Annotated in this window: 53 protein-coding genes and 2 tRNA genes (1 of these 55 only partly in view); 33 read left to right on the top strand and 22 right to left on the bottom strand. The window is 51.5% G+C overall.

Features of this window, described 5'->3' with window-relative positions; all coding sequences use genetic code 11:
• Both TPRIMZ1_RS0104685 and TPRIMZ1_RS0104680 read right to left on the bottom strand, forming a co-directional pair.
• On the bottom strand, nt 1-854 hold the 5' portion of the coding sequence (locus TPRIMZ1_RS0104685; protein WP_232616739.1) for a lytic transglycosylase domain-containing protein. 499 nt of this gene lie to the left of the window's left edge; the window shows 854 of its 1353 coding nt (coding positions 1-854); it begins with the start codon at nt 852-854; its stop codon lies beyond the left edge, outside the window.
• The gene (locus TPRIMZ1_RS0104680; RefSeq protein ID WP_026043522.1) at nt 821-1921 is read right to left on the bottom strand and encodes a tetratricopeptide repeat protein; all 1101 of its coding nucleotides are present in this window, start codon (nt 1919-1921) and stop codon (nt 821-823) included. The genes TPRIMZ1_RS0104685 and TPRIMZ1_RS0104680 overlap by 34 nt, the downstream gene beginning before the upstream one ends.
• Before the next feature lie 65 nt (nt 1922-1986).
• Here TPRIMZ1_RS0104680 and TPRIMZ1_RS0104675 point away from each other — a divergent pair, with 65 nt between their 5' ends.
• The 15 genes from TPRIMZ1_RS0104675 to TPRIMZ1_RS0104605 all read left to right on the top strand — a co-directional run bounded on the left by TPRIMZ1_RS0104675 (nt 1987) and on the right by TPRIMZ1_RS0104605 (nt 17000).
• Entirely contained in the window at nt 1987-2541 is a 555-nt protein-coding gene (locus TPRIMZ1_RS0104675; RefSeq protein WP_010255725.1) for a LiaI-LiaF-like domain-containing protein, read from the top strand.
• 10 nt (nt 2542-2551) lie between these two features.
• Nucleotides 2552-4279: a tetratricopeptide repeat protein gene (locus TPRIMZ1_RS0104670; RefSeq protein ID WP_010255724.1), complete on the top strand. Its 1728-nt coding sequence runs from the start codon at nt 2552-2554 to the stop codon at nt 4277-4279.
• Nucleotides 4280-4373: 94 nt separating this feature from the next.
• The gene (rbr, locus tag TPRIMZ1_RS0104665) at nt 4374-4949 is read left to right on the top strand and encodes a rubrerythrin (RefSeq protein WP_010255723.1); all 576 of its coding nucleotides are present in this window, start codon (nt 4374-4376) and stop codon (nt 4947-4949) included.
• 11 nt (nt 4950-4960) lie between these two features.
• Nucleotides 4961-5122, top strand: a complete 162-nt coding sequence (gene rd, locus TPRIMZ1_RS0104660) for a rubredoxin (protein WP_010255722.1) — start codon at nt 4961-4963, stop codon at nt 5120-5122.
• Nucleotides 5123-5134: 12 nt separating this feature from the next.
• The gene (locus tag TPRIMZ1_RS0104655) at nt 5135-5425 is read left to right on the top strand and encodes a hypothetical protein (RefSeq protein WP_010255721.1); all 291 of its coding nucleotides are present in this window, start codon (nt 5135-5137) and stop codon (nt 5423-5425) included.
• Between the two features lie 85 nt (nt 5426-5510).
• Complete coding sequence (yajC, locus tag TPRIMZ1_RS0104650; RefSeq protein WP_010255719.1) at nt 5511-5894, top strand: preprotein translocase subunit YajC; 384 nt, start codon at nt 5511-5513, stop codon at nt 5892-5894.
• Nucleotides 5895-5913: 19 nt separating this feature from the next.
• Nucleotides 5914-7653: a protein translocase subunit SecD gene (gene secD / locus TPRIMZ1_RS0104645; protein WP_010255716.1), complete on the top strand. Its 1740-nt coding sequence runs from the start codon at nt 5914-5916 to the stop codon at nt 7651-7653.
• Complete coding sequence (gene secF / locus TPRIMZ1_RS0104640) at nt 7653-8867, top strand: protein translocase subunit SecF (protein ID WP_010255714.1); 1215 nt, start codon at nt 7653-7655, stop codon at nt 8865-8867. Before secD ends, secF begins: the two co-directional genes overlap by 1 nt.
• A gap of 4 nt (nt 8868-8871) precedes the next feature.
• Nucleotides 8872-9750 carry a 4-hydroxy-3-methylbut-2-enyl diphosphate reductase gene (gene ispH, locus TPRIMZ1_RS0104635; RefSeq protein ID WP_010255711.1) on the top strand — a complete coding sequence of 293 codons (879 nt, stop codon included), beginning with the start codon at nt 8872-8874 and terminating at the stop codon, nt 9748-9750.
• 69 nt (nt 9751-9819) lie between these two features.
• Nucleotides 9820-10434, top strand: a complete 615-nt coding sequence (locus TPRIMZ1_RS0104630) for a glycerol-3-phosphate responsive antiterminator (RefSeq protein WP_010255709.1) — start codon at nt 9820-9822, stop codon at nt 10432-10434.
• Between the two features lie 184 nt (nt 10435-10618).
• Nucleotides 10619-11728 (top strand): Ldh family oxidoreductase, encoded by a 1110-nt coding sequence (locus TPRIMZ1_RS0104625; RefSeq protein WP_010255706.1) that lies wholly within the window; start codon nt 10619-10621, stop codon nt 11726-11728.
• 243 nt (nt 11729-11971) lie between these two features.
• The gene (locus TPRIMZ1_RS0104620; protein WP_010255703.1) at nt 11972-12466 is read left to right on the top strand and encodes a YdeI/OmpD-associated family protein; all 495 of its coding nucleotides are present in this window, start codon (nt 11972-11974) and stop codon (nt 12464-12466) included.
• 402 nt (nt 12467-12868) lie between these two features.
• Entirely contained in the window at nt 12869-15532 is a 2664-nt protein-coding gene (locus tag TPRIMZ1_RS0104615; protein ID WP_010255701.1) for a valine--tRNA ligase, read from the top strand.
• A gap of 9 nt (nt 15533-15541) precedes the next feature.
• Nucleotides 15542-16111, top strand: a complete 570-nt coding sequence (locus TPRIMZ1_RS0104610; protein WP_010255699.1) for an HD domain-containing protein — start codon at nt 15542-15544, stop codon at nt 16109-16111.
• Complete coding sequence (locus tag TPRIMZ1_RS0104605; protein ID WP_010255698.1) at nt 16104-17000, top strand: M15 family metallopeptidase; 897 nt, start codon at nt 16104-16106, stop codon at nt 16998-17000. Before TPRIMZ1_RS0104610 ends, TPRIMZ1_RS0104605 begins: the two co-directional genes overlap by 8 nt.
• A gap of 18 nt (nt 17001-17018) precedes the next feature.
• Here the strand turns inward: TPRIMZ1_RS0104605 and hpf are convergent, their stop codons facing one another.
• Both hpf and rpoN read right to left on the bottom strand, forming a co-directional pair.
• The gene (hpf, locus tag TPRIMZ1_RS0104600; RefSeq protein ID WP_010255696.1) at nt 17019-17360 is read right to left on the bottom strand and encodes a ribosome hibernation-promoting factor, HPF/YfiA family; all 342 of its coding nucleotides are present in this window, start codon (nt 17358-17360) and stop codon (nt 17019-17021) included.
• A 27-nt stretch (nt 17361-17387) separates the two neighbouring features.
• Nucleotides 17388-18767, bottom strand: coding sequence for an RNA polymerase factor sigma-54 (rpoN, locus tag TPRIMZ1_RS0104595; RefSeq protein WP_010255694.1), 1380 nt, complete (start codon nt 18765-18767; stop codon nt 17388-17390).
• Nucleotides 18768-18875: 108 nt separating this feature from the next.
• On the opposite strand from rpoN, the gene TPRIMZ1_RS0104590 reads away from it, so the two are divergent.
• The 3 genes from TPRIMZ1_RS0104590 to TPRIMZ1_RS0104580 are packed head-to-tail and all read left to right on the top strand — an operon-like array spanning nt 18876 to nt 24404.
• A complete protein-coding gene (locus TPRIMZ1_RS0104590; RefSeq protein WP_038077864.1) occupies nt 18876-23339 on the top strand; it encodes an acyl-CoA dehydratase activase in 4464 nt (1487 codons plus the stop codon).
• Nucleotide 23340: 1 nt separating this feature from the next.
• Entirely contained in the window at nt 23341-23916 is a 576-nt protein-coding gene (locus TPRIMZ1_RS0104585; RefSeq protein ID WP_010255691.1) for a putative ABC transporter permease, read from the top strand.
• On the top strand, nt 23913-24404 hold the full coding sequence (locus TPRIMZ1_RS0104580) for an HD domain-containing protein (protein ID WP_010255689.1): 492 nt from the start codon (nt 23913-23915) through the stop codon (nt 24402-24404). The genes TPRIMZ1_RS0104585 and TPRIMZ1_RS0104580 overlap by 4 nt, the downstream gene beginning before the upstream one ends.
• Here TPRIMZ1_RS0104580 and TPRIMZ1_RS0104575 read toward each other — a convergent pair.
• On the bottom strand, nt 24361-25770 hold the full coding sequence (locus tag TPRIMZ1_RS0104575; protein ID WP_010255686.1) for an MATE family efflux transporter: 1410 nt from the start codon (nt 25768-25770) through the stop codon (nt 24361-24363). The genes TPRIMZ1_RS0104580 and TPRIMZ1_RS0104575 overlap by 44 nt on opposite strands.
• Before the next feature lie 137 nt (nt 25771-25907).
• On the opposite strand from TPRIMZ1_RS0104575, the gene TPRIMZ1_RS0104565 reads away from it, so the two are divergent.
• Complete coding sequence (locus TPRIMZ1_RS0104565; protein WP_010255682.1) at nt 25908-26564, top strand: hypothetical protein; 657 nt, start codon at nt 25908-25910, stop codon at nt 26562-26564.
• Nucleotides 26565-26640: 76 nt separating this feature from the next.
• Here TPRIMZ1_RS0104565 and TPRIMZ1_RS20820 read toward each other — a convergent pair whose 3' ends face one another.
• Complete coding sequence (locus tag TPRIMZ1_RS20820) at nt 26641-28101, bottom strand: adenylate/guanylate cyclase domain-containing protein (protein WP_232616738.1); 1461 nt, start codon at nt 28099-28101, stop codon at nt 26641-26643.
• Nucleotides 28040-29401 carry a CHASE2 domain-containing protein gene (locus TPRIMZ1_RS20815; protein ID WP_038077845.1) on the bottom strand — a complete coding sequence of 454 codons (1362 nt, stop codon included), beginning with the start codon at nt 29399-29401 and terminating at the stop codon, nt 28040-28042. Before TPRIMZ1_RS20815 ends, TPRIMZ1_RS20820 begins: the two co-directional genes overlap by 62 nt.
• Before the next feature lie 126 nt (nt 29402-29527).
• Here TPRIMZ1_RS20815 and TPRIMZ1_RS0104555 point away from each other — a divergent pair, with 126 nt between their 5' ends.
• From TPRIMZ1_RS0104555 to TPRIMZ1_RS0104535, 5 genes are all read left to right on the top strand, one after another.
• The gene (locus TPRIMZ1_RS0104555; RefSeq protein ID WP_010255680.1) at nt 29528-31621 is read left to right on the top strand and encodes a methyl-accepting chemotaxis protein; all 2094 of its coding nucleotides are present in this window, start codon (nt 29528-29530) and stop codon (nt 31619-31621) included.
• Nucleotides 31622-31774: 153 nt separating this feature from the next.
• Nucleotides 31775-33052, top strand: coding sequence for an AAA family ATPase (locus TPRIMZ1_RS0104550; protein WP_010255677.1), 1278 nt, complete (start codon nt 31775-31777; stop codon nt 33050-33052).
• Between the two features lie 513 nt (nt 33053-33565).
• Nucleotides 33566-34336 carry a tetratricopeptide repeat protein gene (locus TPRIMZ1_RS0104545; RefSeq protein WP_010255675.1) on the top strand — a complete coding sequence of 257 codons (771 nt, stop codon included), beginning with the start codon at nt 33566-33568 and terminating at the stop codon, nt 34334-34336.
• A 38-nt stretch (nt 34337-34374) separates the two neighbouring features.
• On the top strand, nt 34375-34647 hold the full coding sequence (locus TPRIMZ1_RS0104540) for a DUF4116 domain-containing protein (protein ID WP_010255672.1): 273 nt from the start codon (nt 34375-34377) through the stop codon (nt 34645-34647).
• Between the two features lie 154 nt (nt 34648-34801).
• On the top strand, nt 34802-35863 hold the full coding sequence (locus TPRIMZ1_RS0104535) for a hypothetical protein (protein WP_010255670.1): 1062 nt from the start codon (nt 34802-34804) through the stop codon (nt 35861-35863).
• Nucleotides 35864-35912: 49 nt separating this feature from the next.
• Here the strand turns inward: TPRIMZ1_RS0104535 and TPRIMZ1_RS0104530 are convergent, their stop codons facing one another.
• The 10 genes from TPRIMZ1_RS0104530 to TPRIMZ1_RS0104485 form a co-directional block, all read right to left on the bottom strand.
• Nucleotides 35913-36893, bottom strand: a complete 981-nt coding sequence (locus TPRIMZ1_RS0104530) for a helix-turn-helix transcriptional regulator (protein WP_232616737.1) — start codon at nt 36891-36893, stop codon at nt 35913-35915.
• A 60-nt stretch (nt 36894-36953) separates the two neighbouring features.
• Entirely contained in the window at nt 36954-37889 is a 936-nt protein-coding gene (locus TPRIMZ1_RS0104525; RefSeq protein ID WP_010255665.1) for a hypothetical protein, read from the bottom strand.
• A gap of 252 nt (nt 37890-38141) precedes the next feature.
• Nucleotides 38142-38224 (bottom strand) — tRNA-Leu (locus TPRIMZ1_RS0104520).
• Nucleotides 38225-38285: 61 nt separating this feature from the next.
• Nucleotides 38286-39641, bottom strand: coding sequence for a DUF1015 domain-containing protein (locus TPRIMZ1_RS0104515; protein ID WP_010255663.1), 1356 nt, complete (start codon nt 39639-39641; stop codon nt 38286-38288).
• 16 nt (nt 39642-39657) lie between these two features.
• On the bottom strand, nt 39658-40050 hold the full coding sequence (locus TPRIMZ1_RS0104510) for a PIN domain-containing protein (protein ID WP_081503619.1): 393 nt from the start codon (nt 40048-40050) through the stop codon (nt 39658-39660).
• Nucleotides 40051-40070: 20 nt separating this feature from the next.
• Complete coding sequence (locus TPRIMZ1_RS18460) at nt 40071-40334, bottom strand: AbrB/MazE/SpoVT family DNA-binding domain-containing protein (protein WP_010255661.1); 264 nt, start codon at nt 40332-40334, stop codon at nt 40071-40073.
• Nucleotides 40335-40386: 52 nt separating this feature from the next.
• Nucleotides 40387-41400, bottom strand: a complete 1014-nt coding sequence (locus tag TPRIMZ1_RS0104500; protein ID WP_010255660.1) for a class I SAM-dependent methyltransferase — start codon at nt 41398-41400, stop codon at nt 40387-40389.
• Nucleotides 41375-42031, bottom strand: coding sequence for a redox-sensing transcriptional repressor Rex (locus TPRIMZ1_RS0104495; protein WP_010255659.1), 657 nt, complete (start codon nt 42029-42031; stop codon nt 41375-41377). Before TPRIMZ1_RS0104495 ends, TPRIMZ1_RS0104500 begins: the two co-directional genes overlap by 26 nt.
• Nucleotides 42032-42093: 62 nt before the next feature.
• Nucleotides 42094-42603, bottom strand: a complete 510-nt coding sequence (locus tag TPRIMZ1_RS0104490; protein ID WP_010255658.1) for a DUF3276 family protein — start codon at nt 42601-42603, stop codon at nt 42094-42096.
• A gap of 1 nt (nt 42604) precedes the next feature.
• The gene (locus TPRIMZ1_RS0104485) at nt 42605-44467 is read right to left on the bottom strand and encodes a phosphatidylglycerol lysyltransferase (RefSeq protein ID WP_038077841.1); all 1863 of its coding nucleotides are present in this window, start codon (nt 44465-44467) and stop codon (nt 42605-42607) included.
• A 187-nt stretch (nt 44468-44654) separates the two neighbouring features.
• On the opposite strand from TPRIMZ1_RS0104485, the gene TPRIMZ1_RS0104480 reads away from it, so the two are divergent.
• The 8 genes from TPRIMZ1_RS0104480 to TPRIMZ1_RS0104445 all read left to right on the top strand — a co-directional run bounded on the left by TPRIMZ1_RS0104480 (nt 44655) and on the right by TPRIMZ1_RS0104445 (nt 52028).
• Nucleotides 44655-45863, top strand: a complete 1209-nt coding sequence (locus TPRIMZ1_RS0104480) for a cysteine desulfurase family protein (RefSeq protein WP_010255656.1) — start codon at nt 44655-44657, stop codon at nt 45861-45863.
• A 12-nt stretch (nt 45864-45875) separates the two neighbouring features.
• Entirely contained in the window at nt 45876-46484 is a 609-nt protein-coding gene (locus TPRIMZ1_RS0104475; protein WP_010255654.1) for an iron-sulfur cluster assembly scaffold protein, read from the top strand.
• Between the two features lie 139 nt (nt 46485-46623).
• Nucleotides 46624-46696 (top strand) — tRNA-Met (locus TPRIMZ1_RS0104470).
• A 276-nt stretch (nt 46697-46972) separates the two neighbouring features.
• Nucleotides 46973-47608: a hypothetical protein gene (locus TPRIMZ1_RS0104465; RefSeq protein WP_010255651.1), complete on the top strand. Its 636-nt coding sequence runs from the start codon at nt 46973-46975 to the stop codon at nt 47606-47608.
• Nucleotides 47609-47617: 9 nt separating this feature from the next.
• Nucleotides 47618-48697: an AAA family ATPase gene (locus TPRIMZ1_RS0104460; RefSeq protein ID WP_010255647.1), complete on the top strand. Its 1080-nt coding sequence runs from the start codon at nt 47618-47620 to the stop codon at nt 48695-48697.
• Nucleotides 48694-49800, top strand: a complete 1107-nt coding sequence (locus TPRIMZ1_RS0104455; protein WP_010255643.1) for a VWA-like domain-containing protein — start codon at nt 48694-48696, stop codon at nt 49798-49800. The genes TPRIMZ1_RS0104460 and TPRIMZ1_RS0104455 overlap by 4 nt, the downstream gene beginning before the upstream one ends.
• Nucleotides 49801-49859: 59 nt before the next feature.
• Nucleotides 49860-50786, top strand: a complete 927-nt coding sequence (locus tag TPRIMZ1_RS0104450) for a permease (protein ID WP_010255641.1) — start codon at nt 49860-49862, stop codon at nt 50784-50786.
• A gap of 21 nt (nt 50787-50807) precedes the next feature.
• The gene (locus tag TPRIMZ1_RS0104445) at nt 50808-52028 is read left to right on the top strand and encodes a pyridoxal phosphate-dependent aminotransferase (RefSeq protein ID WP_010255639.1); all 1221 of its coding nucleotides are present in this window, start codon (nt 50808-50810) and stop codon (nt 52026-52028) included.
• Here the strand turns inward: TPRIMZ1_RS0104445 and TPRIMZ1_RS19680 are convergent.
• The 5 genes from TPRIMZ1_RS19680 to TPRIMZ1_RS19675 form a co-directional block, all read right to left on the bottom strand.
• A complete protein-coding gene (locus TPRIMZ1_RS19680) occupies nt 52025-53209 on the bottom strand; it encodes a PPC domain-containing protein (protein WP_010255636.1) in 1185 nt (394 codons plus the stop codon). The genes TPRIMZ1_RS0104445 and TPRIMZ1_RS19680 overlap by 4 nt on opposite strands.
• The gene (gene hisS, locus TPRIMZ1_RS0104435; protein ID WP_010255635.1) at nt 53206-54501 is read right to left on the bottom strand and encodes a histidine--tRNA ligase; all 1296 of its coding nucleotides are present in this window, start codon (nt 54499-54501) and stop codon (nt 53206-53208) included. The genes TPRIMZ1_RS19680 and hisS overlap by 4 nt, the downstream gene beginning before the upstream one ends.
• 23 nt (nt 54502-54524) lie before the next feature.
• A complete protein-coding gene (locus TPRIMZ1_RS0104430; protein WP_010255633.1) occupies nt 54525-55334 on the bottom strand; it encodes a PilZN3 domain-containing protein in 810 nt (269 codons plus the stop codon).
• Nucleotides 55335-55367: 33 nt separating this feature from the next.
• Nucleotides 55368-56057 carry a HEAT repeat domain-containing protein gene (locus TPRIMZ1_RS0104425; protein WP_010255631.1) on the bottom strand — a complete coding sequence of 230 codons (690 nt, stop codon included), beginning with the start codon at nt 56055-56057 and terminating at the stop codon, nt 55368-55370.
• Between the two features lie 95 nt (nt 56058-56152).
• Complete coding sequence (locus tag TPRIMZ1_RS19675; protein ID WP_157784177.1) at nt 56153-56647, bottom strand: hypothetical protein; 495 nt, start codon at nt 56645-56647, stop codon at nt 56153-56155.
• A 158-nt stretch (nt 56648-56805) separates the two neighbouring features.
• On the opposite strand from TPRIMZ1_RS19675, the gene coaD reads away from it, so the two are divergent.
• Complete coding sequence (coaD, locus tag TPRIMZ1_RS0104410; protein ID WP_010255629.1) at nt 56806-57279, top strand: pantetheine-phosphate adenylyltransferase; 474 nt, start codon at nt 56806-56808, stop codon at nt 57277-57279.
• The last annotated feature ends 45 nt before the right edge of the window (nt 57280-57324 follow it).

Genomic DNA, 57324 nt, shown 5'->3' with positions numbered 1-57324 from the left:
TCTATCCCGGCGTATTCCGCCAACAGTTCCAGGTCTATCGAACGGTCCAGACTAACCCTGGTCCACTGGGGATCCTCCGGCCAGGGCGGAGAAAAGCCGAATTGCCGGGGGTTGGACAAAATATAGGAGACCGCCAATAGTTTGGGAACATAGTGGATGGTTTCGGTTTTCAGAAGCCGCCGTTCCGCCAGGGTCCAGTAGTCCCGGACGCCGGTTTGCTGTATCAGACGGTTGACCCCGCCCATTCCCGCATTGTATGCCGCCAAAGCCAGGGGCCAGTCTCCCAGCTGTTTGTAATTGTCCTCCAGCTTTTTCAGGGCCCCCTGGGTGGACTTCCAGAAGTCCATCCGCTCATCCGCATAGTCGGTGATCCCCATGCCGTAGCCACCTATGCTGTTCCGCATGAACTGCCAGAGCCCGGCAGCCCCGGAGCGGCTTATCGCGGTGGCCAGGAAGCCCGATTCGATTACCGGCAGGTAGGCCAGTTCCGGGGGCAGGTTTCGCTCCCGTACTTCCCGAAGTATGAAACCCATATAGGGCCCGCCCCGGTCCATCACTGCCCTTAGCCAGGCCAGGCCGCCGCTTGCGGAGTATTGTTGTATATACCGCTGGGTCAGGGGATTATCCAGCCCCGGTATGGAGGATGGGAGCTTCTCACTTGATTGACCGCCGTGGGTTTGGCGGATAAACCGCTCCGGCTTGGCGCTGCGGACCTGCCGCTGGGACCGGGATGGGACTTCAAACTCCGGGGTTTCCGCCCCAAGCTGTACCGCAGCCATCAGGATCAGCGCCAAGGAATAACCACGGATCACAGGGCGGGTCAGAATTTTTCTCCGTAGTAGATCCCCGCCCATTCCCATCGTCCGTGAATTTCCGGGTCCGAGGGAAAGTTGATCTTTCGGAAATAGAGGTACCAGGTGGAAATATACTGGGACCAGCCCCAGGTACGGAGGTAGGCCTCGTTTGCGTTAGAATTGGTATCCAGCTCCGCGGCGTAACGGATCTGGTTGCTCATCATAAAATCCGAAAGGTTGAATTCCGCCATCCCCGAATTATCCCGGTCTTCCTGTCCCCAGGACCGGGCAAAGAAATTGACCTTGGCCTGATAGCGCCGCAGCTGCCAGCTGCTCCCGTTGTCCAGGGCGCTGCGGACCGCGCTTAGGAGGGAGTTGAGGTTTTCAAAGGTCCAATCTTTACGGGAATTGTTAAAGTCCACCAGATGCTTGGCATAATTGTCCGCCTCGGGGAAGCCCGGGATTACGGTTCCATAGTATGGCAGGAACTGCGTGTAGGCCTGGATAGCCCTGTTCCACTCGCCGATCCGTTCATAGGCCTGGCCCAGCATAAAGTAGGTAAGCCCCGGATCGATCTTATCGGGAAACCGGGAAATCAGCTCCTGGTAGTACCAGACCCGCTGTTCCGGATTATCCGTAAGGGTGATCAGCTGGTTAAGGCAGATGAGGTGGATCGATTCGCCCCGGAGGGTTAGGTCGGGATAATTTTTAACGATCAGATCAAAGTACAGGGCCGACATGGCGTAGGCTTCCTGCTGGGTATAGGCATAAGCGGTCATGAGCAGGTAATAGGCGGAGTAGGGATCTTCCGGGTGGGTATAGGTCCAGGAGGTAAGAAAGTTGATCAAACGGCCGTATTCCTTCAATTGGGCATACTCATTGGCAATTTCCCTAACCACCGAAAACTGTTCCTCCCCGCTCTGGGCTTCCCTGGCCAATAGGCTGAAGAGATCCAGAAATACTTCCTGCTGCTCCTTGGTCCCGGTGAGGTAATAAGGATCCACGCCCCCATTAATATTCCGGGAGTCTCCGGTGGCGCATACCATCAGGGTGCCAAGCAAAAGAAACACAAAGAAAAATCGCCATAGGCGGGGCAGCACCGCTAAACGCGAAAAATTAATTCGCACACTCTGATCCTAACATAGGGTTTTCCCATTGGCAAGCAAAGCAAAGTATTGTTATACTTGATACTATGGATCGATTAACAGTCCGCAAAATCACCGCACGTATTGCCTTTATCATCGGACTCCTCCTTATGTTCTTCGGGAGCGCCTTTTTATTGGGGACCCTGGAGGGTACTACCCGTTTTTCCGTACTAAGGGCTTTCTTCTTTGTCATTATCGGCGCTCTTTGTGCCTTTTTTGCTATAAAATTGAATAAACGATCCGTTTATTTGTTTTTTGCCACCTTTTTTCTGCTGATAGGTTTTTTCCTCTTCCTTTCCGCCCTCCGCATTATCCCCTTTTCTTTTTCCCAGGGATGGCCTCTGCTGTCCATATTTGCCGGGCTTGCTCTTTTACCCGCAGGCTGGCACCGTTTTGGGGCAATACGTACCCGCTATGTGGTTCCCGCGGTGGTATTTGTCCTCCTTGGCTGTATCCTGATGGTTTTTTCATTCCGTCTGGCCCCCTTTTCCTTTAAACACTTCGTAATCAGCTGGTGGCCCCTCCTGGTAGTTCTCATAGGCCTAATCCTGGTTCTCATATCCCTGGGTACAAAAAATAATTCGGGACCTCCAAAGCCGTAATGGCAAGACTATGCTGAATAGGGTGCTTTTTTACCGGCCACTGGTGTGGCTTCTTTTTTCTGCGGCGCTTATGTCCTGTGGAAGCCATGCGTCGGTGGCAGAAACGCCCCTGTCCATCCCTAGGGCTCCCGTTGAGGAGCCTCCCCAGGTATCCAGGACCCCCGGGGGAGGGGTGGCGGATGAAATTCGTTCCCTGGTGGAAAGCGGTCTCCCCTCTTCCCTGCTCAAGGCCCTGGATCTTATCGACAGCCGGAACCTGCGGGAAGGGGATTACGGCAGGGTGATGGCCGCCGTATCGGTAACCCTGCTGCAAAGGCTCTACCCTGATGTGCGGGTCCTCCTGCCCCCTGTGGATCCGCCCCGTATCCACAGTTATACCAGGATCCTACAGGAGGCGGAGCGGGGAAGCTATTATTCCCCCCCGCGGAATTCTCAGGATTATCTTGAATTGGTTCTCCCTTTTCTGGCGATTCTGGATGAAAGACGTGAGGACCGGCTTCTGGACGCCCTGCCGGACCTGAAACGTGCCCGGGAGCTTAATCCCCAGGGGGTACTGGCGCCTTATTTTACCGGCCTTGTCCGAGAGAGGACCGGTCAGTGGGAAAAGGCCGCAGAACAGTACACCTGGGCTTACGGTATATCCGAGGAATTCTACCCCGCCGCGCTTGGACTTGCCCGGTTTTTGAATTTCAAGGGGGCAGTCCAGGATGAAATAGAACTGCTTTCCACCATGGTCATCATGTATCCCGATAATATTTCTATTAAACGGCAGATGGCCCTGGCCTACTACAACAACCGGGATTGGGCCCGGGCGGAACCGGCTATAGCGGAGGTTCTCCAGCGGGACAGGGAACCGGGGCTTCCACGGGATGGGCAGTTTATCCTGATGCAGGCCCATCTCCTGGTGGAGCAAGGCCGGTTCACCCAAGCCCAGGCGCCTCTGGATCTCTATTCCATTATTAATCCTAATAACCGGCTCTACCTCTTTCTCCGTGCCCGGGTTCAGGCCGAAGGATACCGGAACAGAGATGGGGCTTTGAACTATCTGCGCTCCCTGCTCCGTGTTTCTGAAGATGACGAGGAGGCGTTGGTGTATGCGGCGCAGCTCCTTATGGGGTCTACCCATTCCGAGGATCAGGCCGAAGGCCGGGAACTCTTAACACGCCTCTTAAATACCCAGGAACCATCCTTGGAGGTAACATCCCTGGCGCTTCAGGATGCGGTACACCGTCAGGCCTGGACAGACGCCCAGCCCTACCTGGACCGGCTTTTAACGGAACGCCATTCCCCCCAGGATGTCCTCTTCGCCTATACTGTGGAGAGGGGCCTGGGGAACAGGAGAGCCGCCCTCGCCTATGCCCAGGAGCTCTACGATGCGGACCCATCCAACGAAGAGGGGGTCATTGCCTATATTTCCGCCCTGATCGATCTAGGTCGGCAGTCCGAAGCCGCCGCCCTTCTGGAAACCCGTTTAGCCTCCTTGAGCGGGGGCATTATGAAGAGCCGTTACTATTATCTCCGCAGCCGTCTGCGGTCCAACGAAGAATTAGTGATGAACGACCTCCGCTCCAGTCTTTTTGAGGATCCCCGAAACCTCAATGCCCTTACCGCAATGTTCGAAATCTATCATCGCCGCAAAGACGAACGCCGGGCTGTTTACTACCTCAAGCAAGCCCTGGCTTTGGCGCCGGATAATCTCCAGCTTAGGCGCTACGAAGCGGAGCTTGAGGAACACTGATACCAAGATTATGATTATTTTTTCTCCATTTTACTTGAAAATCATTTGAAAAGGGTTAATCATATAGGTATATATTCAGATGAAGGAGTATGGAGTGCCAAATCTTAAGGGAACCAAAACTGAAAAAAATTTGCTTATCGCCTTTGCCGGGGAGTCCCAGGCGAGGAACCGGTATACCTTCTGGGCCAGCGCTGCCAAGAAAGATGGGTTTGTCCAGATTTCCAATATTTTCACCGAGACCGCAGCGCAGGAGAAGGAACACGCCGAGCGGCTCTTTAAGTTCCTCGAGGGGGGGGATTTAACCATCGAATATTCCTTCCCCGCGGGGGTAATCGGGAAAACAACCGATAACCTTGCCGCCGCCGCCGCCGGGGAGGATCACGAATGGAAGAAGATGTACCCCGAATTCGCCAAAATCGCCAGGGCGGAGGGTTTCAACGTCATTGCCGAAATTTTTACAAACATCGCGGTGGCGGAAAAACAGCACGCCAAGCGTTTCCATAAGCTTAAGGAAAACGTCGATTCCGGAACGGTCTTCAAAAAGGAAAAGAGCATATCCTGGCGCTGCCTGAACTGCGGGTATATATATGAAGGAACCGAGGCTCCCAAGGCGTGTCCCGCCTGTGCCCATCCCCGGGATTATTTTGAAGTATTAGGGAAAAACTGGTAGGAGGTTACCAAATGGCTCAGAAATTTGTATGTGATACCTGTGGATATATCTACGATCCCACCGAAGGTGATGATGCCAACGGCATTAAACCTGGCACCGAATTTGCCGCTCTCCCCGACGACTGGGTATGTCCTACTTGTGGGGTCGGGAAAGACGGTTTCTCCCCCCAGTAAGAAGGAGTTTTCATGCTTTCCAGGGAAGATTTTGTATTTACCATCGGTTATGACGGCCCCGCAGCAGTGGTGGACGGTCAAGCTAAGCGCCGCAACGGCTCTCTTTCGACCCGCGAACTGGCCGAGAAGGGCCTTTTCCGCGCCGCCTATTCCTCCGCAATCTATTCCAAGGATACCGCAGACCTGGAAATTGTGTTGGAATTCTACAACAAAGCGGCGGGTACCACCTATACCCCATCCTCTTCCCTGGACCGTCTCTTCGGTGTCTTCCCCATAGAGGTAAAGCGCGCCATCGTCCTCTAATACTTGCTTATACGCCCCTTGACCCTTCCTTCCTTCGCATGGTATTTTACCAAAAGCTTTATATCACGAAAGGATGTACACTATTATGAATTCATTTGTTTTCCCCCTGCTCCTGGGCGCCCCCCAGGGAGGCGAAGGCGGCGGCCCCGGTTCCATGATCAGTACTTTCATTCCCTTTATCCTGATCATCGGAATTTTCTATTTCCTTATTATTCGTCCCCAGAACAAGAAGCAAAAAGAAACCCAGAAAATGCTGGGCGCCCTTAAAAAGGGTGATAAGATTGTGACTATCGGCGGTGTTCACGGGGTTATCCAGAGTGTTAAAGAAAGCTCGGTGGTACTCAAGGTAGACGAAAATACCAAGATCGAGTTTTCCCGCAGTGCTATTGCTACTGTAGTAGAAGCGAGCAAGGCGGTTGAAAAAATCGAAGATAAGCCGGCTGACGATACGGAAGAGACAAAGAACTAATTTTTTTCGGAGCTGATGCATGAGTAAACGATACCGGTTCTTCATCATCCTTTTAACGATTGGGGTGTGTTTTGTTTTTTTATTTCCCACCATTCGTTGGTATTTTATGATACCCAAGGAAGATCAGGCTCTGGCCCTGGGTTCCCGGGAGCAGATTAAAATATATGCCTCAGAGACGGCCCAGGCAGACCTTCAAACATTGGTAGACGCCGCCCGTTCGGGGGGGGATGTGCCGGAACGGCTGTCTTTCCTCACCACCCTGGCCAAAAAAAATAATCGGGATGCAAAAACCGCCGTATGGGATGCCCGGGCGGTGCTTTCCAGCTTTATCAGCCGTCAGGAAGCCCTGGATACCATAGAGACCCGGTACCGGGACAATATCTTTAAACTAAAGGACCTCCAGAAGAGTGCAGTTCAATTGGGGCTGGATTTGTCCGGAGGCCTGAGTATCGTGTTACAGGCAGACATGGACGCCCTTCGGGAAAGGCTGGGCCGGGAATTGACCGAAGCCGACCGGGAAGATGCGGTAAACCGCGCCTTGGAAGTGCTGAACAGCCGGATTGACCGCTTCGGCCTTACCGAACCGGTGATACGGCGTCAGGGCGCCGACCAGATCTATGTGGAAATCCCCGGCGCCGCTGACCCGGAGCGGATCAATTCTATCATCATGGGCAGGGGGAGCCTTAACTTCCACATTGTGGACCGGGAAGCGGCATCCGCCTTTAACCAATACTACGCGGCTAATCCCACCACTACCTTTGACAGTGCGGGAAACCTTATTGATCCTTCGGTGGTTCCTGCTGACGTGCTTATTCGGGGGGTCTATTCCAAGGACAAGTATGGGCTGGACGAGCATAACAGGAATGCCTATGGCACCCTGGATTATACGGCAATCAAGAAAGAAATAGGTCTGGACGGCAACCATATTAAAAGCGCCGTGGTGGAACGGAACAATCTGGACGGCAAGCCGGAGGTTACCTTCCTCCTGGACGCCGAAGGTGGGGAGATATTCTATCAGCTCACCTCCGCCAATGTGGGGCAGCCCCTGGCTATCGTGTTGGATGACCGGGTTAAATCCCAGGCTACCATTCAGACTGCTATTCGGGATCAGGTGCGCCTGACGGGGTTTGATCTGGACGAGGCGAATACCATAGCGTTAACCCTCAGAACTGCGGCGCTGCCGGTGGAACTTGAAGTAATTACCCAGCAGGCCATAGGGGCCTCCCTGGGGGAAGATACCATACGCCAAGGGCTCTTCGCCCTTCTCGGCGGCTTAGTGGTGGTCATGGTCTTTATGCTGGTATTCTATAAAGGTTCCGGGATAAACGCGGTGATCGCCCAGCTCCTGAACATCTATCTTATGGGGAGTATCCTTTCCGCCTTTAACTTCACCCTGACCCTGCCCAGTATCGCCGGGTTTATTCTTACCATCGGTATGGCGGTGGATGCCAATGTGATCATCTTTGAACGGATGAAGGAAGAATTGAGGCTTGGCAAGGGCCGTAAGGCTGCGATTGACGCGGGCTTTGACAAAGCCTTTTGGGCCATCATGGACTCTAATATCACTACCTTTATTGCTGCCCTGTTCCTTTCCCAGCTTGGTTCCGGCCCCATACAGGGCTTCGCGGTCAGCTTGGCCATCGGGGTGTTTTCATCGGTCTTTACGGCCCTCTTCGTGTCCCGGCTTATCTTTGACTTCGGCACCGATGTGATAGGCAGCAAGACGCTTTCAGTAAGCTGGGCAAGGGGAGTCAAATAATGAAGATCATTCGTTTTTCCAAGTTGTTTATTCCTGCGGCGATCCTCTCCGTGTTGTTGATCGCAGCGGGGATTATCTCCTATGCCATCAAGGGTTTTAACCTGGGGGTCGATTTTCAAGCCGGTCTTATTCAGGAAGTGCAGTTTGCTCCCACGGCTCTTAGCTTGACCTATAGCGGCAGGGGTAACGCTGCTGTTTCTATGGATCGGAATGGCCTCTACGTTGTCATCTCCGGCGTGGGAGTTGAAGGGGTAACCCATAGTTTCCCCTTTGCCAACTATCAGACCATCGGCGACTTAAGCGCCGCTTTGGCCCGGGTGGACGGCATTGGGGTGGACAATTCTACCAGCGGCGCTGCCGTTACCCAGCAGCTGGTCCAGAGCGCCCAGGGAAACCCCGTGCTTGGTTCGGATCCCTATGTACTGCACTATCTTCCCGATAATCTGCCGGAAATTGCGATAGAGGATGTCCGGGGCGCATTGTCTCCCCTTGGGACTGTTTCGGTTCAGGTTCTGGGTGCAGACAGCGAGCGGCGTTTCATGGTCCGCATGGAGGACAGCGAAATTGACGGCGGTCAGGGTATTCCTGCGGAGAAGATCATAAGCAGCCTGGAAACGGTCTTTGGAACCGGCGGTGTGGCGGTAACCCGGTCGGACTATGTGGGTTCCCGGTTCTCCAAGCAGCTTTCGGATCAGGCGGGTCTCCTTATGGGTCTTACGCTGCTGCTCATCCTTATCTACGCTTCCATACGATTTAAGCCTCAGTTCGCCGTCGGCGCGGTCCTTGCAATTGCCCATGATGCGCTTATTATCGTCTCCTTTGTTACCTGGACCCGGATGGAATTTAACACCACCACGATTGCTGCGATTCTGACCATCCTTGGGTATTCCATCAACGATACTATCGTTATCTTTGACCGTATCAGGGAAACTAGGCGCATTTATCCGGATGACAAATTTGTAAATATCCTGGACCGGGCCTTAACAGAAACCCTGAGCCGCACCATTATTACCACCGTAACCACCATGTTGGCGGTTTTGTCCCTCTTTATATTCACCACCGGGTCCATGAAAGACTTTGCCCTGGCGCTCCTGGTGGGTATGATTTCCGGTGTATATTCCACCATTTTTGTCGCCTCCGGGTTTGTCAATTGGTGGGATGTTCAGGTGACAAAGCGGTCCAAGAAAAAATTTGTTTTAGCGCCCTCCGCATAGAGCAATGAAGGTAATTCGCGCCCGCGTACTTGGTTTTTGTATGGGGGTGCGCCGGGCCATGGATATGGCGGATACGGCGCTGTTACAAGCCGCCGCCGCCGTATATGCCATGGGTCCCCTGATTCACAATCCCCAGGCAATGGAAGATCTTAAAAAACGGGGCCTTGAGGTTCTGGAGGAAGATCATCTTCCGGAGGATCTTAGCGCTTCTTCGGTTATCATCCGCGCCCATGGTATTACCCCCGGCCTTGAGACGGCGCTTACAAAGCGGCGGGCAACACTTATCGACGCTACCTGCCCTAAGGTTAAAGCCAGTCAGTTAAAGGCCCGTTCTCTGTGCGGGGATGGGTACCGGGTTTTCCTGGCCGGGGAGCGGCGGCATGCGGAGATAATCGGCATCCAGGGCTACGCTCCGGACTGTATCATCCTGGGGACCCCCCCGGAGGCCAGAGAGGCGGCGGAAAAACTTTTCGCCCGGGAGCCGGAAGCCAGGACCGCTCTGATAGGACAGACCACTATTTCCGAAGCTGAGTATGCCGCTATTGGGGCGGAGATAGGAAAACTGTTTCCGGATCTGCGTATTATAAATACTATTTGCCGCGCCACCAGGGACCGTCAGGACAGCCTGCGGGAGCTCTGCGCCCAGGTCGACGCGGTCATTGTAGCCGGGGGCAGCGACTCGGCCAATACCAGACGGCTCCTGGCCATAGCCCAGTCATTCGAGGATGCCCAGGGCAGGGGCAAGCCGGCGTGGTTGGTTGAGAATGCCGCAGATATTCCCGACGGGCTAGGCGCCTATAACACCCTGGGGCTCTGCGCCGGGGCATCAACGCCGGACGGGTTAATTGACGCCATTGAAAACGCCCTGCAGGTATCGTCATAGGGGCCTCGGTATACTTTTTTGTCCCTGCGCGTTGACAGGGAACATGTTAGGTGGGATCATGTGACGAATATGAAAACTATTCTGGTTAAAAAACGGCGCGTCCTGGCGCCGGAAGAGTTTTTTGCTTTGCTGCAAAAAACTCCGGTGATATCCGCAGTGAAATCTGCGGAGGCGCTGGAACAGCAGCTTGAAACCACCAGTGATATTGTTTTTATCCTCTTTGGGGATATCCTTAGTATTCCCGCTACGGTGGCCAGGATAAAAGATGCGGGAAAAATCGCCATGGTCCATCTTGATCTTATAGAAGGATTGTCCGCCCGGGAGATCGCCGTAGATTTCCTCTGGGAAAATACCCGGGCGGATGGCATTCTTTCCACCAAGGCCAATTTGATTAAACATGCTAAGCTTCTGGGCTTTCTGACCATTCAGCGTTTTTTTGTCCTCGATTCCATGGCCCTCCTTAATATCGAAAAACAGTTTCCCCTGGACCACGCCGATGCGGTGGAAATTCTCCCCGGGGTAATGCCAAAGATTATAAACAAGATCGCCCATATCACGAAAAAGCCCGTCATCGCCGGGGGGCTTATTTCGGATACGGAGGATATACAGAACGCCCTGAAAGCCGGGGCAATTGCGGTTTCCACATCAAATCCGGAACTCCTCCAAGGAATGAGGAATTGCTGATTCTCCGGATAATCGTCTTGATTTTTTGCTGCCCAAGTAGTATGGTATAAAAAGGTTTGTGTAAAAGCGGGCCACCTATTCCTAATTCTTTAGGTATCTAATTTGCTGAAGAGATAAAGAGCACAGCAAAATAGCCGGATGGTTATTTTGTTGTGCTCTTTTTTTTCTTTAACCGGAGGTTTGTATGGCTCAGAATACGGTTTACGAGAGTTTTGACAAGATGGAGGCTTTTATGAAGGATGTCTTCGTAAAAGTCGGCGTGCCGGCTGCTGATGCGGCGGTCTGTGCGGAGGTGTTGATCGAGTCCGATAAGCGGGGCATCGATTCCCACGGGGTAGGGCGGTTTAAGCCTATCTATATAGACCGGATCAAGGAGGGCATCCAGTTTCCGCTTACCAATTTTGAGGTGGTAAAGGACGGTCTTGCCACGGCGGTGGTGGACGGCCATGACGGTATGGGCCAGGTGGTTGGGAAGAAAGCCATGCAGATGGCCATTGATAAGGCGAAAAAGTACGGCATGGGTATGGTGGTGGCGAGAAATTCCACCCATTACGGCATTGCGGGGTACTACGCCACCATGGCGACCAAGGCGGGGATGATAGGCATTACCGGTACCAACGCCCGGCCTTCCATAGCTCCCACCTTTGGTGTTGAAAATATGCTGGGGACAAACCCTTTAACCGTGGGAATTCCCTCGGATGAAGACTTCCCCTTTGTGCTTGATTGCGCCACCTCGGTTTCCCAGCGGGGGAAAATTGAACATTACGATAGGATAGGTAAAAAAATGCCTCAAGGCTGGGTTATTGATAACCAGGGCAACAGCGAAACCGATCCTGCCAAGGCCCTGGACGGGCTGACCAAGGGGACCTACGCCTTGGCGCCCCTGGGCGGACTGGGGGATGATACCGCCGGGTACAAGGGTTATGGCTACGCCACGGTGGTGGAGATCCTCTCCGCCGCCCTGCAGCAAGGGGCCTTCTTAAAGGCCCTGAGCGGCATAGACTCAAATGGTAAGAAGGTTCCCTATCATCTTGGGCATTTCTTTATTGCCATAGACATAAACGCCTTTACGGAACTTGACGCCTTCAAAAAGACGGTCGGCGATATTTTGCGGGATCTGCGGGCTTCGAGAAAAATGCCCGGCCATGACCGGATCTACACTGCGGGAGAGAAGGAATATCTAGCCTGGCTGGACAGAAAGGAAAAGGGCGTTCCTTTGAACGAGAGTCTCAAGAAAACGGTAAAACAGTTGAAGGAAGAGTATAAGCTTGATGCTTATGCCTTCAATTTCTAAGGACGTAGCCCCGGTGAAGCTTTAGCTTTTTTTCGGACTTGTCGCATATACGGGCGTGGGGAAGGACATACCCGTCTTCATGTGCATGTAGAGTCCGCTTCCGCAGCCCCGCTGCGCGGGTCTACTACAGCGGGGAATTCCATATACATGAAGCCGGGTATGCCCCTCCCCACGCCCGCCTGTGTTACAGGACGAAGAAGGAGCTTCCCTAGGCTGGGTTCACATACCGGGGTGGAGTAGGATATGGCGTTAACAATACACAAATTTAAAGCAGATATTGATATGATTGGGATAAATCCATTTGTATTTGTACCGGAAAATATTTTAAAGGACATATTTAAACAGGCCGGGAAAGAAAAGGGGCCTATTCCTATTAAAGGGAATATAAATGATAAACCGTATAAACAGACATTGGTGAAATTTAAAGGTTATTGGCGATTATATATTAATACAACAATGCTGAAAAATTCACCGGATAGAATTGGAGAAACAATAAAACTGTCAATAACATTTGACTCAAGTGAAAGGAAAATAACTCCTCACCCTGAATTTGTAAAGGCTCTTGAAGAAAACGGTAACGCAAAAATAGTATTTGACGGATTACCCCCTTCCAGACAACATGAAATTATTAGATATATTTCATTCTTAAAAACAGAAAAAAGTATTGATAAAAATATCAAAAAAGCAATAGACTTTTTATTGGGGAATGGAAAATTTGTTGGTAGAAATAAACCGTAGAAAGATAAAATGATTATTGAATTGGATGAATTTGCCAGGGAGCTGTGCTTGTCCTACAAGCAAATCAAAATAACGTTAAGGAGTACCTGAAAAGGTATTAGCCGTAGCAAATATATCCCCCCACCGTTTAAAGTACAATGTGATAACCGGAGAATTGTTTATTCCAGGACTGTGACACCGGCGGGCGAGGGGAGGGGCATACCTGGCTTCATGTATATGGAATTCCCTGTCGTAGTAGACCCACGTAGTGGGGCTGCGGAGACAGACTCTACATGCACATGAAGACGGGTATGCCCCTCCCCTCGCCCGTCTTTGCCAATAAATCCGATAAATAGTCCAAACCCCCGGTTGAATACTTTACCTCATTTTTATACTATTATATAAACCCCCAGAGGAGACGCAATGCGGGCAATTGAACTAGAAAAAGCCTTTGATCCCAAATCCTTCGAAGACCGTATCTATGCCCAATGGCAGGAGACCGGCGCTTTTAAACCCCGCCCCGGGGACGGGAAGGGGACCCCCTTTACGGTGGTCATCCCGCCCCCAAACGTTACCGGTGTCCTTCACCTGGGGCATGGGCTGAATAATTCCCTCCAGGACATCGTCGTCCGCTTCCACCGTATGCGGGAGGAGCCTACCCTGTGGGTGCCAGGCACGGATCATGCGGGGATCGCTACCCAAAATGTGGTGGAAAGGCGGCTTAAGGCTAAGGGGCAGAGTCGGCACGACCTGGGGCGGGAAAAGTTTGTCGAAGAGACGTGGAAGGTTAAGAACGAACATCACGCTATTATTTCCCGGCAGTTAGAGCGGATAGGGGCCAGCGTGGACTGGTCCCGGGAACGGTTTACCCTGGACGAAGGCCTGTCTAAGGCGGTCCGGGAGGTTTTTGTTACCCTCTACGAGCGGGATCTTCTGTATAAAGGGAATTATCTGGTAAATTGGTGTCCCTCCTGCGGGACTGCCCTGTCGGACGACGAGGTGGACCACGAGGATACTCCGGGTAAGATGTACCACCTGCGCTACCCGGTTGTAGATTCTGCGGGAAAATTTGTGGAACTGGCTACCACCCGGCCGGAGACTATGCTGGGGGACACCGCCGTGGCGGTCCACCCGGAGGACGAGCGTTATACGGCGTTGGCTGGAAAGAAGGTGATTCTCCCCCTGACGGGCCGGGAAATCCCTGTGGTCCTTGATACCTATGTGGATAGGGAGTTTGGTACCGGGGTGGTGAAGATAACCCCCGCCCATGACCCAAACGACTGGGAAGTGGCCAAGCGGCATGAACTTCCGGTGATCAATATCCTCACCCCCGATGGGAAGCTCAATGATGCGGTTCCGGAAAAATACCGGGGCCTCCCGGTTAAGAAAGCCCGGGAAGTAGTCCTGGAGGACCTTAAGGCCGGTGGTTTTTACATTAAAGAAGAAGATATCACCCATGCGGTGGGGCACTGTTACCGCTGTCATACGGTGATAGAGCCCTTCCTTTCGGAGCAGTGGTTTGTGCGGATGAAGCCCCTGGCGGATAAAGCCCTGGCGGCATGGCGGCAGGGGGAGATAATCTTCTACCCGAAAAAATGGGAAAACACCTATCAGCATTGGATGGAAAATATCCGGGACTGGTGTGTAAGCCGCCAGCTTTGGTGGGGCCACCGTATTCCCGCATGGTACTGTGCGGACTGCGGCAAAACCGCCGTTTCCCGGACCGATCTTTCCGTCTGTCCCCACTGCGGTTCCAAAAATATTGAGCAGGACCCGGACGTGCTGGATACCTGGTTTTCCAGCTGGCTCTGGCCCTTCAGTACCTTAGGATGGCCGGAAGATACGGCGGATCTTAAAACCTTTTATCCAACCACAGCATTGGTAACCGCCTACGACATTATCTTCTTCTGGGTTTCCCGGATGATCATGGCAGGGCTGGAGTTTACCGGCAGGGTTCCCTTCCGGGACATCTATATCCACGGGCTTATCCGGGACAAGCAGGGCCGGAAGATGAGCAAGAGCCTGGGGAACGGCTTGGACCCCCTGGAACTGGTGGACGAGTTCGGCGCCGACGCCCTCAAGTTTACCCTGGCCTTTATGTGCGCCCAGGGGCAGGACCTGCTGGTGGACAAGGAATCCTTTAAGATGGGTTCCAAATTCGTCAACAAAATCTGGAATGCCAGCCGCTACATCCTGATGAACCTGGAAGGCCGGAATTTGGTTGCAAGTCCAAGCCTCCTTCCAGCGGACAAGTGGATTTACTCCCGGCTTAACGGCGCGGCTAAGACCCTTACCGAAGCATTTCTGTCCTACCGCTATAACGATGCTGCTCAGACGGCCTATGAATATTTCTGGAACGATTTTTGTGACTGGTATGTGGAAGCCACCAAGCTTTCCCTTAAATCCGGCAGTGATACTGAAAAGGACCGGGCTACTACGGTACTCCTGGATGTGCTCGCACAATCGCTGCGGCTCCTCCATCCCCTGCTGCCCTTTGTTACCGAGGAAATCTACGGTAAGCTTAACGCCGCAACTTGCAGCGCCGCGCAGGAACAGCTTATCAACGCCGCCTATCCGGTGTACGATGAGAAAAAGTACGATCCTAAGGCGGAGGCGGACTTTGTGTTTTTGCAGGAACTGGTCGTTCTGGTCAGGACGCTCCGCAGCGAATGTACCATAAGTCCGGAGAAAAAAGTGCGGGTCCTGGTCCGGCTTGGAGAGGCCAAGGGGAGGATACTCAGCGAAAACGCAGAGCTCGTAAAACTCCTGGCGGGCATAGCAAACCTGGAAGGCGATCAAACCGGAGGGGAGGGGAGCCGGCCCCAGGGATCTATCGCCGTGGTGGGCTCCGGATTTGAAGCCTTTGTGTATATTGCGGAAGCGGCGGATCTGGGCCAGCTCAAACAGAAATTTACCAAGGATATCGAAAAGGACCTGAAATATATCGGGGGGCTGGAATCAAAATTGGCCAATGAAAATTTTCTGAAGAATGCCCCGGCGGAACTGATTGCCGCAGAAAAACTAAAGCTTGAGGATGCCCGGAAACGGACGGGCAAACTGGAATCCTATATCCGTGATATGGCCTGAGGAGCGGCAATGACCACCGAAGAAATGCTTCGCCTAAAAGGAACCTTTCTCGCTCCCTATATGCAGCTTGCCACTGCGCTTATCGGTAAAGTCCGGGAGGGCGGGGGCAATATGTTCCGGCATCAGCTCGATACCATGGCCACCCTGATCGACTACGGATACATCGATTCGGTGCTTCTCAAAGCGTCTATTGTCCACGATCTGATCGAGGATGTTCCGGATTTTAACCACAACCTCCTTTTGGCTACCGATTTTGAAGGCCCGGAGGTGTACGATCTGGTGTTAGAAGTAACCCGTTTTCCCAACGAGACCAAACCGGAGTTTCTTACCCGTATCCGGGAAAGCGCTTCCCGGGAGGCGAAGATCCTCAAGGTAGCGGATCGCATATCAAATATGATCTCCCTTGGATTTGTGCTCAACGTTGAATTTATCGGCCGTTACACCGAGGAGACGGTGAAGTACATCATTCCCATCGCCGAAGAGGTTAATACGGCCATGCTGGGGGAACTGAATTCCCTGGTGGAATCCAGGAGAAAGTACGTGTCCGTTTTTACCAACCAGGGGACCGGAAATGATTAAGCCCCTATCGGCCGGGGCTGTTTGGTCTATTCTATGGTTTATACCAATAGTATTGCTGCTAGTTTCCTGTTCCCCTTCTGAAACCCCGCAGCAGGCAGGGGTGGGAAACCTCGCCGTTGGCGGCGCCGGAACCATTGCCGGAGATTCCGGCTTAACCGGGACGGTAATCGCCGGGGCGGATTCGGAACTGGTTTTTTCGGAAAAGATGCGTCAGGTCCTATCCAAGGCACTGATCCCCGGGGATCTTTCCCGCCGGATTATGGCTGCCGCCGCGGATGGCCCCAACTTTATCCTGGACCTTCTGGCCTGCCTGGAGGGGGACCCCTATCTTTGGCGCTTGGTAGACAAGGCCCACGCCCTTCCCGAAGGCTATGAACCGGAGGATCTGGTGGAACTTACCGGCGGCGCGTATCAGATAAACCGCCGGGGCCTTATGCTCCGCCGGGCAGCCGCCAATGCCTTAACAGCCATGGCCTACGCCGCCCAAGCGGAAGGGGTCGTATTTCTCGCCGCCTCAAGTTACCGTTCCTATGATTACCAGGTGGAGGTCTATGCCCGCAATGTCCGTGAAGATGGTCAGGAAGAAGCGGACCGGCTTTCCGCCCGCCCCGGTTATAGTCAGCATCAAACCGGCCTGGTCATGGACTTTGGCCCCATCGATGACAGCTTTGCCAAAACCCCCGCGGGCCGCTGGATACTGCCCAATGCCGCCCGCTTCGGCTGGTCCCTATCCTTTCCCGACGGCTACGAGGCGGTAACCGGCTATGTTTGGGAAAGCTGGCACTATCGTTACGTGGGGCCGGAACTCGCTGCCTTCATCGACACCTACTTCGACGGGATACAGCAATACGCGCTGCAGTTTATCCACCAGTGGGAGAATACCCGGTAAGGGAATAGAAGGCAAAACTTAAGAAGGCGTAAAGGATGTATCCCGCTTTTCCTCCGCCCGTTCTTTTTCCTTTACGTCCTTAACCTTTTCCTTTTCCTTGATAATTTTAGTTTCCAGTTTGCCCATGAGCTTATCAATCGCGGGGTTGAGCTCGAAATCTGTTTCTTTTAGATGGATTGAGACCCCCCACCGGAAGTTCACCTTGACTTCTGCGGAAAAGTCCTTGGCTTCCTTGGTCAGGGTAACCAACAGATCGATGATCATATTTTCCGCATTGGGGATTCGGGCGATTTTCCGGTCCAAATACTCCCGGGCGTCATCCCTCAGGGTAAAATGGACAGCCTTAACTTCTGTATTCATAATCTTCTCCTTTTTTTGTCTATACTTCTACCGGGTATAGGATGATCCTAGATCCAGTTCATTACGGTATTTAGCAACGGTGCGCCGGGCCAGGGGGATTCCCTTCGTAGAAAGAAGTTCGGTGATTTCCTTATCAGAAAAATGCCGCGCTTCGGTGGTGATAAGTTCCTTAATTATCTCCTTAACCCCCTCTTTGGAATACTGTGATCCGCCCGAACCGGCGCCGCTGATAGAATTGGTAAAGAAATGACGGATTTCAAAAATTCCCCACTCGGTTTGCATGTACTTACCCCGGGCGGTTCGGGATATGGTCGATTCGTTGAGTCCCAGTTCCTGGGCTATGTCCCGCAGGGTCAGGGGGGCGATGTGCTTGGGGCCGTTCACAAAAAAAGGCCGCTGAAATTCTACAATTGCCCGGGAAACCCGCAGGAGGGTATGGTTCCGCTCGTTGATCGACTGGATAAACCACCGGGCTTCTTTGATATTTTCCTTAACAAAGTCCCGAGCGGGTTTATCATCCGCCTTTTCGCCGGGTGTACCGCCGGTATGGCCGGCGATCTTCATGAAAAAAGGGTTGATCCCCAGAACCGGAATCTCCTCATCGTTGAGGATGATAACGAATTCCCCCTCCTTCCGGATCACCTGTACATCGGGAACCACATACCGGGTGGTATCGGCAGCAAAACGCCGGCCGGGGAAGGGGGAAAGCTCCTTGATACGCTCAAAACAGGCGCGTAAATCCTCTTCGGTACGGCCCAGTTTCCGGGTGACCTCCGCAATCCTGCCCCGCTCAAGGGGTTCCAGGTAATCCAAAACATCAATTATTCCCGGGGGCGCCTTGGGAAGGAGGGCTGCCTGGACCCGGAGGCTTTCCCGGTAATCGGCGGTACAGGTCCCCACCGGATCCAGGGAGCGGATCAGGGCGATCACCCCGGCAATATGGGCCGGGTTTTCATGTTTTAGGAGCAGATCCACCGGCTCCTTATGGAAACCGTCTTCGTTCAGGTTCTGGATGAGCAGCTCCCCGATACGGCGGAGCTCATCATCCAGGACTTCAAGTTTAAACTGCCAGAGAAGGTGTTCCTGGAGCGTTTCGGGCCTTGAAAGCGCCCCTTCCAGAAATTTATGCCGTTCCGCGCTCTCCTCATCCCCACCCTTGCGGACAAAACCGGAATCCGAACTGGTCTCAAAATAATCGTATTCTTCCTTCCGTGGGGCATAGGCGGCGTCCAGGGAGAGTAGGGTATGGTCTTCCAAAACCTCCAAGGCGGGGTTCCGTTCTATTTCTTCCTCTATTTTTTCCCGTAAATCAACGATAGGGAGGCCCATCAGCTTGATAGACTGAATCTGCTGGGGATTCAGTCTGAGGCGTTGTTCCTGAATAAAGGATGGACGCTGAAGTTGCACCGATTAGCTCCTAATAGAACTATCATTCCAGTATAGATCTTTGTCAAGCGCAAATACCGGTAATCGCCCTTGTAGATTTTTTTGATAATCATTATTATAATCTTATCCATGAATCAAGATTATTCATCCCTGCGTTTAGGCATAGACGTGGGCTCCACCACGGTAAAAGTGGTCGTAATGGAGCCGGTAAGTAAAAAAATCCTATTTTCCCGATATGAACGGCATAATGCGTACCAATCCGAGACGGTACATACCCTTTTAACCGAAGTTTTCTCCCTTTTCCCCGGGATTGAGTTTAAAACTGCGGTTTGCGGTTCCGGGGGTAAGCCCATTGCGGAGGCCATACACGCCCATTATATCCAGGAGGTGGTGGCAAACGCCATCGCGGTGCGTATTTTCTATCCCCAGGCCCGGGTTGCCGTAGAATTGGGCGGCCAGGACGCCAAGGTGGTCTTTTTTTATTATGACGAAGGGATAAAACGGCTTGTCGCTTCGGATATGCGTATGAACGGGAGCTGCGCCGGGGGAACCGGGGCGTTTATCGACGAAGTGGCTTCCCTCCTGCGGACCCCGGTGGAACAATTTGAAGCCCTGGCCGCGAAGGGTACCGCGGTCTACGATATTTCCGGCCGCTGCGGGGTCTTTGCCAAAACCGATATCCAGCCCCTGCTGAACCAGGGGGGGCTGCCGGAGGATATCGCCCTTTCCGCCTTTCACGCCATTGTCAAACAGACTATCGGCGGCCTTGCCCAGGGGCTTGCGCTTAAGCCTCCTATCATCTTTGAAGGGGGGCCCCTTACCTTTAACCCCACCCTGATCCGGGTCTTTGCCGAAAGGCTCGGCCTTAAGGAAGCGGATATTATCCGCCCGGAAAATCCGGAAACCCTGATAGCCTATGGTACGGCGCTGTCGTTGGACGAAATGTTTTTACAGGAAACTTCGACATTCCAGCCGGAGAAGGCCCTTTCCGCCCTTGCCCATTACCGCGAAACTATCAGCGCCTCCATCCCGGTAACACGAAAGCAGTATTTTGACACCCCCGGGGAGCGCAGCGTATTCGAGGAACGGCATAAACTTCCCGACCTGCCCCATCCTACGGCGGTACAACGGGGGAATACCCTGCGGGTGTATCTGGGGATCGATGCGGGTTCCACCACCTCAAAATTTGTGCTCCTGGATGAAGATGAAAATGTGGTGGACAGCTTTTATTCCAACAATAAAGGTGAGCCCCTGCGGGTTATAAAACAGGCCCTGGTGGATCTGAAAAAGAAGTACGATGATATGGGGGTGACCCTGGAAATAATCGCCATGGGTACCACCGGTTACGGTGAACTGCTCTTCGATAAGGCCTTCGGCGCCGATTACCATACGGTGGAAACCGTGGCCCACGCCGAGGCGGCCCAGAAGTATATGGATGGGGTCACGTTTATCCTGGATATCGGCGGCCAAGATATGAAGGCTATTACCATAGCCGATGGCATCGTTACCAATATTACCCTCAACGAAGCCTGTTCGTCGGGCTGCGGTTCATTCCTGGAGAATTTCGCTTCCAATCTCAATATTCCGGTGAGTAACATTGCGGAAGCTGCCTTTAACGCGAAAAATCCCGCGGAGCTGGGAAGCCGCTGTACGGTGTTTATGAACAGTACTATTATTACGGAACAGAAAAACGGGAAACAGGCGGAGGATATTATGGCCGGCCTGTGCCGTTCCATAATAGAAAATGTGTTTACCAAGGTTATCCGTATATCAAACTTCGCCGAACTGGGAGACAAGATTGTCGTACAGGGGGGTACTTTTAAAAACAATGCGGTACTCCGCGCCCTGGAACAGTACCTGGAGAAGCCGGTAATCCGCGCCCCCTATCCGGGGGAGATGGGGGCAATCGGTATTGCCCTGCTTACAAAAAAACATATCGCCGCCCGGGGTTTCACGTCCCCCCATGGCTCTGCGGACAAGACCCGTTTTATCGGCCTGGATGCCGTGGCGGATTTTGATTATACCCAGGAAACGAATAATAGGTGCAGCTTTTGTACGAACAACTGTAACCGCACTCTGGTCAACTTTTTTTATGGAAAAAATTCCGACGGACCTTCCGGCGGCGGGCGAATGACCTGGGTTACGGGGAATCGCTGCGAGCGGGGAGAGGTAATCGGCAGCCTTGAGGATGCTGCTGTCCGGGAAAAAATTAAACTGATCAATACCCAGATGGATGCGGTTCCGGATATGATTAAGTTCCGGGAAAAACTGCTCTTCGCCGATTATCCGGTTACCCCGGTATGTCCGGATAGAAATATTACCATTGGTCTGCCCCGGGTTTTGGACTTCTGGCGCACCATGCCTTTCTTTACCACCTTTTTTCAAGCCCTGGGCTTTAAGACCAGGATTTCCCACCCCAGTACCCGCAAGCTCTTTGACCGGGGTCTCCAGTCCGTAGCTTCCGATACGGTATGTTTTCCCGCAAAGCTCGTCCACGGGCATATCCACGATTTAATCGCCAGTAAGGTTGATCGTATTTTCCTGCCCCTCTTTGTGCATCTTCCCCCGGATAATCCCGAGCCCCTCAGTACCTATACCTGTCCGGTGCTCAAGGGATATCCCCTGGTGGTGAAATATTCCGACGATCCCCAGCGCAACTGGAACATCCCCCTGGATGATCCGGTTTTCCATTGGTTTAAACAGGATGACCGGGACCGGCAGCTCTGCCGCTATATGCAGGATACCTACGGTATTCCCCGGGAAGCCGTTCTCAACGCCATTGCCCAGGGGGATGCCTCCCTGAAGCGCTTCAATACGGATCTGGTGGTGGAAGGTTCCCGCATTATCGCCGGGGCGGAACGGGAAGGAAAATTCGCCGTGGTTATAACCGGGCGTCATTATCAGTTTGATGAGATGGTAAACCACCAGTTATCCCGTTATTTTACCAACTGGGGCATCCCGGTTATTACGGTGGACGCCCTTGAGGGGCTGAAGGACCTGGAGCTTTCCCGGACCATGCTGGACATTAACAACAGTAACCATGCGCGGCTTCTCTCCGGGGCTATATATACCGCTCAGCATCCCGCCCTTGAGTATGTGCAGATATTCAGTTTCGGCTGCGGGCACGATGCGATTTACACCGATGAGGTAACCCGTATCATGAAGGAGATTTCCGGAAAGGCGCCCCTTATCCTGAAACTCGATGAAAGCGAAGTGGCCGGCCCCCTGCGGATACGGGTCCGTTCCTTTATCGAAACCGTCCAGGCCAGGCGGGAACGGGAAGCGGGCAGGATGGAAATTAAAGCCCTGCAGGATCCCTATCCGGTTAAATTTACCAAGAAAAACAAGGATAAAATATTTCTGATACCCAATGTAAGCCGGTCCTTCTGCAAGGTCATGTCCGCAGCAATCGGAAAGCAGGGCTTCAAGGTTGCCCCCCTGCCCATGGGCGGCAGAGAAGCTATTCAGCTGGGCAAGAAATATGTACACAACGATAGTTGTTTTCCCGCCCAGATGCTTATCGGCGAAGCCCTGGCGGTTTTGAAGAGCGGGGAGTACAATCCCGATGAGGTGGTTGTCGGTACGGGGAAAACCTACTGCGACTGCCGTCTGGTGAACTATATGTTCCTTACCCGCAAAGCCCTGGACGATGCGGGCTACCCCCAGGTGCCGATTTTTTCTACGGACATCCACGATCTTAAAAATATTCACCCGGGGTTTAAATTAAGCGAAATGTCCTTTGCCCGGGCGGGCTGGGGTCTGGTGATGGTAGAAATCCTGGAGGATCTTCGCCGTAAGATCCGCCCCTACGAATTTGAAAAGGGGGAGACCGACCGGGTGTTTGAAGTTTCGGTGGATAAGATCGCCGATGCCCTGAGCCGGGGAGGTATGCTGAGTGCGCTCCGGGCCTATAGAAAGGCTATTAAGGCGGTCCGCGCCGTCCGTTACGACCGGTCCGTACGCAAGCCCCTGGTTTTTATCACCGGGGAATATCTTTTAACCTACCATCCGGGTTCCAATTTTTATATTGAAGAATACCTTGAAAAGAATAATATGGAGGTGGAGCTTCCCCGGATGTACGATATATACCGGAACCTCATGCTTATGCATATCATTTCAAAGTTTAAGAATTATCAGGTGATCTATTCCAAGTTTGAAATGCTGCGGGCCTTTATGGGGGATAAATTTTTTGATATTGCCCTGCGTATTATGGAACTGTCGGCCCGTAAACATCCGCTGTATGAACCCGCCCTGCAATTGCCGGATCTGGCTAAGTATAGTGATCCTATCATAGACCGTTCGATCTGTTCCGGCGAGTCTTTTCTCATGGCCGCAGATATACTGCATCGCGCCTCCCGGGGGGTAAAATCCTTTATCCTCCTGCAGCCCTTTGGCTGCCTGCCCAACCATTTTGCCGGGCGGGGGGTTGTAAAGCGCATTAAGGAAGAGTACCCCGGTATTCAGATCCTTGCCCTGGATTATGACCCGGATACCAGCTTTGCGAACATAGAAAACCGTTTGCAGATGCTGATCATGAATACCCGGAACACTCCGCCGAGCCCAAAGGGCGAGCTTCCCCTCCGGACTGCCTAGGATGTTTAATCCCCTTACCATCGGAACGGACAAGATAGTTTTTCTTTTTTTCTTTTTTTCCCTGAGCGGATGGGTAGGGGAGACCATCATGGAATCTATCGTCCGTAAACGGTTTGTGAGTAAGGGTTTTTTTAAGGGCCCCTGGGTACCGGTCCACGGGTTTGGGGGTTTTGCGGTGTATGCCGCTGGTTTGCCCCTCAAACCCTATCCCCCGCTGGTATTTATTTCCGGCGCCCTGCTTTGTACGGTGGTAGAATACTTGGCTGCCCTTCTTCTGGAAAAGGCCTTTAACAAGAAGTGTTGGGATTATGATACCTATCCTTTTACCTGGTGGTGCAATTACAAAAAACGTATAGCCCTGACCACATCCCTGTTCTTCGGCCTGGTAGCACTGGCCTTGGTGTATTTTTACTGGGATCTGGCCATGGCTCTGATACGTTTTATCGGCCCACGGGCGCTGTTCGGAGTCGATCTGGTTTTTCTTGGGACCTTCGCGGTGGATGCGTTTTTTACCATCCGGCGGTATATACAAAATAAAAAAGCGGGGATACAAAACCCCGTGGATGGGTTGGCATGAAGGATACTCTGCTTTTTGAAAAAATCGCCGCCGGCATTCTTACCGACAGCAAATTCTCTGAATCCAAAAAATTTATCCAGCATGGAAAAATTTCTGTTTATGAACACAGTTTGGACGTGGCGCGCTTAAGTTTTAGTATGGGGGAGTTTTTTAAGATCACCGATACGGAGAGCCTTGTTAAGGCCGCCCTTCTCCATGATTTTTTTCTCTACGACTGGCATGTGCCGGAAAAGATGTGGTCCCTTCACGGATGGACCCATCCTGTCGCTGCCGCAGAAAACGGACGAAAATACTTTAACATATCGGATAAAGAGGCGTCCCTAATCCGGACCCATATGTGGCCCTATACCCTGCTGCACCCGCCGCAATACCGGGAAGGCTGGATAATTTGCCTGGCGGACAAGGTCTGCTCCGCCGCAGAAACCCTGTGCCGGTGGAGAAAGCCTACTGTGGTGCATGGGAGCGGAGTTTCTTCAGTTCAAAAATAATCATGATTCCGGTAAACAGGAACGCCACTCCATCCGCCACCGGAGTTGCAGCAATGGCTCCCCAGAGGCCCCAGATTCTGCTGAAGATGAGTATACAGGGAATAAGGGCAATACACTGGCGCATCAAAGAAAGGACGATTGAAGTTTTCGGCCTGCCGGTGACTACAAAGAAATTGGAAGACACGATCTGGAATCCGTTAAGGGGCAGCATTATCATCATTACCCGCATGGCCCAGGGGGCGAAGCGCATCAGGGCGGGGCTGCCATTCGGGGCGAAGAGGCGTATGAGCTGGACCGGGAACAGTTCCGCCAGGATAAAGCCCAGTGTGGCGATTGCCGTGGCGGCGGCAGTGGCCGCCAGGTATGCCCTGAGGACCCGGTGATACTTCTTTGCCCCGTAGTTGTACCCCAGGATGGGCTGAGCTCCCTGGTTGATCCCGAAGATGGGCATGAGGATAAGCATGAGGATAGACCCATTGATGTTCATCCCCGAGAGGGCGATATCCCCCCCATTGGCTACCCCCAGGGCTTCAACCCCGTACCAGCCCATGGTGGAATTGTAGAGGAGCTGCACCGCGGACATGACAAATTGGAGGAAAAACTGGGCGGAACCGAAGACCATGATCTGGCCCACGATGTTCAGGGATGGCTTAAAGGTCTTGAGCCGGAGCCGGATCACCGCCTTTTTACTAAAATTGAAGGACAGTATCCAGATTGCCGCCGCAAGCTGGGAGATGATGGTTGCCCAAGCGGCCCCTTCCACCCCCCAGTGGAAAACAAAGATAAAAATCGGGTCCAAGATCATGTTCATCCCTGCGCCGATGAACATGCTCAGCATGGTGATGGTGGGGAAGCCCTGGGCTCGGGTACAGTGGGAAAAGCCGAAGCCCACCAGCAAAAAAACCTGCCCAAAAAGGATGATCCGGTAGTAGCTGCGGGCGTAGCTTAGGGCGGTACTTCCCTCTTGGGCCCCTAAAAGGGAAAGAATTGGGTCCAGAAGGGCTAATTCCACGGCCATTAGGATGATTCCCATCCCAATGAGGAGCCAGAAACAATGGTTCAGGGCATTTTCCGCCTCGTCCCGACGGCCCTGGCCAAGGCGCATGGAGATCATGTTCGCCGCGCCGATGCCGAAGAGCATGGAAAAGGACATGGTGATGGTCATTAGGGGCAAAACCAGGGAAAGGCCCCCCAGGGCCACCTCGTTTACCCCCCGGCCAACGAAGATCCGGTCCACCACGTTGTATAGGGCGTTGACAATCATCCCGGTAATAGCCGGAATGGAGAAGCGGAGTAGCAATTTGCCGATTTTTTCTGTTCCCAGCCTATCGGCGGCATCCATGTGGGTGGTAGGTGTATCAGACATTATTGTAGTTTCCCATATATGGAAAACCTTATACAAGCCCCGGGATCCGTCTTGGCATAAAAATTTGGAAAAAAATGTTAACCATTATCAAAAAAGTGTGTTATAGTAGTATAGCAAATTAAATCAAGGAGTTGATTATGAAACGGATGGCGGTTTTTCTCTTTGCTGTCGGTATTACCTTGTCGGCGGCATGGCCGGTGTATGCGCAGAATAAGGTCCCGGAGTACCGTATTGCCTCGGGCCGGTGGGGTTGGACCAACGACAGGTTCTTCCAGAATGATACGGCTGCCCGGTTAGCTAAGGTCAATTTACGGGTTCCCCAAAGCGGGTCCATGGAGTATATATTCAATATTCGTTATGAGGGCGGCGCTGAGGATGGTCATGGCGGAGTGGGGATACATGTGTTCTCGGACACCGCCTATGACAGCGCATCCTGGGGCTGCGGCCATTCCTATCTGCTCTGGCTCAATTATGATGAAAAGCCTATCAGCCGGGATATTCCTGCGGGGCTGAGCGCCCAGGTATACCGCAGTTATACCAATTCCCGGATGGATCTGGTACAGAGTATCAGCCTAAAGGATTACGAGAAATTTCTGACCGCCGAAAACCTGGACACCCCGGTTGTGTTCAGAATCGAAGCGTATGGTAATACCGGTGATATCCGGGTTTACGATCCCACCGATGAAGGTCAGTACTATCTGATCAAAGTAAATCCCCGGGATGTCCCCCTCAAGGGAGACTGGGTCGCCTTAAGGACCAATGGCCTGAAGGCGTCCTTTGCCCCGGGCTTGTAGATTTAACGAGAAAATTCTGTCAAGAACTCCCTGAATTCGGATACATTTCAGGGAGTTTTTCATATCATTCAGAAGCCTATTTCTGGTCCAGATTATACACGCCATCCCAATCATCGGCGGGCGGTTTTTCCCCGTAGGCTATACACCGTTTCAGGTATAAATCTGCCGGTCCGTCGAAGGGCCGGATTTCAAGAACCGCTGCAAAGGCTTCTTCCGCTGCTTTCCAGTTTCGGCTTTCAAATATATCCAGGGCGGTGTTAAAGAGCTCCGCAGTCTTTGTATCTTCCGCAGATGCATCGCCGGCGATGTCTAAAAGTTCGTAGAGCCGGCGGGGTTCATTTTTTCCCACCACCCGTACCTGGTCCAGCCGCCTCAGAAGAAATTCCTCACCGATTTTAGCACGGGTATATTCGCTGATAAGAATTCCCCGGGTATTGTACTGCTTATTTACCCCCTCAAGTCGAGCCGCGAGGTTCACCGCGTCCCCCATGATTGTATAGTCCATCTTATTTGGGGTCCCCATATTACCAACGACCATGTCCCCGGTATTGAGACCCAGGCGGGTAAAAAGCGGTTCCGATTTGTCCTTTTCTGTTATAACGCCCTTTTTCAATAAAGCCTCTATTACTGTATCATTGATCAAGCCTTCTGCAATGGCATCCTTATTGATGGTAATTTCTGCCTTCTTCATTTGAACCGCGGAACGGCAGGCCATAATAGCGTGGGTTGGCAGTTCCAGCGGCGCCCCGAAGAAAGCGATAATCGCGTCCCCTTCGTATTTATCAATGGTCCCCTGGTTGTCCATGATAATATTACTCATCCGGGTCAGATAAAAATTAAGGAGCTGAACCAAGCGGGCAGGGTCTCCAAGGGCCTCTGAAATGGTAGAAAAACTTCTGATGTCGGTAAATATGGCGGTCATATCCCGTTTCTCACCGCCGAGCTGCAGTTTTGAGGGGTCCGCAATGATCTGCTCAATGACCTTTGGGGCAAGGTACCGGGAGAAGGCGGTACGGATAAATCGTTTTTCCTTTTCTGTTCCCATAAACGCAATGGTTTCCCGGAACACAAGTGCCGTAACCAGGGCGAGTACCGGGGCCAGGGGTTCCAGGAAAATACCCTTAAAAATGAAAAGGCCAAGGGAAAAACCGATAAAGAGAACTGCGGCCCCCATTCCCAGGAACAAGCGGATTCCCGGGTTGGCCTTTGTAATGCCGATGGTCACTGCGGGAGCCAACAGGAACAGTATAATTACACTCCAGAAGGAAGGCAGGGGGGTAATAAACGAAGAGGACAGAATAGTGTCCAGTACCACCGCATGGGTACCCACATTAACGTATTCGCCAAAGAAGGGGTTGACCCCAATATCGGTGGTACCCGTGTCGACCCGCCCGACAATGCACAACTTCCCTTCCAGGGTTTCCCTCAAATAGGCGCTGGTTTCTTTTACCGCGGTATGCTCTGTTTCAAGGTATTCAAGAAGGGTTTGGCAGTACCGGGCTTCTTCCAATATATGCGGCTTCACTGTCCGAAGCATTTTCCAAAAGCCCCGCTGTCTCGTTTTCAAGGTAAGTCAAAGCGGTCCCCAGAAATGTTTCCAGGCGGGAAAGGCCGTCGTCACGCTGGGTGAGGTACGCCGCAAAGGCTTCGTCGTTGGTTTCATCTACCGCAAGAGAGCGGGAATCGCCGGCCTTGTTAAAAGCAGCGGCAATGGTTCCGGCGTTTTCTGTAAGATAGGGAAATAAATTCCGGTCCGCAAAAAAAAGGGCATCCAGGTATTGTTCGATATTGGACTGGTATTCCGCAAGCAGGGAAAACCGTACAAAAGAAACATGGGTATAGCTGTCCCGGTAGCTTGTTGCAGGCCAGTCCAACATCATGGCCCCCGTGTCGTCCAGGGGAATGACGATATCGGGAGCGTTCGGGAGGGAAGTCCCTTTCATAATAAGTCTGCGATGCTGTAATTCAATGGATGGATTTCCCAGGGCATCAACTAAGGGTGCAAAGGCAAGCTGTAAATACCAATGGTCCTGAACTTTACGGGTCAGGTATATACGCCGTCTGATACCATCGATGTCAATCTCAACGTTGGTAAACCCCGCCCCCCGAACAGCTCCCATGAACGAAGGAATTGCGGCAAGCACATCAATACTATTCCCGCTCGGAATATCCTCCCCTGCGGTGATAGGGTAGGAAAACTGCTCTTCCGCCAGAACACGCCGCTCCGCCTGCTCCCCGGTAAGGAGGAATTCATCCTGCAGGTTCAGTGTTCCCCAGGCGTGCCCAAACAGAGCGGCGGATCGGGCAAGGTATTCATCATTATCCCTGGTAATACTCAGGGTATCCCGGTAGAGGCCGTCCCTTTCAAGGGCAATGGTTTCCAGTATATCATTGGTATAGCGGGAGGCGTCATTCCCCTGGATTTGTCCCGTGCTGATAGCTTTGAGCAGTTCCGTCACCGTAAGGCCTATTTCGGAGAAGCGCCGGTTATAATCGGCTTGCAGCCCCTTTTGCAAATACACCTCGTCTACCTGGGTAGGGCTTTTGTCGATATACTCAATATCGAAAATAGCGGCCCTGGCGCCGTATTCCTTAAGCCGCAGGAGGCCTTCGGCCATCACCGACCGGGGCCAGGGGAATACCCCGATATGGGCCACCGACTGGTCATCCACATCAAGAAAGACCACATTGCCCAGGCGTTCCCGTTTTGGCCTAAAGCGCAGAAATATATCGTAGACCTTGTGTTCCCCCTGCCGAAAGAAAGGGGTGAGGGAGAGGGCAAAAAACAGAAGGCTTGCTACCAGGGCTACCAGGGCGGATGTTTTATGGATAGTCATAATCCATTATATCCGATCCCCGGGGACTTAGTCATCCATTATTTCCCCCATTGTCTACTTGACTATACCATCTGTTTGGGAATAATTAAAAAGTCCCTTTAGCCCACAAGTACAAAGGAATTGAACATGAAAAAGAGGTATGTTTCGCTTTCATTGCAGATTCTGTTACTGTGTCTTGGTTTGGTACTGACGATCTCCACGATTTTTTCCGTAATTTTTATGACCAACCTGTCCAAAATTACGGAAAAAAACCTCCGTTCCAATGCGGATATCACCATGCGCTACCTGAATGCGGACATACAGAACGCCCTGGCCCCGGCGATTCAGATGACCACCCAGGCGGCCTCCTTTGCGGCGGATGTTCCTTCCCTGGAATCCTTTGACCGCATCCTCAAGGATATACTTTCCACCAATTCCACGGTTTTTGAAATGTATTTTGGAACCCTTGCTTCCCGTTTTGACGGTGGCTATTTTGTTACCGCCACAGACTGGGCGCCCTATAGGGATTCCGAAACCTGGGATCAGGTTAAGCGCCCCTGGTTTATTACCGCCATACAGTCCCCCGGTCAAATTATTCTTACCGACCCCTATGAAGATTCCCAAACCGGGAAGATATGCGTCTCCATAGTCCGGACCGCCGAAGATGCGGCGGGGCAGATCATCGGGGTAGTCGGGGTCGACGTGTTTATGGATGTCCTGGTGGATCTGGTCAATGCCCGGAAGATCACCTCTGACGGCCGGAGCTTCCTTATTGACGCTGACGGCTTGTTCCTGACCCATAGCGATTCAAGCTATATTATGCAGCGTAATTTCTTTGATACTATAGATAAAACTATCAGCCGGGAATCGGTATTAGCAAAGAGTGGGACGGTATCCCTTACCAGGGATACCTACGTCTGTTCTGCCCCGGTAGCCGGGACGGAATGGTTCATGGTTTCAACCGGGTCCCTTGGGGTGCTGCAGGAGGACGCACAGGCTCTGCTGCGTCTCATCATTTTAACCGCCGTCTTGATTGCAGTATTGGTGTCTATTGCCGCAATTTTTATGAGTACCGCTATTACCCGTCCCTTTAAAGAGCTGGTAAAATGTTTCGATGTTATTGCCAGCGGGGATTTGAGCATTGAATCCGGGGACTATAGCTCTAAAGAAGCGTCCGCCCTTTCCCAGGGTTTCAATAATTTTACCGGAGGCATCAGCGGCCTGGTAAAAAAGATACAGGATTCCTCGACTTCGATACAGCAGATCGCGGATAATTTATCAAACTCGGCGGGGATAACCCGGGAAACTATTTCCAGCGCCAGGGAAGTGGTAGAATCTATCCGTACGGACATAAACCGGGAGAACCAATCCATCAGCGAATCCGAATCTAAGGTTCTCAATATTATGAACGAGATAGAACGGCTCAACGAAAAAATAAACGGCCAGGGCAACGCCATAAGCGACGCTTCTTCGGCAATGGAAGAGATGGCCGCCAGTATTCGTTCTGTGGAGCAGAGCGCTTTATCGATGAGCGCCAATGTGGAAGAATTGGTACGCTCCTCGGCGGAAGAAAAAAAGCGGCTGTCGGAAGTAGCGGAAGCGACCAAGCAGGTTGAGCTTGAATCCCAATCCCTGGCGGAAATGAACAAGGTTATTTCTGATGTGGCAACCCAGACTAATTTATTGAGCATGAACGCCGCCATAGAGGCGGCCCACGCAGGGGAAGCGGGCAGGGGTTTTGCGGTGGTAGCCCAGGAAATCCGCAAACTGGCGGAGGCCACTTCCCAGCAGTCAAAAAATTCCAGCGAAGCCCTCCTGTCGATTCAGAAAAAGATACGGGGAATCGCCACCGCTTCCATCGAAGTGGAGCAGTCCTTTGTGCAAACCATTGAAAAGATACAGAATGTTGAAAAGATTTCCACCCGTTTACACGACGCTACCCGTGAACAAAGCATAGGGGCGGAACAGATAGTACGCTCTAACCAGATAATCAACACCATTACGGTGGACGTTAAAAACGGCGCTTCGGTTATGAAAACCGAAGCTTCATCGGCGTCCAATCTATGCCGTTCCCTTACAGAATTAAGCCTTGGGGTAGCGGAAAAGGTTACGACCTGTGAGCGCGACTTTAATACCCTGTCGGATCATTCCAGTTCGGTGGTCCAATTCGCAGAAAGCGCCGGGCATGGCGTTGCAGGCTTGGATGAATCGATTAGTATATTTAAGGTTAGGGCGATGTAGGTAAGGCTCCGGGGGGATGGAAGGCGCATAGGGGAGGCTGCCGTGAAGCAGCCTCCCTTCGTTTATCCTTTCGGACGGTATATTGATATATTTATTTGAAAAAAATATTGGCCCATCATTCTATGATAGATCACCGGTGCTATACTCAAAAACATGAATAACCTTTTAGCGCAAATAGATGCCTCCGCGGTACTGCCGATGATAATCGGCCTTTACGGAATAACCATGCTCAGCACGGTTTACAAGAATGTCTTTATAAACCTGTTTCAATGGGTTTATAAGCAGTGTACCACCACCATGTATGTTGGCAATAATAACTGGTGCTATTATATGCTGATGAATCTCTTTGAAAGCGGAAAAACCGTGAAAAAGCTGCGTATCATACGGCTGCTCAACGGCAAATGGGGGGAAGCAAAGAATATCTGTATCGGCATTGGGGAAGGAACACACCTGCTGCGGTTCAGGAACAAATGGGTCCTTATCAGGGTGCATGAAAATGAGACCATGTCACTTGAGGAAAAATTTACTTTCTCCATGACCATAATAGGCAGAGATTCCCGTTATTTTCCAGAATTGCGGAACACCCTTATCTATATGAAAAATAATAAATCGGATCCGGAGAAAACTATTGTGTACACCTTTGAACAGGAGGATAAATATTGGAAGGAATGTTCCCGTATTGATAAGCGGACATTTGGCACCATATTTATGGACCAGGCCGACATTTCAAAAACCCTGGAAGCCATAGGGTCTTTTTATACCAACAAGGCTTGGTACCTCAGTCGGGGTATCCCCTACCAGTTTGGCATCCTGCTCTACGGTCCTCCGGGAACCGGCAAGAGCAGTTTGATAAAGGCAATCGCCGCCCATTTTAACAAAAACCTCTGTGTATTAAACGCCGGTGATCTGCAAAATTTTGCCCATGCCGCCGCCGATTTGCCCAACAACTGTATCTTTACGGTTGAAGATATTGACAGCAATAAAATAGTCCGGCCCCGGGAAGACACGGCAAAAGCGGTTACTGATACTGAACAGCAAATATTGAAGATAAGCAGTCCGTTTACGAAGGGACAAAACAGTTTTAACACGACAAATCTTGCGGACATCCTGAATGCCATTGACGGCATTACCGCTCCGGCGGGCAGGTTATTAATACTAACCACAAACCACCCGGAAAAATTGGATCCCGCTCTGCTGCGGCCCGGCCGGATCGATCTCAAGGTCAATGTTGGCTATGTTACCAAGGCGGCGTTTATCCGCTTTATTGAGTGTTTTTATGAAACGATCCTTGGGGATACAAATTTTGATTTTACCGGCGCCAATGTTACGGTGGCGTCTTTGCAGAATGATTTTCTGGTTAATAAGTTAACGCTGGAGGAGATGATGGGGAAGTATACTAACGGAGGGCGGAAGATTCGGAGTATTGCGTGAAGGGAATATTTTATGAAGGTTTTTTCAAAAAAACATAATCTGTGTTGGCTTGACACAAACCATAAAAGAGGATATAAAATAAACCATAAAGGTATTTTGAGCAATCGCTTTTTGGCTTGTACGGTCATTTTTCTTTATGCAAAGAGGTAACTAACTAAGCAAGGAGCTTGTTATGGCAGTTTATCAGTGTAGCAAATGTGGCAAGGTTGTTCGTAATGCAACAACTCCACAGAATTCGACAACATGTGAGGGGAAACACTTCCACTCATGGACAAAAATCACCGATGATGGTGATGCGACATATGAATGCCGCAAATGTGGACTGACGATTGAAAGATGTAAATCAACACCGCAGAACACCACAACTTGTGAGGGCAAACATTTCCATACATGGCACAAAATGTAAAGATAGCGCCAGTGCGTTAACAATTGTTTCCTGATAGGGGAGGGAAATACGGAAAACAATGGGCTTTATTGGTATGGTAGAAAGAGACAAAACAGGCGGAGGCAAGGATGAAAAGCGCAAAACGTTCTGTCGTCTCTGCGGATGAACTGAGCGGTGCGAACATTCCCTCGTCGGGGGAATGGGACATGCTCTTGCGGTGGTCGTCTCTGCGGAAAGCGGCGAATGACGCGAAAGACTGGGACGAGGCAATCACGTTTGCAACCCGGCTTGCCCAGGGCGCCCCAGAGGATCTCAAGTCGTTGGCGAAACACAATCTGGCCGCCGTTTATAGTAAGCGTGGCGAAGCGGCGCATACGGCGGAGAACAACGCGGCGGCTATTGCCAACTTCAGTAAAGCCATCGATCTATGCCCATCTGAAGCTATGGGTTACTACCGGCGCGGGTTGTGCTACAGTTGCAATGGGAACTACGGCAAGGCTGTCGCGGACTTCATGAAAGCCTGCGAACTTAACCCGGAGTACAAGGACTACCAAAAAGCCCTCGCCAGCGCCAACGAAAAAGCGGCGCAGATGGCGGGTACGGCCGAAGAGTTTGCTGAGTGCGGCAAAGCGTTTTTCGCAGTTCATGACGAAGACAAGGCTATCCTTGCCTACACGAAAGCCGTCGAATTGGATCCCTCCAACATACGCTACAAGAGCACCCTCGCCGATGCCTGTTTTAGTCGGGGCGTACGCTTCAAATTCTTGGATGATGACTATGAGGCTGCTGCCGCGGACTACGCCAAAGCCTGCGAACTTGATCCGGACAACGAGGGATACAAAGAAAGTCTCGCCGGAAAAATTAGTAACGCCGGAGAAGATGATGGAGAAGTATACTAATATTTGACAACCAAATTGAATAAAGGGAACCTTATACTATGACCGAAGAAAAGACATATAAAGAATGGCTTGCGGCAGTAAAAATTGACCATAATGCACTTTCTGAAGTACCTGAAAAATTATGGACAAATGAATTATGTCTCGAAGCTGTTAAAAAAGATTATGCGGCTCTTTTTTATATATCATCGGAAAGGTATTTAACTAAAGAAGTTTGTGTTGAAGCATATAAACAAAGCCCAAGTTCAATTAGGTATGTGCATAAAGATTTACGACCTATTTATGCTAAACATACTGAAGGAGAAGAAAAATGAATGATGCTATAGTACGGTATCCTTAGAGTAATGGGTTAGGTCCAGAGTCCACACAAAAAACACCATCCGGCAATGTAAGACTTGTATAATCTGGGAGCATTTGGTATGATTTTTATGTCTGGTTATACTAATAAATTGACTTTAGGAGCATATAATGAAGAAAAAGCAAGAACTAAATTATAAAAGGGCTATTATAGCTACAATTTTTGCGATAATTATATTTGGCGCTATTTCTGTTATTTTTGGTATTATGCCTTGGAATGTTCTGCCTGCAAACTACATGGGGGCAGCATTAGGCGCCCTTATTGGCGCATTAATTACACTTGTTTTATTAAAAGGGCAAACAGCCGTAGAAGAACAAAAGGGCAAAGACATAAGGATTTTGGAAAGGAAAATAGACGTTTTTCAGAATTATATAAAAGACGTTTGGAAAGTTTGGGAAGCTTCGATTACTATTGAAATATTCAGAGAGCTTACTTTAAAATATTACCAGGATTTAATGATGTATTTAGATAACGATCAGGCTCGAACTATTGGAGATGCATTAACAGATATGGGAAAAAGGATTCAAAAGAGCACTTTCGACGACACAGAGAAGGTACACAAAGAAATAGTTCTTATTATAAATACATTAATTAAGGAAATAGATCTTGGTGGAGAGATAATTGAAGACATAATGGAAGAACACGATATAATTGTATTTCCGCACCTCTTTAGGAATTCGATTCTAGATAAACTAAATGAGGCATTGAAAGTAAATGATGAGACTTCAATATTTAATGAAGGAAAATATGAGCCTATCCGGGAAAATGATCAAGACCGTGAGTTTATTGCATTTGAAATGAAGAAATTCAGCGATGTTTTTTTGTCTATTTGGGTTGGAGGAGATGTCAAGAAAACAGAAATGGCATTTATGGCAAGCGATAAGCTTGATGCGGAATTCTATCGTCGGAGAGAACATCCAGGTAAAATGCGTTACAGATTTGGTAACCGAGTGGATTTATCTGTACCGATCCCCAACGACGAAGATAATACCGCTGCTCCACTCCTTGATTTTAACAATGTGGAGTCTATAAAAGTGTTCCGGAAGAAAAAACGCGACTTCCCAAGTACTCTCGCAAAACGAGTATTGTATCGTCTTGTTGAATGGAAAGAAGAAAATCTCGGAATAGTCGAATTCTTTGAAAAGAAACTCGGACAAGAGGAAGCCAAATGATCATAGGGAGTATGGTTAATCAAAACCCCAACGAAAGAGTATTCTATTATCATTTTGTTTCTCCCGTTTTATCAGTTATAACGGCATAAAGCTCTGTAATATGCCTTTCCCAGGATGCAACCAGCTGCGCCGGTTCTATCGGCGCAGCGTTACAGCCAAAGGAAAGTACCCAGGAAAGCACTTTATCAAACTGGGTGCTTGAAAAACTTAGGATAAAACATTCATCCCCGGTATCTTCTATCTTTTGATCCTCTGCCCATTGGCGTTCTTCAATCGCAGGGAGGACATCATTGGAAAATTGAATGCGGTAATTTTGCTTTTTACCTTCAAAAATACCAAAATGGCTGTTATTATTTTTTGCATTATAATCAAAATCCTGGGGGAGTTTAAATGTTTCATTGGTGAGGGATGCATTTTTCATTCTTTGTAATGAGAACAGCCTTGTTGCTTCCCGCTCCTCCGAATAGCCGTAAAGATACCAGATACCCGTATCAAAGAGCAGCTGATAGGGCCGAACAAGCCGGGTATTGTACTCGGCATCCCAATGGCCTTTATAGTCAAAGGTAATGACCCGGTTATCCCGTAACCCTGTTGTAATTACTTCCCATATTTCAGGCTTTACCGGCGCCGAGGCTACTGATGGGACAATAATCCTCTTTTCATACCAGGCGGATTTTTCAGTTTCAGGAATATCATCATTGGACAATGGCGCCGTAATATCTTCTATAAGATGTTTTGCCGATTCATAGAGGGGCGTATTTTTGTATAATTCCAATAGAGATTTAGCCATCCCCAGGGCCAGCATGTCATTTGACGCAGCATAACGGGCCGGCAGCCTGAATCCCTTCTCGGAAAAGTACCAGCCCCGTTCCTTTGCATCGTACTCAATGGGGGCGTTTAATCTATCCCGCATGTACTCAATATCCCGGTAAATAGTGGCCGTTCCGCATCCGTATTTTTCGGCCAGATCATTGACATTGGGATAGCTCCCGGAAGCAATCTGCCGTTCTATGGAGTAAATCCTTGCCAAGGTCGCTCTTGGTATACTTTTTCTTGTTTCCATATCTGCTATTATACTCCTTCGCTCACCTTATTCGTCAATCTCCACTACCGTTACCTTCAAACCGGTAATAATTGCGGCAATATCCCAACGCGGCTCTCCTGACGCATCGTGATTTCGTATTACCAGGTAATTTTTTGTTGCCGTTGCACTTCCGCTGATTTGTAATGTTGCTTCATAACTAAAAATACCGGGTCCTCTTTCTGCAGATTTGGAATCCTGCTCCGTTATATCATCCCATGAATCATCCAACCTGTCGCCCTTTATCGAAATTGAAAATTTCTCGATTTCTTTATCAAGATTTCCACGAACAGTAATTTTGTAACTTTTCCCCGCTTCTACTTTTTGTGGAAAATATGACGCTAAATCGAAAGTCCCTTCCCAATGGTCGTTGTCCAGGAACAGTACCATGGTATCATTGGCAAGCTCGTCAATGGTGATTTTGACGTTTGTCAATGTTGCCTCAACCTGACCACGCTCTGTCACGGCGGCATCCCTATTGTTTATCCGGATATATCCGTAGTTAGAATCATTTTCATCAAAATCAGTTAAAGTTTCAACCAGCCCTTTGGATGTAAAAGTTCCGGAAACACTTTTTCTCCCATTTCCCCAGGCAATGTCTTTCCAGTTCCATCCGTCATTAGCGATCCAGTCTATTTCAAAATCATCCAGGGCTTTATCCGTCGTACCCGTAAAAGTAACCATGTACTGGGTATTAGTTTTTGCCACGCCGTTCGGTACACAGGCAGATAATTTGACTTGTCCCTGAGTTGTCCACTCACTGCCGCTGTAGCCGTCATCATCTGTCCATGTATCTCCAATCAGTTTTAATGTTGGATAGCTTGTGGTTCTTAACGTTTCAACCCCGTCTCCACCACCATCGGTCGGTTGGTCGCACCCGATAAACATCAATCCCAATACCAGCGCCATGCCGAGCATTGCCGTTAAAAAAAGGCCTTTTTTCATCGTATAACTCCTTTGCGTTTTTTATGTTCCGCATCTGGTATTATACGCCTTTGGTTAATCATGGGATGATGGGGCAAAATATTTCGTAAGATTTTTTTGGCAATATTTTTGTGATGGCATTGTCACCACAACGGTTTTAAAGAAGCTGCATTGAAAGAGTTTTATGTGCCAGAATTAATTTACAATAGATTGTGAACGCCCCTTGTTGGGGTAGTCCTTACATAATTCCTTGCAACGTAAAGAATTACAAAATACCGGCAAAGAGACTTGAACTCTTACACGCTTGCGCGCAATAGATTTTGAGTCTATCGTGTCTACCATTCCACCATGCCGGCAAAAGTACATCGTTAAATAACCTAAGCGCTTAGGTTATTCATCTTACCAATATAGCGCTTTTTAGTCAAATAGTTTCCGGCATTCCAGATAAAAGCGTTTTTCCAAAGCCTCTCCCATGGAAAAGCTCTTCCGCGGCAGGGGGCCGGAACGGGCTACGGTTTGGAAGAGCCCCGCTTTCTTTACCGGCGGGAGCAGGATGCCCGTTACGGGTCTTTCGCCAACCGCGGGCTTCTCCCCATCGGCGATGCGAAAAAGCTCCTTTTCCCCGTGTATGTAGTCGATGACGGGTCCGCCATCCCGGCCGGTATCGCTGATAACGCGGTCCAGCAGGGGCTGGAGTCCCTCCGTGGCGATGCCCGTGGTTTCGGTTTCAACCAGGATGTACCGGCCTTCGCCGATAAGCCCGTAGCGGTTCCCCGCAGCGGTGTCTGTCACCAGTTGGGAAAGCTCCGCCGGGCTTGCCACGGTATGGCTGGAAAAACCCGGCAGTTCGCTCAGGGCGGCTCGGATTTCCTCCAAGCCAGAGCCGAAGATGACCCGGTGTATAGGCTCAAAGGCAATTCCCGGATCGTAGATGTTTTCCAATTCGACAAGGGCATACCGGGCAGGGTGCTGCTCAAGGCCCCCTTCGCCTGTATGGGCTTGCTTATACTCTTCCCAGACCGCTTTGGCAGTGGCCAGGGAATGGTTGCCGTCACCTACGGCATAGAGGAAGGGGTTTCCGCCGCCGTACCGGGTTTTCGATCTTCCCGCCAGTTCCTCAAGCCCTTCCGTAAGAACCATCCAGTCCGTTTCGGTATCCAGGGCCCAGCCGGAAATCTCCCCTGCGCCGAGCATGAGCGGGGTATGGTAGAGGGGGTCCCCTTTTTTGGCCCGTTCACCCAGGGCGGGGATCAGGTAGTCCGTCTCGTCGTCGATGAGCAGGAGTATGTGGGGCGTTTCCAGCGGGGCGGAGCGGCGCACCTCCATCCGGGGGGGGATCCGTTCGGGAACGGTTCCTTCGGTGGCCCGAATCAGCCTTTGAGACCCGGGTTTCCAGTCGTAGTGTTCCAGGTCAATGGCCAGGACTAAGCCCCGGCGGCGCTGGTGATGGGGGGTACTTCGTTCAATATAGATACAACCCTGTTGTAGCGGGGCCAGAACGCCATCGGCTAAATAGGATGCCATGGTCCGGTGGATGTTCCGGATCCGGTCTTCCCGGCCGGCGTCATCCAGATACACCTCGGGAAATATCATGTTAAGGGCGGAAGGGGAGGGGGCTGCGGTTTTCCTGACATCCTCCCAATAGGATCGATCCTGGGTAAACTGGTCACAGGCAATAACCGCCCATTTTTCCAGGTCCACATCCCCGCCGGGAAGGGTTATTTCGGGTATCATCGTACCTAGGGCAGCAAGCCGTCTTTTTGAATCGGTCATTAAAGCCTCCATAGCCTTATACAACTAATTTTGTTTCAGAAATTTGTTTTGCTAATTTTTCGTCAAAGGTAAAAAGCGGAATAGTATTATTCAGCCGCGCTAAAACAGCTAAATAACAATCAACCGCCGAGAGCTTAGGGTGATTTTCATAAATGGCCATGGTTTCATTGAAAATTTCCCGGCTGCATTTTATATTTCCCTGGGCAATAATAGTTAAAACCGCTTTATTGATAGCCTGGCGGCTGATTTTTTTTACCTTCTCAAGGACAAAGATAGTTTCAATGATAGCTGCATCCTCCGCAACAAAGGTTTGGCCCGAATCCAGAAGATTTGTTATTGCTGCGGTTTGCATAGGCTCATCGCCGAGAAGCCATCGTAAGAGACAGTTTGTATCCAAACTAGACGCCATGTGCCGTAGCTTCCTTTATATTAGATTGTTTTGCCGAAAGTTTCCGTTACATGGGCCGTCCAGCCGTCGCCGTTTTGCGTTTTGATTTCCGTTGTTCCCATTTTTGACATTTCTTCCTGCAAAATACGCCGTACGTCTTTAATATCAGCCGGTTTGCTTATTGAAATAGTGTCTCCGTCAAAGTTGATTTGGAGTTTCTTGCCCGGAGTCAAGTTTAAGGCATGGCGCATTTCAACGGGCAAGGTTATTTGTCCCTTTTCTGTTATTGTGGTATATGCCGTCATGTAATAAATATATACCAAGTAAGGCTTTTTGTAAAGTATTACTTTTGGCGCCTTACATCCCCAGCGTATAACAAGCGGGCAGCCGTTTCCCCTGGAAATCTTCGTCCCGTATCTTTTCCTGTATATCCTCAATTACCGCTTCCGGAAATTGCGCCGGGTCCAGGCTGAAGCTTTTCGTATTGGCGCTGAACAGGAGCTTTCCGCCTGGGGACAGGAGCTTTAGGCATTGGGTGATGAGGCTGTGGTGGTCCCGTTTTAGGTCCAGGGTGGAGGTCATCTTCTTAGAGTTGGAGAAGGCGGGGGGATCCAGGATGATGATGTCCCAGCTAAGGGCTTCCGCAGCGGCGCCGTCCAGGAAGCGGAGGACGTCTGCGCGGATGAGACGCCAGGGGGGGAGGGCTTTGTTACCAATAAGATCCCGGGGGGTGATGGGCAGGGCCTCCAGCTTGTTCAGGGCGAAGTTTGTTTTAGCCCAGTCCAGATAGGTGTTGGACATATCCACCGAATCTACCGATTCAGCCCCGGCGGCGGCGGCATAGACCGAGAAGGATGCGGTGTAGCAGAAAAGGTTGAGGACCCGCTTGCCTGGCGCGGCGGCCCGAACCAGGGACCGGGTTTTTCGGTGGTCCAGGAAAAGCCCCGTATCAAGGTAGTCCGATAGGTTTACCCGGAACGTAAGGCCGCCCTCGCGGACATCCTGAAGTTCATGGCGGTCCAGGATCCGTTCGTACTGGACCTTACCCCGCTGCCTGCCCCGTTCTTTGAGGAAAATCCGTTCCGGAGGGATGTCCAGGGCTTGGGAAATTGCGTCGGCCATGGAAGCGAGCCAGCGATCTTCTTCGGCGGGATCCTTTTCGTAGGGGCGTTCATAGAGGGCGCCCGCCAGGGCGTTACCATAGATATCTAAAACCAGGGGAATTTCGGGAATATCGCGATCGTAGAGACGGAAAGCGTCGGTTCCAATTCGCCGGGCCCATTTCCGCAGATGCCGGTATCGCTTTTTCAGGCGATTCGCCAGCATCTCGGCCTGGGCGGCTGTTTTAAGGGGCTGTTCCGTTATCCGCATCCTGTCGGGACTGCATACTCACACAGAGCATGGCATATCCTGAGGAAAGATCCTCTGTTTGTACCACCACCGATTCGGGTACCCTGAGTTTTACCGAGGTAAAGTTCCAGATCCCCAGGATGCCCGCTTTAACCAGGATATCCGTCGTTTCCTGGGCGGCGCTGGAATGGATCGTCAGAATTGCCACCTTTACCCCTAACTTGTGGATTTCGGTCTCAAGATCTTCTATAGAAAAAACCCGTACCCCGTGAATAGTGGTCCCGGATTTCTGCAGATTCTTATCAAAGGCTGCCACAATATGCAGGCCGTGGAGCCGGAATTCCTGGTGCCCCATAAGGGCGCTGCCCAGGTTCCCCGCTCCTACCAAAATTACATCCTGCATCGAATCCCAGCCGAGGAAGCGCTCAATGGCGCTAATCAGGGTATTTATTGGGTATCCCTTCTTAGGTTTTCCGATAACCCCGGTAATTGCCAGATCTTTCCGTACCTGGATGGGTTCCAGACTCAATTCCTGAGCAATCAGCGTTCCCGATATGTATTTACCGCCTTCCTTTTGTATCTGGCGAATTATATTTAGATAGGACGGCAGGCGCCGAACCGAAGGCGTAGCAGGTATCTTTTGTTTTGCCACAATTCTTCCTTTATTACTATAATACAACAGAATTAAAGGGATAGGCAAGACTATGGTCTATATCAATCATCTCGGTCCCGCTTCCGTACCACCACCTTCCGGGGCTTGCGGTCGGCGGTTTTTGGCTTGCCCCGGGAAGCGGTGCGCGGGCCTGTGCCGGGAGCGGAGCGGGAGCTTGTACCGGGGGCGTTTCGGGAAGCGGCGCCGCTTGTTTTCCCGGTATAGCGTTTTTTATCACGGGGGGCTTCATCACCGCTGCCTCTTCTTGGTGTGTCCCCGGAACTATCCGTGGGGGGCTTTCTGTTGGGGCGGTCTTCACGGGGGCTGGCACGGCGTTTTTCCTTGACCGCCTTTTCCAGGACCCGCAGGGATTCGTCGAAGCCCTTGAGGAATTCCGGGAGATCCTCCGCAAAGAGGATCACCGACTGGCGCTCAAAACCACCGGTATCCTTGTTTTTGCTTTCCACAATGTTGAGGTAGAGATCCCCCATGCGGTTTTCCTTCACGTTGAAGAAATAAGTCCTGTTTTGCAGCAAAACTTTGGTTGAAAATAACTCACCCCGTATACCCATGCTATGCTCCTAAATAATTGTCCGCTTCGCTGACCATCTTACGCTGCCATTCGATGAGGGCCCGTTCGATTCGCCTGTCCGACCCCCCCACATCCGCCATAACCCGGAATACCGGTTCGGTAGCGGAGCCCCGCATCCAGATGCAGGCTGCCTTATGACCAGCCTTGTTAATAAAACTAATCTTTAGCCCCCCGCGGCCGGCGGTGGAAAAATCGGAGATGCCCCGTTTCTCTTCCATACCGTTGTATGCGGCGGCTTCCCAAGCGGTGATGCCATAACGACTTAGGAGGGATTCTTTTTTTTCTTCCCAGTCCCGGAGGAATACCTTTTGGTACCGGCTCTTTAAAAGACCGTGATCCGTGGTTTTTACTTGAAGCATCGCCTCGGGGGTGGAGGTGCCGGTGCTGATAAAGGCGGGGAGGGCGGCGATAATATCGGCCAGGCTAAAGTCCGGATGGTAGGTTTCGGCCTGGTCTGAAAGATCGCACCAGAGTTCGAAAAACCCCTTCCGTTCACCCTCGCTCCGTATGGTGAGGAGCTTTATCAGGGAGAGCATGGTGTTGATGGGGTCCCGCACCGCCGATGGATGGGTGATATTCCCCCCGGCAGAACCTTCCCCAAGGATGCGGACCACATAGCCCTGTTCCCGCAGCTTCCGGGCAAGGCCTACCACATTGGCTTCCCCCACTTCGGCGCGGAACACCGAAACGTCAAAGGCCTGGGCGATACGGTCAATGCGCATGGAGGTGGGATCGTTTATCGCCACCGCAGCTTTTTGCAGGGCGTTGCCCCTATTATCATAGCTGAGTTCCCCGGTCCACACCAGGTGGGCCAGTTCCGAAACACAGGCCAGGGCAAACACTTCCTGGGCTTCCAGGGCGCGGGCCTTGTTCCGGGCATCATCCCAAAAAACCAGGTTCCCCCGGTCGCCGTCACAGTCCGGGACGACGCCGAGTAGTACCGAAGGGTCCCTTGCGTGGACTTCCTCCAAAAAAAGACGGCAGGGTTCCAGGGATTCCCCCTCGGGGATTATGCGGTGGGCAATTTCCCCGGGCTTATCGTTCATAGCGTGGACCTTCAGCCCCAGGGAAGAGAAGAATTCCTTGTCGATAGTAAGGCTCCGGGCGGAACCGTTAAAATCAATCGCCGCGCCTAAAGGCCGGTCCCGAATATTCCGGGAGATGATCCCCAGGATACCCTCTTCCTGACCGGAGGCGGTTCCGGCGTTTACTTCCCGGGTAAAATCCAGGTAGGCTTGATAGGCTTCCTGCTTAACCCGGCCGGTTTCGGCGTATACTTCCTCCAGGGCCTTGGTATTCGCCCGGTTTATCAGTCCCATAGCCTGGGGAATACGATCCCCTAAGGCCATACGGCGGCGGAATTCTTCAATTATGGGCAGCGCTTCGGAGCCCGGCAGAACACCGCCATCGGTACGGCCAAATTTGAGGCCGTTATGTCCTATAGGATTATGGCTTGCCGAAATATACACAAAGCCATCGGATGTGCCCCGACGGGCAAAGGCCATGATTTCCGGGGCAGCGGTGATAGAGACATATTGGACCCGGCAGCCTAAAACCAACAGAGCCCGGATTATCGCATCCGCTATGGCCGGTCCTGTGGGCCGGGTATCCATGCCTACGATCACCCTGGGGGCAGGAATGGTCTTTTTCAGGTAATCCGCAAAGACCCCAGCCGCAGCGGCGGCGATAAGGCTATGGACCGGGCTAATATCCCCGGCGGCGCTTTCTTCATTACCATCCGCAGCGAATACTCCCCGCCAGCCCGAGGCGGAAAGAATCAATTTCCCCAGGGCCTTATCCAACAGAGAATCACTTAAACCTGGATCATTCGCAGAGAAAATCATGGTGAACCAGTATACCCGTTTTTTTGTTCCGTTACTATAGTCAAAAAAGTGTTTTTAGGAATTGAATTTAACTGACTGAAAAGGTATGATTAGTATAGCCAAGGGAAAAAAAATATAGTATATTAATACCATAGAAAAGCTAGGAATTAATACGTCCAACTGAATGATAGAAAGATGGAGTGCAGAAATGGAAAAAAGAAGAATCTATGTGGATTATAATGCGACTACTCCTTTAAATAGCGAGGTCAAAGCCGGGATGATAGAGGATTTCGAGATCTACGGAAACGCCTCCAGCATGCACAGCTCCGGCCGTCATGCCCATGCCCGCTTGGAGGAGGCCCGGAAAGCCGTGGGGGATCTGATTGGCGCCCCCGCTAAAACGGTGATCTTCACATCCGGCGGCTCGGAATCGAATAATACGGTGTTCCAAGCCCTCCGGCGTGTGGCTTCCGATTCATCCGGGAAGCCGCTTAAGGGCCGGACCGAAATTATCACCACCGCCATTGAGCATCCCTGTGTGCTCAATTCCGCCGCCTACCTTAAATCCCTGGGTTTTACGGTTTATTTTCTGCCGGTGGACCAATACGGCAAGGTTAAAATAGACGAATACCGGAAGGTTCTCAGCGAAAGGACCCTCCTGGTTTCGGTGATGATGGCCAATAACGAAATTGGGACTATTCAGGATATACGGGAAATAGCGGAACTGGCAAAGGCCGCCGGGGCCTGGATGCATACCGACGCGGTACAGGCCGCAGGGAAGATCCCCGTTAATGTGGATGATCTTAAGGTAGACTACCTGACCATGTCGGGCCACAAAATCTACGGTCCCAAGGGCATAGGCGCCCTCTATGTGCGGTCCGGAGCGCCCCTCTTCCCGCTGATCCACGGGGGGCACCAGGAGGATGGCTTCCGCGCGGGAACCTATAACAACATCGGTATCCTGGGCTACGGTAAGGCGGCGGAACTGGCCAAAAAAAACCTGGAAGCCTACGGCCGGGATATCCGGGTCCTGCGCAATCAGCTGCGGGATGGCCTTTTAGCAAAGGTCCCGAACATCACCATCAATGGGCATCCCACGGATGTGCTGCCCAACACCCTGAACGTTTCCTTCCCCGGCGCCGAGGGGGAATCGATTCTCCTGGGCCTGGATCTCAACGGCATTGAGGCTTCCACCGGTTCAGCCTGCGCTTCCGGCAGCCTGGAACCTTCCCATGTGCTCATGGCTGTGGGGGTAGGGCCGGAACTGGCCCACGGTTCCATCCGTTTTAGCCTTGGCTGGGGTGTCACCAAGGAAGATATTGAGTATATTATAGATACGGTACCGCCTATCATCGCCCGGTTCCGGGCCATGTCCACGGTATCATCGGTACCGACAGTTCCGTCGGTACAATCATGAGAGAGGTATAGTATGCCCGAATGGTTATACTCTGATACGGTCAAAGACCATTTTACCAATCCCCGGAATGTGCTTATGGAGGATGAGTCCACGTATCCCCATGATGCCCGGGGTTTAACCGGAAACCTTATCTGCGGGGATCAGATGCTGATGCTTTTGCGGATCAAGGACGATATCATCACCGATGTCCGCTGGAAGACCTACGGTTGTGCCAGCGCCATCGCCTCCACCAGCGTACTCTCCGAGACGATCAAGGGTATGAACATCAAGGATGCCTACACCATCAAACCCGAAGATCTGGTGGAAAAGATGGGCGGTCTCCCTGCCAATAAGATCCACTGTTCCGTCCTGGGAGACAAGGCCCTACGCAAGGCCATCGACGACTACCTTGCCAAGACCGGACGTCCCGGCCTTTTCAAGGAAGCTTCTACGGTGATCTGTACCTGCCTTGGCATCACCGACAAGGACCTGGAAAACGCCTACCTCAAGGGCGCCCGTTCCTGGGAGGATTTCCAGGCGGCAACCAAGATCGGCACCGGCTGCGGAAAAGGGGAGTGCAAGACAAAAGCCCTGGAACTCCTCCACGAATACGCCCATATTTACGGCGAAAAACAAGCTTAGTCCGTCGCGTTGACAAACCCAGGTAGATTTGGTAGAGTGAGTCATTATACGGCGGCATGCGCCCCTATGGGTCGCGTGCCGAGAGGAAATGATTAAATGCGCTTTCCAGACCAACTCTGCGAGTTGTTCTGGAAAGCGCGGCGGCATAGCTCAGTTGGTAGAGCATACGGCTCATATCCGTAGTGTCATAGGTTCAATCCCTATTGCCGCTAGAAAAAATTTGAATCGACAAAAAGAGTTGCGGCAATAGGGATTGAAGGGTTCAGTCCGCTGACCAACGGGAAGAAAAGGGGCCATGGATGGCCCCGGCAGGACTGAACCCCGGGTTGGAGGATCGAAGCAGGATGCTGAGGTCCGGAAGCCAATCCCTATTGCCGCTAAAGACCTATTTCGATATACCAAGCTGGACCCTTAAGGTATAAATTTATGCGAATTGTAAGATATAATCATATGATTTAAACTTGAACCATCCAAGTGAGGTTTAAGTATTGAGATCCCTGCGTGAAAAAAAACAGGATTTCCTCAGAAAAAAGGCCAACGAACTATACGCTTCCCTGGATCATACCAATGATTCAATAGACGACATTTACGCAGCAATAAACGGTCCGGGGCTGGGGCTATCCGGGTTTAGTACGGTCAAACTGGAAAACCGTTTTACCTACCGGAAGGACTATGACTTTTACAGTGTAAAAAACGATAGGGGAAACGGTCTTAACCTGGAATTTTATACCAAAATGATACGGGGGATCCTGCCGGAGCAAAGGCTGGCGGTCAATTTTGAGATCTTCAATATTCAATGGGGATGGCATATCTATAAGACCGGGTTTATCCATCTGTTTTTGAACCGTCTGGAAAGTATTGAAGGGGAATACCTGGAATTTGCCGAAAGGGCGGAGAAGGAAGAAAAGATCCTGCAAATTAGCAGAGATAGTATTACTACCTGGCTTGAGGCGATATTTAAGGATACCCCATATACCTACCATACCGAAAAGGATGATGATAAAATTAAACTGAAGGTGGATCTGAAAAACAACAAGTGCTTGGAGCTGCCTATCTATTATAAAAATTTTCAGACAACCATGCCCGGGCTGCTTGGGGAGATCCGTGTGCATGAAGATACATAGGAGTAAATTATGGGCGTAAAGATCAATACCCGGGAACTGATACGGATACTGGAACTGACCCCGGATCACCAAAATATTATGCTCGTTGGCCGGCATGGTATCGGTAAGTCGGAGATTATCGAACAGTTTTTCTCACAAAGAAAAGTCCCGGTGGTAACCCTGTTTTTAGGGCAGATGAGCGATCCCGGAGACCTTATTGGATTACCCGCCCTGGACGCGGCGGCGGGCAAAACCGAGTTCCGGCCCCCCTGGTGGTTTCCCCTGGACGGTAAACCGGTTATCCTCTTCCTGGACGAGTTGAACCGGGCCCGGCCGGAGATACTCCAGACCGTGATGGATCTTATCCTCACGAAAACTTTGGCGGGGAGAACCCTGCCGTCGGGAAGCCGGGTTATTTCTGCGGTCAACGAAGGGGAGGAGTACCAGCTTACAGACCTGGACCCGGCCTTGCTTTCCCGGTTTAATATTTACTATTTTTCTCCTACCCCCGGGGAATGGCTCCTCTGGGCTGCGGAACAGAAAATCGATCCAAGGATCATCAGTTTTATTGAGCAGAATCCGGACTGCCTTGACGGGGACATCATGATCGATGCGGGGCTGGAGAAGGGGGCGGATCGCCGTTCCTGGACACGCCTTTCGGAGATCCTTGCCGCCGCTGGGATCGACGAGAAAAGCGATGTGACATCCCTTGAAAAGATCATGTCCGGCATTGTGGGGATAAGCGCGGCCTTTAAGTTTTCCGAGTTTGTGAAAAACAATACCGCAACCGATCCCCGGGGCATCCTTTCCGGTTTTGAAGCTGCCAAAGAAGACTTGGAGCGGATGGATATTCACGAATTAAGTACCCTGAACGAAAGTTTTTTCCGGATCATCGAAATTGAGGATGATGGGGAACGGATAAAACGATACATCGAAAATTTGGAAGGGTATATCAAATGGCTTACCGATGAAAAACGGAATGAAGTCCTTGCCCATTGGACCACCCTCTACGAATCGTCCTTGTACCCTAAAACCAAGGTGGCCATACTGAGCCATTCGCCGTTTATTTTTCAAAACATTATTAGTTTTATTGACGGAATAAAACTGTGAGCATTGTTCAGGAACGGATTAGGGAAATAAGCGGCAGATGGTATATGCGTGAACCCCTGCTGCTTATGACCTTATTGTCCCACCGCCTTGAGGCTAACGATAAAATAGGAACCCTGCGATCCGGCAAGGGGCGCATTGAATACAACCCCGCCTATATGGAAGGCCTTTCTACCGGGGATCTGGAGGAAAAGCTGAAAATCGAAACCTTCCGTATCCTGCTGCGGCACCCCTACCGCCGGCCGAAACGGAACGACCCGGTATTATCCTACCTGGCAAGCAATATTACCTTGAACGAGTACTATGCCTTTAAGGATCTGCCCCACCGGGCGGCGGATTTTTGGGAAAATCCGGACTACGGAAAACAAAATTTTGAATTCTACTACCGTGAATTAAAAAAAATCGGGGATGATGCCAGGAACGAGGGGGGAGATGAGGAGACCGAGCTCTGGGACGATGATGATTACATGGACCAGAAGATGAAGGGCCTTGTAACACAGGCGGTACAGAGTAAGTCCTGGGGAAATCTAAGCGGCGAAATGATAGAAACATTAATCGCCGGCCTGCGCCCGGTCCTGGATTACCGGAAGGCGCTGCTGGGGTTCCGGGCCATGGTTTTATCCAGCGAAAAAATTCTTACCCGGACCAAGCAGAGCCGCCGTTACAGCTCTTTGTACCTGGGCAGAAAAAACCAATTTACCACCCGGCTTTTGATAGGCATCGACGTGAGCGGTTCAATTTCTTCTGGGGAAATCGATCTGTTCTATTCCGCAGTAAACCGGTTTTTCCGCTACGGTGTTAATGCCCTGGAACTGCTGCAATTTGATACCGCCCTAAAGGGGGAACCGGTTCTGATGAAGAAAGCCCGGAAGACCATAGCGGTGACCGGGCGTGGTGGTACGGATTTTCAGCCGCTGATCAACTACTTTTTGGAGAAGGGTAAAAACTACGACGGTCTCATTGTCTTTACCGACGGCTTTGCGGCCATCCCCAAGGTTTCCCGGGTATTGGCGCGGAAAATTCTGTGGATATGTAACAGTAAAGCTAATTACGACCGGCACCATGGCTGGATGTCCATGCAGGGACGCTGCTGCTGGATTGAATAAATCATAGTGCAGGCTGTACTATAAAGGCGTAGAGTATCGTTGAGACATAAGGAAAAGATGTGACCGGTGATAGTGGGCTAGGGGAGCTGCTCCTTAGGGAGTGGACCTACTTTTGGAGTTATTTTTTCTTACAATTCGGCCAGATTGCGGGGTACTATGTCTTAGGCATGGTCCTGGGCTCCCTGATCTCCGTTTTCGGTAAGGAGAAGATCCACGGGCTGTTCGCCGCCATGCGTACCAGAAAGCTCGGTGTCCTGGGGCTCGTCCCCGCGTCCCTCCTGGGTATCGCCTCGCCCCTCTGTATGTACGGTACCATACCCATCGCCGCCTCCTTCGCCGAGCAGGGTATGGAAGAGGACTGGCTGGCCGCTTTTATGATGAGCTCCATACTCCTCAACCCCCAACTGCTCCTCTACAGCGCCGCCTTGGGCAGTACCGCCATGATCATCCGCCTTGTTTCGTGCTTCCTCTGCGGCGCCGCTGCGGGGCTTTGTATCCGTATCTTTTACAAGAACCGGAACTTTTTTACATTTACGAGCTTCGGTAAAACCGTAAACCGGGATACGGATCCTAATATCGCGCTGCGGCTCCTGAAAAACATAGGCCGGAACTTCAAGGCCACCGCCCTGTATTTTGTTATCGGCGTGGCCCTGTCCGCCCTGTTTCAGCGCTACGTGCCTCCGGACGCCATGGCAACGCTGTTCGGCAGGGGGAATCGGGGTTTCGGGCTCCTCATGGCCGCCACCATCGGGGTGCCCCTCTACGCCTGCGGAGGCGGCACTATCCCCCTGCTCATGGGCTGGCTGCAGACCGGGATGAGCATGGGTTCCGCCACGGCCTTTATGATCACCGGCCCGGCGACAAAGATAACCAACCTGGGGGCGGTAAAGATTATCCTGGGGATGAAGAATTTCATTCTCTACCTAGTCTTTACCATCCTCTTTGCATTACTCAGCGGGTTTGTGGTAGACTACATACTAAATTAAGATACTGATAAGGAGAAACCTATGGCCATAGCAAAGGGCGTGAAGGACGCCTTAAGTTCATCCTCCATGATACGCAAAATGTTTGAGGAGGGAGGTCTTTTAAAAAAACAGCACGGGGCCGATAAGGTCTTTGATTTTTCCCTGGGGAACCCTGATGTTGAGCCGCCCCCGGCTTTCCACCGGGTATTCCTGCGCCTTGCCCAGGAGGATGCGGAGGGCAAGACCAAGGGCGCCCACGGCTATATGTCCAACCCGGGTTTCCCGGCGGTACGGGAAGCCCTGGCGAAAAAAGCCTCCCGGGAGCAGGGGGTTAAACTGGACGGGTCCCACATCATCATGACCGTGGGCGCCGCCGGGGGGCTCAATGTGGTATTCAAAACCATACTCAACCCCGGGGACGAGGTTCTGGTACCCCGGCCCTATTTTATGGAGTACCGGACCTATACGGCCAACCATGGGGGCGTGTTGCGGGAGGTAGATTCCCTGCCGGATTTTAACCTCGACCTGGAGGCCATCCGGAATGGGCTGAACGAAAAAACTGCGGCGGTGCTGATCAACTCACCCAACAATCCCACGGGCCGGGTCTACCCCGCAGCAATACTAAAGGCTCTGGCGGAAATCCTGGAAGCCCATGGCAAAAAAACCGGCCGCTATCCCTTCCTGGTGGCGGACGAACCCTACCGGGAAATCGTCTACATCCCCGGTGGAACCCCGCCGGTGCTTTCGACCTATCGGAATTCTATCAGCGTTACGTCCTACTCCAAGAGCCTCTCCCTGCCCGGGGAACGGATCGGCTATATCGCGGTAAACCCCGGCATCCAGGACGAGGAGGATCTCCTGAACGGCCTGATCTACGCCACCAGGATTCTGGGATACGTGAACGCCCCGGCCCTGATGCAGCGTATCGTGGCGGAACTTACGGAAGAATCGGTGGATGTGGGTGTGTACGCCCGCCGCCGGGACGCCTTTAAGGAAGTTTTGGATAAAGCGGGCATCCCCTATGCGGAACCCGAGGGCGCCTTCTACCTATTTTGTAAAGTTCCGCCTAAGAAAGGCGGAGACAGTAACACTGTGGGTGATGACGGCGCTTTCGTGAACCACTTAAAGCAATACCTGATCCTGGGTGTCCCCGGCAGCGGCTTCGGCAAACCCGGCTGGCTCCGCTTCGCCTACTGTGTGGACGAAAAGGTTATCCGCGCTTCCGGGGAAGCCTTTAAAAAAGCCGTGGAGACCTGGGCTTAGTATTCAAAGTGCAGCGTATAGCTTCCCCGTTCGCCGTCGTAGCCCCTGACTTTGATGTAGACGGTTCCGGCGGGAACGTCCCGGGAAATACGGGCGTTGCCGCCGTTACCGGAGTCGTCATCCTCGTCGATTATTTCGCCCTCCCCATCGTAAAGGGTTAAGAGGGTATCCATTCTGCTTTCAGTATAGACCGTAAGGCGGCCGGCAGCGGGGATTTCCAGGCGGTAGAAGTCAACATCGGATCTGCTCCGGAGCGAAGCGCTAAGCGGTCCTGAACCCAGTTCAAGCAGCGTGGCCTGTTCGATAGAATCGTTGGGTTCGGTTGCATCTTCCTCTACCGCTTCAAGGTTTGCCCGGAAACGGTAGTCTCCGGTTTCGCTGGAGCCATAACCCCGGACTTTGACAATAAAAACCTGGCCCGCTTCGGCGTTCACTTCGATACGCGGGTTGGAATTATCACCGCCATCATCATCCTCATCGAGCTGATTGTAACCCGATTCATCGTATAACTCCATATACGGGTCAAAGGAACTGTTGGAAGTTTCCAGGACCAGTACTCCGGCCCTATCGGAGCTTACCTGGAACCAATCCTCATCCCCCTCGTGAATGGTCCGGGATATCCAGGCGCCGATCGCCGCCGCTACGGGAGCATCCCTGCTGTCCGTCTCGTAGCTGTCCCGACGGACCCGGTTGGAGGATGATGGTGAAGAAACGGCGGTTAGATCCTCTATAAAGGAGCTCAGCGTAAAATCGGTGTTCCATACGGCGCCCAGGGACGAATCCTGGGAACGGGTGAGCTTGGTGTAAACCCGTATATTGGCGCCAAGCTGCAGGATTTCCCCGCTCAGGGTATAGGCGTTTTCACCGGTGGAAGCGGTAACAGGACCGGTGATAATCGTATACCCGCTGCCCCCCGCTTTGACCAGGACGGCGGCAAGCTGGTTTGTCAGATAGGTACCGAGGCTTGTATCGGTCCCTTCAAAGGAGAATTCGCCAAACCGTATCCGGAGACCGGTCCCAAGGGTTCCCAGTTTTTGGATAATAGCGGCGCCCAGTTTTGCCGCTTCCCCGTCCAGTTGTTCCAGGGTTTCCACGGCCGCCGGGCTTTGGGCAAAGAGTGGCGCCGACAGGAATGCTGCCAGGAGAAGGCCGAAAAGGACCCTCTTGGGTTGATAGTTCATGCTATCTCTCCTTTTTTTAGTACGTCAATAATACTATCCACGGTAAGCCCTTCCCGGTTTTCCCGGGCCGAAAGGTTCCGCAGGGTAAGGGCGCCGCCATCGGGTATGATCATCCAGGGGATTCCTTTTTTTTCCGCCAATATAAATTGCTGGGTAAGTTTTTTTTCGTCCAGGAATACTTCGCAGTTAATCCCCGCTTCCCGGAGCTTCTGCCCGATCCCCTGGCTTATCCCGCCGTCCTCTTCCCTGATACAGGCCACCGCAGCCCGGGCGTAGCTTCCCCGGCCTTTGAGTTTGCCCAGGCTTTCCAGGCCGGCGATAAGCCGGTCCAGTCCTATGGAGGATCCTACCCCGCTTAGTTTTTCTTTTGAGTAGAGCCCCGCCAGATCATCGTAGCGCCCGCCGGAACATACCGAACCGATTTCCGGCAGTTCATTGAGGAAGGTCTCGTACACCACTCCGGTATAGTAATCAAGGCCCCGGGTAATTGAGGGGTCCAGGGTGAAGGAATCTGCGGTTCCCGTATCGGTCATAAAGCGGCGGATCAGAGTAAGCCGTTCCGATTCGGGGCAGGGGCCACCCGCAGCTTTGGTGAGGGCTTCCAGGGTTTCCTCAAAACTTCCACGGGGCGCTATGTAGTCCAGGATGCTCCGGGCATTTTCGGATCCCACCAGGGTTTTCAGGGTTTCCAGCGTAGCATCCTGTCCGACCTTGGAGAGCTTATCCACGGTCCGCAGTATTTCTACCGATTTATCCGAGACGCCTATCTTGTCCAGGAAGCGGTTAAAGAGCCCCCGATGGTTTACCCGGATGGTTAGTTCCCCGGCGTTTATGTTTTTCAGGGTGCTTTGGATCATCAGGAGTATCTCAAAATCCGCAGCGGCGGTATCGCTGCCCACGGTATCAAAATCGCACTGGGTAAATTCCCGGTACCGGCCCCGCTGGGTATTTTCCCCACGCCAGACCTTGGCAATATGGTACCGTTTGAAGGGCAGGGATAGTTCCTCCCGGTGCTCCGCGAGAAAACGGGCAAAGGGAACGGTGAGATCAAACCGGAGGGCAACATCCCGGCCGCCGTTATCGGTGAAGCGGTAGATCTGCTTTTCCGTCTCGCCGCCCCCCTTTCCCAGAAGTATTTCTGCGTACTCCAGAGCAGGGGTATCGATAGGGACAAATCCAAAGGAACGAAAGGATTCTTCCACCTTTTCCAGCAATAAACGGCGTTCAATCTCCGAGGGGGGGAGAAAATCCCGAAAACCCTTCAAAATTCGAGGTTCAATTATATCTGACATGTGATCTCCGATTCAGGGGTGAATCATTTGGCAATCTTCACCGGATTTCTGATAGTGTACCAATAGTCATCTATTATTTCTACTAGTTCCGGCGAATAGCTGAGGTTCGATACGGTCCGGACCAGGCCTTGGGGAAGGACATCTGCGGCGGCCACAGTTCCCGACAGGAGCAAGCGGGCCTTTTTTAAAATAATTTCATAGGCCACCGGAGTTCCGGGAAGGCGAACCGGCGTCCCTTCGGCCTCCATGTGTTCAATGGTCTTGGAAGTCAGGCTGAGGATCTGTATTTTCCGCGTTTCCTTTCCCGGTTCGGAGATCACCGATTCCAGATTATACCCCAGCTGTTTGGCCACCGGGGAGGTCATTTTTATCAGCATACTTCCGTATTCTTCATACTGAACCTGCAGCCGGTCCTGGGTTTCCAGGAACCCCCCCAGAAGTATGATTAATTCCTCCGGGTTGGTTTTAAAATCCGCCACAAAGAGCCCCACATTTTCCCGGCCCTTCATCTGCCCCAGGGAATTAAGGGTACAGCGGAGCAAAAACTTAGCCGGCGACCGGTTAGGGGGGACAAAGGAAATGGAAAGGCCGATGATGGTATTTACATACTTTTGAAAAAAAATCAATTCCCGCGGGGTAATGGTGGCGAGAAAAAGGGACCGCTTAAAGCCAAACTGAAAGGGGATACAGAGGATACTGTACTCTTCTATTTTGAAGAAGCACTTGTTTTTTTCTACCCCCAACTTTGAGAGCGCATAGGGGGTGCAGGTAATGGTCCGATCACCGTACTTTTCCAGAAAGTTGTTCGCCGTTCCGGTTGCTGCACTGGCCATTCCTACGCGCTCCTGTCAGGGTATCCGGTCGAATTATTTACTGTACTGCCGCAGATCAAAAATCAGCTGCCGCGCCCGGTCCTGAACCGGTTTAATGTAATGACCATCGGCAATACGGAGTATGGTCCTTACTGCGGAGGGATCCTTTAAACCGCCGTTTTTTTGCGCCAGGATTTCGAAGGCTTCCAGGGCGGAAAGGGCCAGAAGGTTATCCGGATTGAGCACATCAAAACGGGTCACTACCCAGGAGATGGTGTTTGCCGTTTCCTCATTCTCGTTAAGACCGATTTTTGCCAGCGATTTAACCGCTTCGGTTAGCACCATCGGCTCCGTCTCCGCCAGCATGATCTTCAGGAGGGTGTTTTTCGCTTCCGGGGTACCGATTTCCCCCAGATAGGCCGCCGCCCGAGCCCGGACATCGGGGAAGTTATTCATCAGCCTACCGTTTTCCCGAACTTGGTTGGTAAGTCCTTCCAAGGAAAGGTATTCAAGGGCGGTCCGCACATCTTCGCTGGTATTACCATGGTTTATCGCGTCGGCGATATATTCCAGGGCAACCAGTTTCGTATCCCGTCCATCAGCCTGGCTCTGCTCCCGGATAATCATATTTTCAATAGATTCCTGGAGATAAGATTCTTCCACGGACATCTCCTGTGCAATCCCCAGGGATATCGTAAGAAGACCTGCGGTAACCACCGCTAAAACACGTTTTTGAGTTATCATCAAATAACTCCTCCTATTATTTATTTAAATCCCCCGAATAATTCCTGTTCATGGCATCTTCGGGGCGTCGTTAAATACAAATCCCACCTAAAAACTCAACCGGAAAAGGCAATTTTCCATGAATCACCGTCTTTCACAAATTCAAAGAGCCGTAAACGCTGTTTTCGGGCATTTATAGTATAAGCCTTTACCCGGTTATGGCTTAAAAACTCAATATCGTCAAGGGATGCGTCCACCCTGATATTCTCCCGGGAGGCAACCACCACATAGGTAAAATAATCCTGCGGGGTCTTAAGAACGATATTCTGGCCCTTCAGCTGCCGGGACGATTCGGAAAGATCGGCCAAAAAAGCCGGTGAATTGATGGCCTGGATAAAATCATCCGCCAGGTAGTTAATCCATTTGGCATAGTCCTTTGTCCGGATAACCCGGTTAATATCCTCGATAAGACGCTGCATCTCCTCCTTGGTAGAATTATACACTTCCTTGGTTATGCTCTTGGGATCAAAATCCGCCGCATCCTCCACAACTACCGCCACCGGGGTTTGAACCGGCTCCTCCTGCTTCGGCGTCTCAAGTTCCTGAACCATTATTTCAGGTTGGGGCGCCGGTTTACTGGTACACGAAAAAATACCTAATAATAGAATACTAATTAATAAAGCTTTCATAGCAACCTCTATTCTACCATATCATTTTTTTTTATAAAAGACTAGAAAATAGTAAAAAAAAAGCCTAAAGTGATAATCATATGTTAAAAGCTGCCTTTCCCGGATCCTTTGATCCCCCTACCTTTGGCCATCTTGATATAATTGAACGGGCAGCCTCCCTTTTTGACGAATTGGTGGTAGTTTTGGCCGAAAATCGGCAAAAAAAGAGCCTCTTTCCCCTGGAGGAACGATTATCCATGGTTTTGGAACTGGTCAAACCTTGGGGAAATGTTACGGTTGAAAGTTCCGGGGCGCTAACGGTGGATTTTATGCAAGCCCGGGGCATCAAGGTACTCGTCCGGGGTATTCGCGGGCCGACCGATTTTCCCTACGAATTTGACCTTTCCCTCTGGAATAAAACCCTGGCTCCGGATATGGAGACCCTGTTTATGACCACCGCCCCCCGGTATGCCCTGGTAAGTTCTTCCGCTATTAAGGAGCTGGCCTCGTTTCATAAGGATCTCTCGGGGTATGTGCCGTCTTTGGTTGAGGCTGCGTTGAAGAAGGTTTTTTAACTATTTGTATATGTCGTTTTATGGGTAATCGGCAAAGACGGGCGG

This window comes from Treponema primitia ZAS-1, assembly GCF_000297095.1.
GTDB lineage: Bacteria > Spirochaetota > Spirochaetia > Treponematales > Breznakiellaceae > Termitinema > Termitinema primitia_A.
The sequence above is the reverse complement of the archived record's forward strand: the minus strand, read 5'-3'. Positions and strand labels throughout refer to the sequence as shown.

What these genes read in the sequence shown, in the direction of transcription:
- TPRIMZ1_RS0104585 (WP_010255691.1), top strand. Translation starts at nt 23,341, where the DNA reads ATGTTTAATCCCCTTACCATCGGAACGGACAAGATAGTTTTTCTTTTT.
- hisS (WP_010255635.1), bottom strand. Translation starts at nt 54,501, where the DNA reads ATGTCAGATATAATTGAACCTCGAATTTTGAAGGGTTTTCGGGATTTT.
- secD (WP_010255716.1), top strand. Translation starts at nt 5,914, where the DNA reads ATGAGTAAACGATACCGGTTCTTCATCATCCTTTTAACGATTGGGGTG.
- ispH (WP_010255711.1), top strand. Translation starts at nt 8,872, where the DNA reads ATGAAGGTAATTCGCGCCCGCGTACTTGGTTTTTGTATGGGGGTGCGC.
- TPRIMZ1_RS0104620 (WP_010255703.1), top strand. Translation starts at nt 11,972, where the DNA reads ATGGCGTTAACAATACACAAATTTAAAGCAGATATTGATATGATTGGG.
- rd (WP_010255722.1), top strand. Translation starts at nt 4,961, where the DNA reads ATGGCTCAGAAATTTGTATGTGATACCTGTGGATATATCTACGATCCC.
- hpf (WP_010255696.1), bottom strand. Translation starts at nt 17,360, where the DNA reads ATGAATACAGAAGTTAAGGCTGTCCATTTTACCCTGAGGGATGACGCC.
- TPRIMZ1_RS0104555 (WP_010255680.1), top strand. Translation starts at nt 29,528, where the DNA reads ATGAAAAAGAGGTATGTTTCGCTTTCATTGCAGATTCTGTTACTGTGT.
- secF (WP_010255714.1), top strand. Translation starts at nt 7,653, where the DNA reads ATGAAGATCATTCGTTTTTCCAAGTTGTTTATTCCTGCGGCGATCCTC.
- TPRIMZ1_RS0104545 (WP_010255675.1), top strand. Translation starts at nt 33,566, where the DNA reads ATGAAAAGCGCAAAACGTTCTGTCGTCTCTGCGGATGAACTGAGCGGT.
- TPRIMZ1_RS0104575 (WP_010255686.1), bottom strand. Translation starts at nt 25,770, where the DNA reads ATGTCTGATACACCTACCACCCACATGGATGCCGCCGATAGGCTGGGA.
- TPRIMZ1_RS0104610 (WP_010255699.1), top strand. Translation starts at nt 15,542, where the DNA reads ATGACCACCGAAGAAATGCTTCGCCTAAAAGGAACCTTTCTCGCTCCC.
- TPRIMZ1_RS0104535 (WP_010255670.1), top strand. Translation starts at nt 34,802, where the DNA reads ATGAAGAAAAAGCAAGAACTAAATTATAAAAGGGCTATTATAGCTACA.
- TPRIMZ1_RS0104515 (WP_010255663.1), bottom strand. Translation starts at nt 39,641, where the DNA reads ATGACCGATTCAAAAAGACGGCTTGCTGCCCTAGGTACGATGATACCC.
- TPRIMZ1_RS0104590 (WP_038077864.1), top strand. Translation starts at nt 18,876, where the DNA reads ATGAATCAAGATTATTCATCCCTGCGTTTAGGCATAGACGTGGGCTCC.
- TPRIMZ1_RS0104525 (WP_010255665.1), bottom strand. Translation starts at nt 37,889, where the DNA reads ATGAAAAAAGGCCTTTTTTTAACGGCAATGCTCGGCATGGCGCTGGTA.
- TPRIMZ1_RS0104485 (WP_038077841.1), bottom strand. Translation starts at nt 44,467, where the DNA reads ATGATTTTCTCTGCGAATGATCCAGGTTTAAGTGATTCTCTGTTGGAT.
- TPRIMZ1_RS0104580 (WP_010255689.1), top strand. Translation starts at nt 23,913, where the DNA reads ATGAAGGATACTCTGCTTTTTGAAAAAATCGCCGCCGGCATTCTTACC.
- TPRIMZ1_RS0104605 (WP_010255698.1), top strand. Translation starts at nt 16,104, where the DNA reads ATGATTAAGCCCCTATCGGCCGGGGCTGTTTGGTCTATTCTATGGTTT.
- TPRIMZ1_RS0104460 (WP_010255647.1), top strand. Translation starts at nt 47,618, where the DNA reads ATGGGCGTAAAGATCAATACCCGGGAACTGATACGGATACTGGAACTG.
- TPRIMZ1_RS19680 (WP_010255636.1), bottom strand. Translation starts at nt 53,209, where the DNA reads ATGAACTATCAACCCAAGAGGGTCCTTTTCGGCCTTCTCCTGGCAGCA.
- TPRIMZ1_RS0104670 (WP_010255724.1), top strand. Translation starts at nt 2,552, where the DNA reads ATGCTGAATAGGGTGCTTTTTTACCGGCCACTGGTGTGGCTTCTTTTT.
- yajC (WP_010255719.1), top strand. Translation starts at nt 5,511, where the DNA reads ATGAATTCATTTGTTTTCCCCCTGCTCCTGGGCGCCCCCCAGGGAGGC.
- TPRIMZ1_RS0104510 (WP_081503619.1), bottom strand. Translation starts at nt 40,050, where the DNA reads ATGGCGTCTAGTTTGGATACAAACTGTCTCTTACGATGGCTTCTCGGC.
- TPRIMZ1_RS0104540 (WP_010255672.1), top strand. Translation starts at nt 34,375, where the DNA reads ATGACCGAAGAAAAGACATATAAAGAATGGCTTGCGGCAGTAAAAATT.
- TPRIMZ1_RS19675 (WP_157784177.1), bottom strand. Translation starts at nt 56,647, where the DNA reads ATGGTTCAGGAACTTGAGACGCCGAAGCAGGAGGAGCCGGTTCAAACC.
- TPRIMZ1_RS0104500 (WP_010255660.1), bottom strand. Translation starts at nt 41,400, where the DNA reads ATGCGGATAACGGAACAGCCCCTTAAAACAGCCGCCCAGGCCGAGATG.
- TPRIMZ1_RS20820 (WP_232616738.1), bottom strand. Translation starts at nt 28,101, where the DNA reads ATGCTTCGGACAGTGAAGCCGCATATATTGGAAGAAGCCCGGTACTGC.
- TPRIMZ1_RS0104675 (WP_010255725.1), top strand. Translation starts at nt 1,987, where the DNA reads ATGGATCGATTAACAGTCCGCAAAATCACCGCACGTATTGCCTTTATC.
- TPRIMZ1_RS0104425 (WP_010255631.1), bottom strand. Translation starts at nt 56,057, where the DNA reads ATGATAACTCAAAAACGTGTTTTAGCGGTGGTTACCGCAGGTCTTCTT.
- TPRIMZ1_RS0104430 (WP_010255633.1), bottom strand. Translation starts at nt 55,334, where the DNA reads ATGGCCAGTGCAGCAACCGGAACGGCGAACAACTTTCTGGAAAAGTAC.
- TPRIMZ1_RS0104630 (WP_010255709.1), top strand. Translation starts at nt 9,820, where the DNA reads ATGAAAACTATTCTGGTTAAAAAACGGCGCGTCCTGGCGCCGGAAGAG.
- TPRIMZ1_RS20815 (WP_038077845.1), bottom strand. Translation starts at nt 29,401, where the DNA reads ATGACTATCCATAAAACATCCGCCCTGGTAGCCCTGGTAGCAAGCCTT.
- TPRIMZ1_RS0104480 (WP_010255656.1), top strand. Translation starts at nt 44,655, where the DNA reads ATGGAAAAAAGAAGAATCTATGTGGATTATAATGCGACTACTCCTTTA.
- TPRIMZ1_RS0104655 (WP_010255721.1), top strand. Translation starts at nt 5,135, where the DNA reads ATGCTTTCCAGGGAAGATTTTGTATTTACCATCGGTTATGACGGCCCC.
- TPRIMZ1_RS0104565 (WP_010255682.1), top strand. Translation starts at nt 25,908, where the DNA reads ATGAAACGGATGGCGGTTTTTCTCTTTGCTGTCGGTATTACCTTGTCG.
- TPRIMZ1_RS0104615 (WP_010255701.1), top strand. Translation starts at nt 12,869, where the DNA reads ATGCGGGCAATTGAACTAGAAAAAGCCTTTGATCCCAAATCCTTCGAA.
- TPRIMZ1_RS0104550 (WP_010255677.1), top strand. Translation starts at nt 31,775, where the DNA reads ATGAATAACCTTTTAGCGCAAATAGATGCCTCCGCGGTACTGCCGATG.
- coaD (WP_010255629.1), top strand. Translation starts at nt 56,806, where the DNA reads ATGTTAAAAGCTGCCTTTCCCGGATCCTTTGATCCCCCTACCTTTGGC.
- TPRIMZ1_RS0104445 (WP_010255639.1), top strand. Translation starts at nt 50,808, where the DNA reads ATGGCCATAGCAAAGGGCGTGAAGGACGCCTTAAGTTCATCCTCCATG.
- TPRIMZ1_RS0104490 (WP_010255658.1), bottom strand. Translation starts at nt 42,603, where the DNA reads ATGGGTATACGGGGTGAGTTATTTTCAACCAAAGTTTTGCTGCAAAAC.
- TPRIMZ1_RS0104625 (WP_010255706.1), top strand. Translation starts at nt 10,619, where the DNA reads ATGGCTCAGAATACGGTTTACGAGAGTTTTGACAAGATGGAGGCTTTT.
- TPRIMZ1_RS18460 (WP_010255661.1), bottom strand. Translation starts at nt 40,334, where the DNA reads ATGACGGCATATACCACAATAACAGAAAAGGGACAAATAACCTTGCCC.
- TPRIMZ1_RS0104475 (WP_010255654.1), top strand. Translation starts at nt 45,876, where the DNA reads ATGCCCGAATGGTTATACTCTGATACGGTCAAAGACCATTTTACCAAT.